The 51,611-nt window shown below is 62.5% G+C and carries 48 protein-coding genes and 1 pseudogene (1 of these 49 only partly in view); 30 read left to right on the top strand and 19 right to left on the bottom strand.

Annotation, left to right across the window (positions count from 1 at the left end):
* The 7 genes from prfB to EGJ09_RS17860 all read left to right on the top strand — a co-directional run.
* Positions 1–756 (top strand): peptide chain release factor 2 gene (gene prfB, locus EGJ09_RS17830; protein WP_115274014.1) (it extends 340 nt beyond the left edge of the window). Within the gene, positions 1–756 belong to an annotated coding region that runs on past the window's edge; the region does not span the whole gene.
* Positions 757–845: 89 nt separating this feature from the next.
* On the top strand, positions 846–2,348 hold the full coding sequence (gene lysS, locus EGJ09_RS17835) for a lysine--tRNA ligase (protein WP_012315937.1): 1,503 nt from the start codon (positions 846–848) through the stop codon (positions 2,346–2,348).
* Positions 2,349–2,491: 143 nt separating this feature from the next.
* Positions 2,492–3,196, top strand: coding sequence for a TetR/AcrR family transcriptional regulator (locus tag EGJ09_RS17840; protein ID WP_046784346.1), 705 nt, complete (start codon positions 2,492–2,494; stop codon positions 3,194–3,196).
* A gap of 29 nt (positions 3,197–3,225) precedes the next feature.
* Positions 3,226–3,774 carry a hypothetical protein gene (locus tag EGJ09_RS17845; RefSeq protein ID WP_115274015.1) on the top strand — a complete coding sequence of 183 codons (549 nt, stop codon included), beginning with the start codon at positions 3,226–3,228 and terminating at the stop codon, positions 3,772–3,774.
* 70 nt (positions 3,775–3,844) lie between these two features.
* Entirely contained in the window at positions 3,845–5,122 is a 1,278-nt protein-coding gene (locus EGJ09_RS17850; protein ID WP_039602209.1) for a flavohemoglobin expression-modulating QEGLA motif protein, read from the top strand.
* Positions 5,094–6,017, top strand: coding sequence for an alpha/beta hydrolase (locus EGJ09_RS17855; RefSeq protein ID WP_125924502.1), 924 nt, complete (start codon positions 5,094–5,096; stop codon positions 6,015–6,017). Before EGJ09_RS17850 ends, EGJ09_RS17855 begins: the two co-directional genes overlap by 29 nt.
* Positions 6,014–6,340: a hypothetical protein gene (locus EGJ09_RS17860; protein WP_012315932.1), complete on the top strand. Its 327-nt coding sequence runs from the start codon at positions 6,014–6,016 to the stop codon at positions 6,338–6,340. Before EGJ09_RS17855 ends, EGJ09_RS17860 begins: the two co-directional genes overlap by 4 nt.
* Before the next feature lie 71 nt (positions 6,341–6,411).
* Here EGJ09_RS17860 and EGJ09_RS17865 read toward each other — a convergent pair whose 3' ends face one another.
* The 3 genes from EGJ09_RS17865 to EGJ09_RS17875 all read right to left on the bottom strand — a co-directional run bounded on the left by EGJ09_RS17865 (position 6,412) and on the right by EGJ09_RS17875 (position 8,280).
* Complete coding sequence (locus EGJ09_RS17865) at positions 6,412–7,200, bottom strand: OmpA family protein (RefSeq protein WP_115274017.1); 789 nt, start codon at positions 7,198–7,200, stop codon at positions 6,412–6,414.
* A 50-nt stretch (positions 7,201–7,250) separates the two neighbouring features.
* Positions 7,251–7,664, bottom strand: a complete 414-nt coding sequence (locus tag EGJ09_RS17870; protein WP_012315930.1) for a DUF4398 domain-containing protein — start codon at positions 7,662–7,664, stop codon at positions 7,251–7,253.
* Positions 7,665–7,935: 271 nt separating this feature from the next.
* On the bottom strand, positions 7,936–8,280 hold the full coding sequence (locus tag EGJ09_RS17875; RefSeq protein WP_115274018.1) for a pilin assembly protein: 345 nt from the start codon (positions 8,278–8,280) through the stop codon (positions 7,936–7,938).
* Positions 8,281–8,450: 170 nt separating this feature from the next.
* Between EGJ09_RS17875 and ppc the strand changes: the two genes are divergently transcribed.
* From ppc to EGJ09_RS17910, 7 genes are all read left to right on the top strand, one after another.
* Complete coding sequence (gene ppc, locus EGJ09_RS17880; protein WP_119687682.1) at positions 8,451–11,078, top strand: phosphoenolpyruvate carboxylase; 2,628 nt, start codon at positions 8,451–8,453, stop codon at positions 11,076–11,078.
* 257 nt (positions 11,079–11,335) lie between these two features.
* Positions 11,336–11,986 carry an adenylate kinase gene (gene adk / locus EGJ09_RS17885; protein WP_125924489.1) on the top strand — a complete coding sequence of 217 codons (651 nt, stop codon included), beginning with the start codon at positions 11,336–11,338 and terminating at the stop codon, positions 11,984–11,986.
* A gap of 87 nt (positions 11,987–12,073) precedes the next feature.
* Positions 12,074–12,748: a tRNA (adenosine(37)-N6)-threonylcarbamoyltransferase complex dimerization subunit type 1 TsaB gene (tsaB, locus tag EGJ09_RS17890; protein WP_125924490.1), complete on the top strand. Its 675-nt coding sequence runs from the start codon at positions 12,074–12,076 to the stop codon at positions 12,746–12,748.
* Positions 12,749–12,877: 129 nt separating this feature from the next.
* Positions 12,878–13,165: a hypothetical protein gene (locus EGJ09_RS17895; protein WP_115274020.1), complete on the top strand. Its 288-nt coding sequence runs from the start codon at positions 12,878–12,880 to the stop codon at positions 13,163–13,165.
* 3 nt (positions 13,166–13,168) lie between these two features.
* On the top strand, positions 13,169–14,038 hold the full coding sequence (locus EGJ09_RS17900) for a DUF72 domain-containing protein (RefSeq protein ID WP_125924491.1): 870 nt from the start codon (positions 13,169–13,171) through the stop codon (positions 14,036–14,038).
* A gap of 29 nt (positions 14,039–14,067) precedes the next feature.
* Positions 14,068–14,898 carry an oxaloacetate decarboxylase gene (locus EGJ09_RS17905; RefSeq protein ID WP_125924492.1) on the top strand — a complete coding sequence of 277 codons (831 nt, stop codon included), beginning with the start codon at positions 14,068–14,070 and terminating at the stop codon, positions 14,896–14,898.
* Positions 14,899–14,904: 6 nt separating this feature from the next.
* Positions 14,905–15,591, top strand: coding sequence for an extensin family protein (locus tag EGJ09_RS17910; RefSeq protein WP_125924493.1), 687 nt, complete (start codon positions 14,905–14,907; stop codon positions 15,589–15,591).
* Positions 15,592–15,593: 2 nt separating this feature from the next.
* Here the strand turns inward: EGJ09_RS17910 and EGJ09_RS17915 are convergent, their stop codons facing one another.
* The gene (locus EGJ09_RS17915) at positions 15,594–16,214 is read right to left on the bottom strand and encodes an energy transducer TonB (RefSeq protein ID WP_125924494.1); all 621 of its coding nucleotides are present in this window, start codon (positions 16,212–16,214) and stop codon (positions 15,594–15,596) included.
* Between the two features lie 104 nt (positions 16,215–16,318).
* Here EGJ09_RS17915 and EGJ09_RS17920 point away from each other — a divergent pair, with 104 nt between their 5' ends.
* Entirely contained in the window at positions 16,319–17,095 is a 777-nt protein-coding gene (locus EGJ09_RS17920; protein WP_125924495.1) for a class I SAM-dependent methyltransferase, read from the top strand.
* A gap of 274 nt (positions 17,096–17,369) precedes the next feature.
* The gene (locus tag EGJ09_RS17925; RefSeq protein WP_158621140.1) at positions 17,370–18,332 is read left to right on the top strand and encodes an RHS repeat-associated core domain-containing protein; all 963 of its coding nucleotides are present in this window, start codon (positions 17,370–17,372) and stop codon (positions 18,330–18,332) included.
* Positions 18,333–18,410: 78 nt separating this feature from the next.
* Here the strand turns inward: EGJ09_RS17925 and EGJ09_RS17930 are convergent, their stop codons facing one another.
* Positions 18,411–19,040 (bottom strand): TetR/AcrR family transcriptional regulator, encoded by a 630-nt coding sequence (locus EGJ09_RS17930; RefSeq protein ID WP_119687677.1) that lies wholly within the window; start codon positions 19,038–19,040, stop codon positions 18,411–18,413.
* A 181-nt stretch (positions 19,041–19,221) separates the two neighbouring features.
* Between EGJ09_RS17930 and EGJ09_RS17935 the strand changes: the two genes are divergently transcribed.
* A complete protein-coding gene (locus tag EGJ09_RS17935) occupies positions 19,222–20,322 on the top strand; it encodes an efflux RND transporter periplasmic adaptor subunit (protein ID WP_012315919.1) in 1,101 nt (366 codons plus the stop codon).
* 6 nt (positions 20,323–20,328) lie between these two features.
* On the top strand, positions 20,329–23,394 hold the full coding sequence (locus EGJ09_RS17940; RefSeq protein ID WP_046784331.1) for an efflux RND transporter permease subunit: 3,066 nt from the start codon (positions 20,329–20,331) through the stop codon (positions 23,392–23,394).
* A 36-nt stretch (positions 23,395–23,430) separates the two neighbouring features.
* Here EGJ09_RS17940 and EGJ09_RS17945 read toward each other — a convergent pair whose 3' ends face one another.
* The 3 genes from EGJ09_RS17945 to plsB all read right to left on the bottom strand — a co-directional run bounded on the left by EGJ09_RS17945 (position 23,431) and on the right by plsB (position 27,114).
* On the bottom strand, positions 23,431–24,120 hold the full coding sequence (locus EGJ09_RS17945) for a DUF4197 domain-containing protein (RefSeq protein ID WP_046784330.1): 690 nt from the start codon (positions 24,118–24,120) through the stop codon (positions 23,431–23,433).
* A gap of 33 nt (positions 24,121–24,153) precedes the next feature.
* A complete protein-coding gene (locus tag EGJ09_RS17950; protein WP_046784329.1) occupies positions 24,154–24,552 on the bottom strand; it encodes a YbaY family lipoprotein in 399 nt (132 codons plus the stop codon).
* Between the two features lie 75 nt (positions 24,553–24,627).
* Complete coding sequence (plsB, locus tag EGJ09_RS17955; RefSeq protein WP_125924496.1) at positions 24,628–27,114, bottom strand: glycerol-3-phosphate 1-O-acyltransferase PlsB; 2,487 nt, start codon at positions 27,112–27,114, stop codon at positions 24,628–24,630.
* 231 nt (positions 27,115–27,345) lie between these two features.
* Between plsB and EGJ09_RS17960 the strand changes: the two genes are divergently transcribed.
* The gene (locus EGJ09_RS17960) at positions 27,346–27,555 is read left to right on the top strand and encodes a cold-shock protein (protein ID WP_012315914.1); all 210 of its coding nucleotides are present in this window, start codon (positions 27,346–27,348) and stop codon (positions 27,553–27,555) included.
* Between the two features lie 99 nt (positions 27,556–27,654).
* Here the strand turns inward: EGJ09_RS17960 and EGJ09_RS17965 are convergent, their stop codons facing one another.
* From EGJ09_RS17965 to EGJ09_RS17980, 4 genes are all read right to left on the bottom strand, one after another.
* Complete coding sequence (locus EGJ09_RS17965) at positions 27,655–28,032, bottom strand: hypothetical protein (protein WP_012315913.1); 378 nt, start codon at positions 28,030–28,032, stop codon at positions 27,655–27,657.
* A gap of 17 nt (positions 28,033–28,049) precedes the next feature.
* Positions 28,050–28,862, bottom strand: a complete 813-nt coding sequence (locus EGJ09_RS17970) for a putative RNA methyltransferase (protein ID WP_125924497.1) — start codon at positions 28,860–28,862, stop codon at positions 28,050–28,052.
* Entirely contained in the window at positions 28,862–30,013 is a 1,152-nt protein-coding gene (gene dapE / locus EGJ09_RS17975) for a succinyl-diaminopimelate desuccinylase (RefSeq protein ID WP_115274031.1), read from the bottom strand. Before dapE ends, EGJ09_RS17970 begins: the two co-directional genes overlap by 1 nt.
* A gap of 105 nt (positions 30,014–30,118) precedes the next feature.
* Positions 30,119–32,710 (bottom strand): glycosyltransferase, encoded by a 2,592-nt coding sequence (locus EGJ09_RS17980; RefSeq protein WP_125924498.1) that lies wholly within the window; start codon positions 32,708–32,710, stop codon positions 30,119–30,121.
* A gap of 132 nt (positions 32,711–32,842) precedes the next feature.
* Between EGJ09_RS17980 and tcdA the strand changes: the two genes are divergently transcribed.
* The gene (gene tcdA, locus EGJ09_RS17985; RefSeq protein WP_046784324.1) at positions 32,843–33,652 is read left to right on the top strand and encodes a tRNA cyclic N6-threonylcarbamoyladenosine(37) synthase TcdA; all 810 of its coding nucleotides are present in this window, start codon (positions 32,843–32,845) and stop codon (positions 33,650–33,652) included.
* A 21-nt stretch (positions 33,653–33,673) separates the two neighbouring features.
* Here tcdA and EGJ09_RS17990 read toward each other — a convergent pair whose 3' ends face one another.
* The 4 genes from EGJ09_RS17990 to EGJ09_RS18005 all read right to left on the bottom strand — a co-directional run bounded on the left by EGJ09_RS17990 (position 33,674) and on the right by EGJ09_RS18005 (position 36,793).
* The gene (locus tag EGJ09_RS17990) at positions 33,674–34,084 is read right to left on the bottom strand and encodes a SufE family protein (RefSeq protein WP_119687672.1); all 411 of its coding nucleotides are present in this window, start codon (positions 34,082–34,084) and stop codon (positions 33,674–33,676) included.
* Complete coding sequence (locus EGJ09_RS17995; RefSeq protein WP_125924499.1) at positions 34,081–35,286, bottom strand: cysteine desulfurase; 1,206 nt, start codon at positions 35,284–35,286, stop codon at positions 34,081–34,083. Before EGJ09_RS17995 ends, EGJ09_RS17990 begins: the two co-directional genes overlap by 4 nt.
* Positions 35,287–35,368: 82 nt before the next feature.
* Entirely contained in the window at positions 35,369–36,403 is a 1,035-nt protein-coding gene (gene dapD, locus EGJ09_RS18000) for a 2,3,4,5-tetrahydropyridine-2,6-dicarboxylate N-succinyltransferase (RefSeq protein WP_046784321.1), read from the bottom strand.
* A 42-nt stretch (positions 36,404–36,445) separates the two neighbouring features.
* On the bottom strand, positions 36,446–36,793 hold the full coding sequence (locus EGJ09_RS18005; RefSeq protein WP_075043977.1) for an ArsC family reductase: 348 nt from the start codon (positions 36,791–36,793) through the stop codon (positions 36,446–36,448).
* A 316-nt stretch (positions 36,794–37,109) separates the two neighbouring features.
* Between EGJ09_RS18005 and EGJ09_RS18010 the strand changes: the two genes are divergently transcribed.
* Positions 37,110–38,756: a Na+/H+ antiporter gene (locus EGJ09_RS18010; RefSeq protein ID WP_115274034.1), complete on the top strand. Its 1,647-nt coding sequence runs from the start codon at positions 37,110–37,112 to the stop codon at positions 38,754–38,756.
* Positions 38,757–38,816: 60 nt separating this feature from the next.
* Here EGJ09_RS18010 and dapC read toward each other — a convergent pair whose 3' ends face one another.
* Genes dapC through map form a run of 3 tightly spaced genes read right to left on the bottom strand, consistent with a single transcriptional unit; the run spans position 38,817 to position 43,565 of the window.
* Positions 38,817–40,013, bottom strand: coding sequence for a succinyldiaminopimelate transaminase (gene dapC, locus EGJ09_RS18015; protein ID WP_046784289.1), 1,197 nt, complete (start codon positions 40,011–40,013; stop codon positions 38,817–38,819).
* Positions 40,014–40,043: 30 nt separating this feature from the next.
* Positions 40,044–42,746 carry a [protein-PII] uridylyltransferase gene (locus EGJ09_RS18020; RefSeq protein ID WP_115274036.1) on the bottom strand — a complete coding sequence of 901 codons (2,703 nt, stop codon included), beginning with the start codon at positions 42,744–42,746 and terminating at the stop codon, positions 40,044–40,046.
* A 36-nt stretch (positions 42,747–42,782) separates the two neighbouring features.
* Positions 42,783–43,565 (bottom strand): type I methionyl aminopeptidase, encoded by a 783-nt coding sequence (gene map, locus EGJ09_RS18025; protein ID WP_004375406.1) that lies wholly within the window; start codon positions 43,563–43,565, stop codon positions 42,783–42,785.
* Between the two features lie 304 nt (positions 43,566–43,869).
* On the opposite strand from map, the gene rpsB reads away from it, so the two are divergent.
* The 9 genes and pseudogenes from rpsB to EGJ09_RS18070 all read left to right on the top strand — a co-directional run.
* Positions 43,870–44,607, top strand: a complete 738-nt coding sequence (gene rpsB, locus EGJ09_RS18030) for a 30S ribosomal protein S2 (RefSeq protein ID WP_012315900.1) — start codon at positions 43,870–43,872, stop codon at positions 44,605–44,607.
* Between the two features lie 185 nt (positions 44,608–44,792).
* On the top strand, positions 44,793–45,656 hold the full coding sequence (gene tsf / locus EGJ09_RS18035; RefSeq protein WP_008094914.1) for a translation elongation factor Ts: 864 nt from the start codon (positions 44,793–44,795) through the stop codon (positions 45,654–45,656).
* 176 nt (positions 45,657–45,832) lie between these two features.
* A complete protein-coding gene (gene pyrH, locus EGJ09_RS18040; RefSeq protein WP_008094912.1) occupies positions 45,833–46,576 on the top strand; it encodes a UMP kinase in 744 nt (247 codons plus the stop codon).
* Positions 46,573–47,130 carry a ribosome recycling factor gene (gene frr / locus EGJ09_RS18045; protein ID WP_008094910.1) on the top strand — a complete coding sequence of 186 codons (558 nt, stop codon included), beginning with the start codon at positions 46,573–46,575 and terminating at the stop codon, positions 47,128–47,130. Before pyrH ends, frr begins: the two co-directional genes overlap by 4 nt.
* Positions 47,131–47,145: 15 nt before the next feature.
* Positions 47,146–47,901, top strand: a complete 756-nt coding sequence (gene uppS / locus EGJ09_RS18050; RefSeq protein ID WP_046784287.1) for a polyprenyl diphosphate synthase — start codon at positions 47,146–47,148, stop codon at positions 47,899–47,901.
* Entirely contained in the window at positions 47,901–48,716 is an 816-nt protein-coding gene (locus tag EGJ09_RS18055; RefSeq protein ID WP_046784286.1) for a phosphatidate cytidylyltransferase, read from the top strand. Before uppS ends, EGJ09_RS18055 begins: the two co-directional genes overlap by 1 nt.
* Entirely contained in the window at positions 48,701–49,903 is a 1,203-nt protein-coding gene (gene ispC / locus EGJ09_RS18060; RefSeq protein WP_196996932.1) for a 1-deoxy-D-xylulose-5-phosphate reductoisomerase, read from the top strand. The genes EGJ09_RS18055 and ispC overlap by 16 nt, the downstream gene beginning before the upstream one ends.
* 61 nt (positions 49,904–49,964) lie before the next feature.
* Positions 49,965–51,317 carry an RIP metalloprotease RseP gene (gene rseP / locus EGJ09_RS18065; protein WP_125924501.1) on the top strand — a complete coding sequence of 451 codons (1,353 nt, stop codon included), beginning with the start codon at positions 49,965–49,967 and terminating at the stop codon, positions 51,315–51,317.
* A 70-nt stretch (positions 51,318–51,387) separates the two neighbouring features.
* Positions 51,388–51,611: pseudogene (locus EGJ09_RS18070) on the top strand (outer membrane assembly protein); the annotation flags it as partial.

Consider the following 51,611-nt stretch of genomic DNA (forward strand, 5'->3'; position numbering starts at 1 on the left):
TTCCGTCGCATGTTCAGCGGCGAGATGGACATGAACAACGCCTACCTGGACATCCAGGCCGGCTCCGGCGGTACCGAAGCGCAGGACTGGGCCAACATCCTGCTGCGCATGTACCTGCGCTGGGCTGACAAGCGCGGTTTCGACGCCACCATCATCGAGCTTTCCGAGGGCGAAGTCGCCGGCATCAAGGGCGCCACCGTGCACATCAAGGGCGAGTACGCCTTCGGCTGGCTGCGCACCGAAATCGGCGTGCACCGCCTGGTACGCAAGAGCCCGTTCGACTCCGGTGCCCGTCGCCACACCTCGTTCTCGGCGGTGTTCGTGTCGCCCGAGATCGACGACAAGGTCGAGATCGACATCAACCCGTCCGACCTGCGCATCGACACTTACCGTTCCTCCGGTGCCGGTGGTCAGCACGTGAACACCACCGACTCGGCGGTACGTATCACCCACGTGCCGACCAACACCGTGGTGGCGTGCCAGAACGAACGCTCCCAGCATGCCAACAAGGACACCGCCATGAAAATGCTGCGGGCCAAGTTGTACGAGCTGGAAATGCAAAAGCGCAACGCCGCCTCCCAGGCGCTGGAAGACAGCAAGTCGGACATCGGCTGGGGCCACCAGATCCGCTCCTACGTGCTGGATGACTCGCGTATCAAGGACCTGCGTACCGGCGTCGAGCGCAGCGACTGCAACAAGGTGCTGGATGGCGACATCGACCAGTATCTGGAAGCGAGCCTCAAGCAGGGGCTGTAAGCCGCACACCACCGCCGCGATGCCCGCACGCCGGCATCGCGTGCCCTGCCCGAAAAGGGCAACGAATACCTGATGGAAAGAATGACGACATGAGCGACCTCAAGACCGAATCGCAAGACCTGCAACAGGAAGAAAACACCCTGATCGCCCTGCGCAAGGAAAAGCTTGCCGCCGAGCGCGAGAAGGGTCAGGCCTTCCCCAACGACTTCCGCCGCGACAGCTACTGCAACGACCTGCAGAAGCAATACGTCGACAAGACCAAGGAAGAGCTGGAAGCTGCAGCGATCCCGGTCAAGGTAGCCGGTCGCATCATGCTCAACCGTGGCTCGTTCATGGTGATCCAGGACATGACCGGGCGCATCCAGGTCTACGTCAACCGCAAGACCCTGCCGGAAGAAACCCTGGCCGCGGTCAAGACCTGGGACCTGGGCGACATCATCGCCGCCGAAGGCACCCTGGCCCGTTCCGGCAAGGGCGACCTGTACGTTGAAATGACCAACGTACGCCTGCTGACCAAATCGCTGCGCCCGCTGCCGGACAAGCACCACGGCCTGACCGACACCGAGCAGCGCTACCGCCAGCGTTATGTCGACCTGATGGTCAACGAGGAAACCCGCCACACCTTCCGTGTGCGTTCGCAGGTGATCTCGCATATCCGCAAGTTCCTCATCGACCGCGACTTCCTGGAAGTCGAAACGCCGATGCTGCAGACCATTCCTGGCGGTGCCGCGGCCAAACCGTTCGAAACCCACCACAACGCCCTGGACATGGCCATGTTCCTGCGTATCGCGCCGGAGCTGTACCTCAAGCGCCTGGTGGTCGGTGGTTTCGAGAAAGTGTTCGAGATCAACCGCAACTTCCGTAACGAAGGCGTTTCGACCCGGCACAACCCCGAGTTCACCATGCTCGAGTTCTACCAGGCCTACGCTGACTACCGTGACAACATGGACCTCACCGAGGAACTGTTCCGCGAGCTTGCCCAGCTGGTCCTGGGTAGCACCGATGTACCGTATGGCGACAAGGTGTTCCACTTTGGTGAGCCGTTCGTGCGCTTGTCGGTGTTCGACTCGATCCTCAAGTACAACCCGGAGCTGACCGCAGCCGACCTGCAGGACGTTGACCGCGCCCGCGATATCGCCAAGAAAGCCGGTGCCAAGGTGCTGGGCCACGAGGGCCTGGGCAAGCTGCAGGTGATGATTTTCGAAGAACTGGTCGAGCACAAGCTGGAGCAGCCGCACTTCATTACCGAATACCCGTTCGAAGTTTCGCCGCTGGCCCGCCGCAACGACGACAACCCGGCCGTGACCGACCGCTTCGAGCTGTTCATCGGTGGCCGCGAGATCGCCAACGCCTACTCCGAGCTCAACGACGCCGAAGACCAGGCAGAGCGCTTCCTGGCCCAGGTGGCCGAGAAGGACGCCGGTGACGACGAAGCCATGCACTACGATGCCGACTTCGTTCGCGCCCTGGAGTACGGCATGCCACCGACTGCTGGTGAAGGCATCGGCATCGACCGCCTGGTGATGCTGCTGACCAACTCGCCGTCGATTCGCGACGTGATCCTGTTCCCGCACATGCGCCCACAGGCCTGAGTGAATTGAACAAGCCGCCTTTCGGGGCGGCTTTTTCTTGCCTGAAGCCTTATGTTGTTTGTCAGGGCCCTATCGCCGGCAAGCCGGCGATAGGGCCGGTGCAGTCACCCCAAGATCAATGAGGTACACCCGTGACACCCGCAATGGCCCAGCAAGGCGCCGCCGGCATTGCCACCGCCGTCGCCGAAAGCGTGCAATACCAGGGTCGCAAGACCGCCCGCCAAGGCAGCGAACAGCGCCGCCAGTTGATCCTCGACGCTGCCATGCGCATTGTCGTGCGTGATGGCGTGCGTGGCGTGCGCCACCGTGCGGTCGCCGCCGAGGCCGGTGTGCCGCTGTCGGCCACGACCTACTACTTCAAGGATATCGAGGACCTGCTCACCGATACCTTCGCCCAATACGTCGAACGCAGCGCCGCCTACATGGCCAAGCTGTGGGCCAATACCGAAGTGGTGCTGCGCCAGCTGCTTGCCCAGGGTGATGGCAGTGCGCAATCAAGGGCGCGTCTGGCTGACGAAGTGGCGCAGATGACTGCCGACTACGTTTCCCGGCAGTTGGTCAACCGCCGCGACTTCCTGATGGCCGAGCAAGCCTTCCGCCAGGAAGCGCTGCTGTGCCCGCGCCTGGCCGAACTGGTGTGCGCCCACGAGCAGATTCTGCTGCATGGCACGCGCCAGCTGTTGCAGGTGGTCGGCTCGCAGCAACCGGAACAGGACGCCCAGATGTTGACGGCGATTATCGAGCAGATGGAATATCAGGGCCTGCTCAAGGATGCCGATGCGCAAGCCGATGGGCAGATGCTCGCTATGCTTACCCGTTACCTGCACCTGGTGCTGGCATCGGCCTGAGCCGAGAACGAACTTTCAAGGAGAACCTGATGAAAGCCTGGCGTGTGGTGTTGTTGACGTTGTCATTCCTCCTGCTGGGCGGTTGTCTGGTGACCTTCCATGAGCCGTTGCCGAGCAATCAGGCGGCGCCCAAGGCCCTGCTGGGCAAGTGGAGCAGCAAGGACGCCTGGGGCGAGCCACTGAAGCTGGCCATCAGCCGCAGCGGCGCCGATGCCTACAAGGCCGTGGCCACGGCCAAGGGCAAGAAACCCGAAGAGTACGTCTTCACCGTGTCACGCCACGGCAACCGCTGGTACCTCTCTGCCGGTGTACCCAAGCGCCTGGGCGGCCATTTCCTGATTGGCGGTTTCGATATCGTCGATGGCAAGGAACTGGTGATCTACAACCTTGATGTGGAACAGGTGCAGCAGGCGGTCGAGAAAAAAGAGCTGACCGGGCGCAACACCGAGGTACCGGAGGACAACGGTGAGGGCGTGCTGATCGACAGCCCGTCGGAGCGGGTGCTGGCCTATCTGGATGACCCGGCCAACTCCGACCTGTTCGTCGAGGTGGCGCGCTTCCAGCGCAGCGGCAAATGACCGTACAGGCCCTCGCCGGCTTGCCGGCGAGGGGCCAGTACAGGTGCCTTGTTCTAGAAAGGAGTTCCCGGTGGACGAGTACCAGCAGACCATACGCGCACTGTCCGATCGCATCGTCACCGCGCAAACCCCTATACGTGTGCTCGATGCGGTCAAGTGGGATGACAACATCCGCCAGGGCTTTCTGAAGGCCAAGGGCAAAGAGCCGCCTGCAGTGGACCGCGCCTATTACCAGTCGCGGCCGCTGTCGTTCGACTCAAGTGCGGTCAAGGCCGAGTTCCAGAGCATCGAGCGCGACATCACCCGGCAATTGGGGCAGTTCAACCCGGTGGGGCAGATCATGCGGCGCATGTGCAAGGAGTACCGCATGGTGGTGCGCATGCTCGAAGCACGCGGCACCGAGGATTTCGGCCTGATCTCCCAGGAACTCTATGGCGCGGCGTCCGATGCCTTCCACGCTGGCGACCCGACGCTGGCCGACCTTGGCCTGATGCTTTCCGATTACCTGAACAACATCGACGGCCGTGGTGACCTCAAGGACGAGCCGAAAAACCTGACTGCCAAGGAGGCCGTGGACATCCTCCAGCGCCGCCTGAACAAGGTGTTCGGCGAGGCCGAGGAAACCATCCGGGTGTTCGAGTCCGACGGCATCGTCGCCGACGCGGCGGCAGGGGCCGACTACATCAAGGTGCGCGCTGACGCCATGTTCAACAGCCGTGATGTGCGCGCGCTGGAAGTGCACGAGGGGCTGGTGCATGTGGGCACCACGCTCAACGGCCTCAACCAGCCGATCTGCACCTTCCTGTCGAAGGGCCCGCCTTCGTCGACGGTGACTCAGGAGGGTTTGGCGATTCTCATGGAGGTGATCGCCTTTGCCTCTTACCCCAGCCGTCTGCGCAAGCTCACCAACCGCACGCGCGCCATCCATATGGTCGAGGAGGGCGCCGATTTCCTCCAGGTGTTCGAGTTTTTCCGCGCCCAGGGCTTTGAAATGGCGCAGAGCTACAGCAATGCAAGCCGGGTGTTCCGCGGCTCGGTGCCCAATGGTCTGCCATTTACCAAGGATTTGTCCTACCTCAAGGGTTTCATCATGGTTTACAACTACATTCAGTTGGCCGTGAGAAAGGGCAAACTCGAGCAGATTCCGCTGCTGTTCTGCGGCAAGACTACCCTCGAAGACATGCGTACCTTGCGTCAGCTGGTCGAAGAAGGCCTGGTGGAACCGCCCAAGTACCTGCCGGAGCAGTTTCGCGACCTCAATGCGCTGTCGGCCTGGATGTGCTTCTCCAACTTCCTCAACCACCTGAGCCTTGATCGCATTGAAGCCGACTACGCGAACATTCTTTGAGCGCTGCCGCTGCCTGGTCCTGGGTTTGGCGCTGTTGGGCCTGGGCGGGTGCAGCAGCCTGTTGTTCTACCCGGAACCGGGCCAGCCGTTCACGCCCGAGCGTGCCAAGCTGCAGTACCGCGATGTCACCCTGACCACCGCCGACGGCGTCCGCCTGCATGGCTGGTGGCTGCCGGCCAAGGCGGATGTCGAGGTCAAGGGCACGGTGCTGCACTTGCACGGCAATGGCGGCAATCTGGCTGGGCACCTGGGCGGTAGCTACTGGCTGCCGGAGCAGGGCTATCAGGTGCTGATGATCGATTACCGGGGCTATGGCCTGTCCCAGGGCAAGCCCGGCTTGCCACAGGTCTACAATGACATCGCAGCGGCCATGGCATGGCTCGACCAGGCCCCCGAGGTCAAGGGCAAACCCTTGGTATTGCTGGGGCAGAGCCTGGGCGGGGCAATGGCCATCCACTACCTGGCAGCCCACCCCGAGCAATGCCTGCGCTTCAGCGCACTGGTGTTCGATGGCGTGCCGGCCAGTTACCGCGATGTCGGGCGCTTTGCGCTGAGCACATCGTGGTTGACCTGGCCCTTGCAGGTGCCGTTGTCCTGGCTGGTACCCGATGGTGACAGCGCGATCCGTTCGGTGGAGCGCCTGAGCAGCCCACCCAAGCTGTTCTTCCATAGCATCGACGACAACCTGGTGCCGATGAACAACGGCATTCGCCTGTACCAGCACGCACCGCCACCACGGGTGCTGCAACTGACCCGCGGCGGCCATGTACAGACCTTTGCCGACCCGGTCTGGCGCCAGGTGATGCTGCGTTTCCTTGATGACCCCCGCCATTTCAACGGCCTGCGGCGGCTGGCCGAAGTGCCCAACTATCCTGACGAGAAGAACAAGCAATGAGTGAAGAACGCAACGCCATCCCGCTGATCCTGACCGGTGTCGGCAGCATCATCGTGACGGTGGGGGCTCTGTGGTATTACGGCTACCTGCATTTCGCCAAGCCGGAGGATGCGTTGTTGCTGCAGGATTTCACCATGCTCAAGACCGTGCCTGGTGAGGACTACAAGGTTTCCCTCGACCCAGCGCCGCAGGTGGCGCAGTGTGTGGACGGTGTGCTGGTGCTGTTCGACACAGCGCAAAAGGGCCTTACCGGGGTACTGGTCGACAACCGCAAGCGTGCGGTGCGTTGCATGGGTGAGCAGACCCCGCAACAAGTGCAATGACCCGCTCGAACCAACGATGAAAAAGAAGAACCCCGCCATGAAGGCGGGGTTCTTATATCGACTTGTGAGCCTTACTGCACCTGGCTCACCGAACGCGGCGCTACCGGCTGGTTGTCGTTGGAGATGGTCACCTCCACCCGGCGGTTTTGCGCACGGCCCGAGTTGCTGCTGTTGTCAGCAACCGGGTATTCCTTGCCGTAGCCTTGAGCGACGATGCGCGCAGGGTCTACGCCTGCACGTACCAGCGCCATGCGCACGGCACCGGCGCGACGCTCGGACAGGGTCTGGTTGTAGTTGGCCGAACCGACGCTGTCGGTGTAGCCCTCTACGATGACCTTGCGCTCAGGGTTTTCCTGGAGGAACTGGGCCAGCTTGGTCACGTTGGGCAAGGCGCTGCTTTTGAGTTCGGCCTTGTTGAAGTCGAACAGTACATCGCCGAAGGTCACCAGCGTACCGCGGTCGGTCTGCTTGGCGTTCAGGCTGTCCTGAAGCTTGGCGATCTGCGCGTCACGGGCATCGAGCTTGGCCTGGGCACGTTGCGCCGAGGCGTTTTTCAGCTCGTTTTCGGCCGAGCGCAGGGCAATGGTCTGCTTGGCCACTTCAACGCGCTGGTTGGTCAGGTAGGCCAACTGGTCGACTTTCTTGCTGTCCTCACGCTCCATGTAGGCCTTGTCGGCCTTGTTCAGCCAGTCTTGTGCGTCCTTGGTTTCAAGGGCTGCGATTTTGCTCGCTTGCGGGTCGCTCTGCAGCGACGAGAAGTTGGTGCGGGCCGACTCCAGGTTGGCGTTCGGGTCGTGCGAGCAGGCAGCGAGACCGACGCTCAGGGCCAGCAGGGCGGGAATCATGACGTGTTTGCGCATAGTGTTCATCCTTTGATCGAGTGCGAAGGCTAAGGCAGGCTGGGCGGCGCTCACTGAGCGCTACGCAGGCCTTCCTGACGTACGTCCTGAACGCCCTGGCGGGCGTCCTGCACGGCCTTCTGGGCCTTGGCCGCCTGGGCCTTGCGTTCGGCGAGGCGAGCGTCCCATTCGGCCTGCTCGGCCAGACGCTTGGCGTCCTCGTAGTTCTTGTCGTGCATGGCGATTTCGGCCTGCTTGAACTTGTCCTGCGCCGCTTTCATTTCAACGGCGGCGAACTCGGTACCGCCAGCGCTGACGGCGGAGTTCACGGCGGACTGGGTGACGGCATACTGCTCGGTGGGCGGGTTGCCCGCACAGCCGGCCAGGACCAGGCTACTGCCCAGGGCCAGCGCGGCCAGCTTGAACCCGCGCACATGAGTGGAGGAAAGTTTCGAAGTGCGGGTCTTCATGGTGGTCAGCTCCATTGGATCACTCCTGATAACGACGATGTCCGTAGCAGTCCATCCCATCGCTCAATCCCTGGCATCGCCGTGTGCTTCAGCTCAACGGTGCACGACGACAGTGTGCAGGGTTTTAGCGTGATGGCTATTGGCTGTGACTGGGTCGTTTTTTGAATAGTTCAGAAAAAAATGCCAACTATTTCTGACTGATCGGTCAGTGGTGTGTGAGCGGAACTTCCACTGTCAGAAGCGGTATTCCGGGCTGGAGGGCAGCCCGGAACGGGAGGCAGGCGCGTCAGTTTCCGCTGCCGTCGCCGGGGTTGCTGAGGGTGTGCAGATGGCGCCTTGAAAGCGCCAGAAAGCGCGGTGTAGAGCCTATGTCTTCGTACAGCGGATCGCCTTCTTCATCGGTGGAAATGACCTTGTTGCCCTGCACGTAGGGGAAGCTGGCTTCAAGCTCCTCGAGCGCGGCTGCGACCAGCTCACCGAGCAGTTCCTCGGCGGTGCGCTTGGGGTACATGTCGATGAGCGCCGCCAGGCGCGCCTCCGACTCCAGGTCCAGGTGCAAGGTATGGCCGGTCGGGCTCAGGGTGCCTGCGGCGTTCTGTTCCCAGTGCTGGGCGAGTTCGCGGATTTTCATGATGACCTCTGTAAACGCCTCGGAAGGGCTGCATTGCATCGGACTGCTGCACTTTTACTTTAGTTTGCTTTACCGGTCGTGGCTTGCCATGGCGGCCCCGCTGTGGGCACTCTTGGGCCAGTGCTGTTTCCTGAGCAGAGCGCGGGCGAGCCGCGCCGAAGAGAGGGCCAATGACTGATATCGATGTGCGCTTGCGTGAAGATGTCCATGTGTTGGGGGAGTTGCTTGGCGAAACCATTCGCCAGCAGCACGGTGACGCGTTCCTGCAGAAAATCGAGGACATTCGCCATAGCGCCAAGGCGGACCGGCGCAGCGCTGGCGAACAGCTGAGTTCTACCTTGGCGAACCTGGCTGAAGAAGACTTGTTGCCGGTGGCACGTGCCTTCAACCAGTTCCTCAACCTGGCCAACATGGCCGAGCAGTACCAGTTGATCCGGCGCCGTGATGCCGAGCAGCCTGAGCCTTTTGAGGCGCGGGTGCTGCCTGAGCTGCTGGCGCGTCTGAAGCAGGCCGGGCACAAGGACGATGCCTTGGCCAGGCAATTGGCCAAGCTCGATATCCAGCTGGTGCTCACCGCGCATCCCACCGAAGTGGCACGCCGCACATTGATCCAGAAGTACGATGCCATTGCCGGCCAGTTGGCCGTGCAAGACCATCGTGATTTGACCCCGGTCGAGCGCCAGCAAGTGCGCGAGCGCCTGCGCCGGTTGATCGCTGAGGCCTGGCACACAGAAGAAATCCGGCGCACCCGGCCAACGCCTGTAGACGAAGCCAAATGGGGCTTCGCGGTGATCGAGCATTCCCTGTGGCATGCCATCCCCAGCCACCTGCGCAAGGTGGACAAGGCGCTGTTCGACGCCACTGGCCTGCGCCTGCCGCTGGAAGCGGCGCCTGTGCGCTTTGCCTCGTGGATGGGCGGCGATCGTGATGGCAACCCCAACGTGACCGCCGCAGTGACCCGCGAAGTGTTGCTGCTGGCACGCTGGATGGCGGCCGACCTGTTTTTGCGCGATGTCGACGCGCTGGCGGCAGAGTTGTCCATGCAGCAGGCCAACAGCGCTGTGCGCGAGCGGGTGGGGGACACCCCCGAGCCCTACCGCGCCGTGCTCAAGCAATTGCGTGACCGCTTGCGGGCGACGCGCGCCTGGGCCCATGCGTCGCTCACCGCTACCCAGCCGGCCAGTGCCGATGTGCTGGTGGAAAACCGTGACCTGATCGCGCCGCTGGAGCTGTGCTACCAGTCCCTGCACGAATGTGGCATGGGCGTGATTGCCGATGGGCCATTGCTCGACAGTCTGCGCCGTGCGGTGACTTTTGGCCTGTTTCTGGGTCGCCTGGACGTGCGCCAGGATGCCGCCCGACACCGTGACGCGCTGTCGGAGATCACCGATTATCTGGGCATGGGCAGCTATGCGCACTGGGATGAAGACAAGCGTATCGCGTTCCTGCAGGCCGAATTGAAAAACCGCCGGCCATTGCTGCCGGCTCACTTCATGCCCCAGGCGGACACTGCCGAAGTGCTTGCCACCTGTCGCGAGATCGCTGCGGCGCCGGGCGCATCGCTCGGTTCGTATGTCATCTCCATGGCGGGCGCTGCATCGGACGTACTGGCTGTGCAGTTGCTGCTCAAGGAAGCCGGCCTGACCAGGCCGATGCGCGTGGTGCCGCTGTTCGAAACCCTGGCCGATCTGGACAACGCGGGCCCTGTGATGGAGCGGCTGCTCGGCCTGCCAGGTTATCGTGCGGGCTTGCGCGGGCCGCAGGAAGTGATGATCGGCTACTCCGATTCGGCCAAGGACGCCGGGACCACCGCCGCGGCCTGGGCCCAATATCGGGCGCAGGAAAATCTGGTACGCATCTGCCGTGAGCATCAGGTCGAACTGCTGCTGTTCCATGGCCGTGGCGGCACTGTCGGCCGCGGTGGTGGCCCGGCCCACGCGGCGATCCTCTCGCAACCACCGGGGTCAGTGGCAGGGCGGTTTCGCACCACCGAGCAAGGCGAGATGATCCGCTTCAAGTTTGGTTTGCCAGGTATCGCCGAGCAGAACCTCAACCTGTACCTGGCGGCGGTGCTGGAAGCGACCTTGCTGCCGCCGCCACCCCCTGAGCCGGCCTGGCGCGCCTTGATGGACCAACTGGCCGCCGATGGCGTCAAGGCTTACCGCCGCGTGGTGCGGGAGAACCCGGATTTCGTCGAGTATTTCCGCCAGTCCACACCCGAGCAGGAGCTGGGGCGCCTGCCGCTGGGCAGCCGCCCGGCCAAGCGTCGTGCCGGTGGCATCGAAAGCCTGCGTGCCATTCCATGGATCTTCGGCTGGACCCAGACGCGCCTGATGCTGCCGGCCTGGTTGGGGTGGGAGACCGCGCTGAGCAATGCACTGGCACGGGGGCAGGGTGAGTTGCTGGCGCAGATGCGTGAGCAGTGGCCGTTCTTCCGTACCCGCATCGACATGCTGGAGATGGTCCTGGCCAAAGCTGATGCGCAGATTGCCGAGGCCTACGACGAACGTCTGGTGCAACCGCAGTTGCTTCCTTTAGGTGCACATCTGCGCGACCTATTGTCGCAGTCCTGTCAGGTGGTATTGGGCCTGACCGGGCAGCAGGTGCTACTGGCGCACAGCCCGGAAACGCTGGAATTCATCAGCCTGCGCAACACCTACCTGGACCCGCTGCATCAGCTTCAGGCCGAGCTGCTGGCGCGCTCCCGCAGCCGTGAAGCCGCTCTGGACAGCCCGCTGGAGCAGGCCCTGCTGGTGACAGTGGCAGGGATTGCCGCAGGCCTGCGCAACACAGGCTGAGGCCACGGCTGGCTGCCCGCGCGCAAGGCCGCCCTGCGGGCCAAACCAGGGCAGGGAAGGTGGTTGCGCTGGGCGCAACCGCCTGCAGCCTTGGCTACAGATGGCCCATTCCTGCAACTTTGGGAAGCTTGTCTGGCTGACGGGCGCTGTGTATCTTGAGCAGCCTTCTGACCGATTTATGGTCATACCCGATTTTCCGGACTTGGCCCTGGTTGCCGAATCCATTGAATTTCATAAAAAAATTTGAGGAGCACGAGATGCGCGTAATTCTGCTGGGAGCTCCCGGGGCCGGTAAAGGTACTCAGGCAAAATTCATCACCGAGAAGTTCTGTATCCCACAGATCTCCACCGGTGACATGCTGCGTGCTGCCGTCAAGGCCGGTACCCCGCTGGGCCTGGAGCTCAAGAAAGTCATGGATGCCGGCCAGCTGGTCTCCGACGAGCTGATCATCAGCCTGGTCAAGGAGCGCATCGCCCAGCCAGACTGCGCCAACGGCTGCCTGTTCGACGGTTTCCCACGCACCATTCCGCAGGCTGAAGCCATGGTCGCTGCCGGTGTCGACATCGATGCAGTGGTCGAGATCGCCGTCGACGACGAAGAGATCGTCGGCCGCATGGCGGGCCGCCGCGTGCACCTGGCCTCGGGCCGTACCTACCACATTCAGTACAACCCGCCGAAAGTGGAAGGCAAGGACGACGTTACCGGCGAAGACCTGATTCAGCGCGACGACGACAAGGAAGAAACCGTGCGTCATCGCCTGTCGGTCTACCACACCCAGACCAAGCCGCTGGTGGACTTCTACCAGAAGCTGTCGGCCGCCAACGCTGGCAAGCCGAAGTACAGCCACATCGAAGGCGTGGGTTCGGTAGATGCAATCACCGCCAAAGTGCTGGCAGCCCTGAGCTGATCCATCACCGTGCGTCACGACGGCCCGCTTGCGGGCCGTTGTCGTTTATACTGCCGCTCTTTTCACTTGTTCCTGGATACCCGTTCGATGACCACCCTGCTGGCCCTGGATACCGCCACCGAAGCCTGTTCCGTCGCGCTGCTGCATGATGGCAAGGTAACCAGCCATTACGAGGTGATCCCGCGCATGCATGCGCAGAAGCTGCTGCCGATGATCAAGCAGCTGCTGGGCGACTCCGGCGTGGCGCTCAATGCCCTCGATGCCATCGCCTTCGGCCGTGGCCCCGGCGCCTTCACCGGCGTGCGCATCGCCATCGGCGTAGTGCAGGGCCTGGCTTTCGCCCTGGAACGCCCGGTACTGCCAGTGTCCAACCTGGCCGCGCTGGCCCAGGGTGCGTTGCGCGAGCATGGCGCGCAGCAGGTAGCGGCTGCCATCGATGCACGCATGGACGAGGTGTACTGGGGTTGCTACAAGGCGGTGGAGGGCGAAATGCGCCTGCAAGGCCTGGAAGCGGTGCTGCCACCGGAGCGCGTGGCGTTGCCTGATGGCAGCAGCGGCGATTGGTACGGGGCCGGTACCGGCTGGGGCTATGCCGAGCGTCTGGCCTTGCAGGCCAGTGCCAGCAACCCTGCGGCGCTGCCCAATGCGCTGGACATCCTCAGCCTGGCCAGCTTCGCCTGGGCACGCGGCGAGGCAATCGTTGCCGATCAGGCGCAACCGGTTTACCTGCGCGATAACGTAGCTACGCCCAAAGCCCGCTGACGGCTGTTCGTCGGTTATCGCGGCTGTCGATAAAACCTTTGTCGCAAACTGTGGTCCAGTTATCACTAGAGCATTAGCGATGGAACCCTGATGCTGCTAAATTGCCATCATTGGTCCTGAGTGCTCATCATGCGTATCGACGGTTTCTCACCGCAGTCCTATCCGGTAAAGCGCGCGCCGCGCAAAGCGGCGGTGCGCGATGAGAGCATCGACGATGCCGAGCTCGTCGAAGAGGGCGAGGCTGCTCCGGAAGCGGCGCCGCGCCGCCGTCCCGGTGGCTTGCCGGCCCGCCAGCAGGACATGGTTTTCCCACGTGCCCGTGACCGCCGCACGGCCACTGCGCTGGCCAGCTACCTCAGTACTGCCGGTTTTACCGATTGGGACATGGAAGTGCTGGGGCTGGACCTGTACATTTGAGGGATGAGTTTATCCCACCTGCCTTATTTCCTGGGTTGCCCGTCATGGAGCGAAAGCGCCTGGCGAGACTACCTGTATCCCGCTGACGCCCGCACCGGCGAATTTCTTGGCCTTTACAGCCAGGTGCTGAATGCAGTCGAGGGCAACACCACCTTCTATGCCCGCCCGGCGCCGAGCACTGTCGAGCGGTGGGCGCAGGTCATGCCTGCGCACTTTCGTTTTACTGCCAAGTTCCCCCGTGATGTCAGCCATGAAGGCGACCTGCGCGAGCGGCTGGAAGCCGCGCTGGACTTCACCCGGCTGATGGCGCCCCTTGGCCAGCGGGTATCACCGTACTGGTTGCAATTGCCGGCTCAGTTCGGCCCTGCTCGCCTGGCTGAGCTGGGGCATTTTCTCGATGAAATCGGTGTGCCTGTGGCGGTTGAAGTGCGTAACCAGGCTTTTTTCACCAAGAGTGAGGAGGAGCGCCTGCTCAACCGTTTGCTGCACGAGCGCGGTGTTGAACGTATCTGCCTGGACTCGCGTGCATTGTTCAGCTGTACCTCGCGTGAGGCCGCCGTGCTCGACGCGCAAGCCAAGAAGCCCAGGGTTGCGCCGCGCCCCGCAGCTTTCAGCCAGCACCCCCAGGTCCGTTTTATCGGCCATCCCGAGCTCGACGCCAACGAAGCGTTCCTTTCGCCGTGGGTTGAAAAGGTCGCCAGCTGGATCGAGGAAGGCCGTAGCCCGTACATCTTCCTGCACACCTCGGACAACCGCCTGGCCGCCGCGTTGGCTCAGCGTTTTCATCAGCGGCTGATGGCGCGCCTGCCGGGGTTGGCAGCTTTGCCGGAATTGCCACGCGCCCCTGAGGTCGAACAACTGGGGCTACTTTGACCCTTACCGACCAGCCGGAGGTTGTGATCATGGATGTACAAACCCTGCGTGCCGAAGCCTTCAAAGCCCTGCACGAGCGCGATGGCGCGTTCGTCATCCCCAACCCGTGGGATGCCGGCTCCGCCAAGCTCCTGGCAAGCCTCGGCTTCGAGGCGCTGGCTACCACCAGTGCAGGCCTTGCCTTCAGCCTTGGGCGAGCGGATGCCGAAGCGGCGCTGAGCCTGGACGAGACACTCGACAACGCCGGGATGATCGTCGATGCCACTGCCTTGCCCGTTGCCGCCGACCTGGAAAATGGTTTTGGTGACCTGCCGGAAGACTGTGCCCACGCCATCCTGCGTGCCGCTGAAGCAGGGTTGGTCGGCGGCTCGATCGAAGATGCCACTGGGCGCAGCGACGCGCCGATCTATGACCTGGGCTTGGCCGTAGAGCGGGTGAGGGCTGCAGTGCAGGCGGCGCGCAGCCTGCCATTTCCTTTCATGCTCTGCGCCCGCGCAGAAAACCTGCTGCACGGGCGAATGGACCTGGATGACACCATCCTGCGTCTGCAGGCTTATGCCGAAGCGGGCGCCGACGTGCTCTATGCGCCGGGTTTGCGCACTGTCGAAGAGATTCGCGCGGTGGTACAGGCGGTGGCGCCTAAACCTGTCAATGTGCTGATGGGGCTGGCGGGTGTGCCATTGAGCGTCAATCAGTTGCAGGACTTGGGCGTACGCCGCATCAGCGTGGGCTCTTCGCTGGCCCGTGCGGCGCTCGGTGCGTTTCAGCGCGCGGCATTGGAAGTTCGTGACCAGGGTACGTTCAGCTATGGTGAGCAGGCGTTGCCGTTCGCCCAGCTCAACGACCTGTTCCGGCGCTGAAGCGCGGTGCGCGCATTGGTGCTGCTGTGCGGGCTGCTGTTGGTAGCAGGCTTTTTGTGGCAGTCGGGTTGGCGCCTGCCGCAGGCCTGGGATCCTTGGGCAGCACTGGACGTTCGTCAGCCGCCGAACCTGCTGACGCCCTATAAGCTTTCGCGTCTGCGCGATGATCCGCAGTTGTGCCGCCAAGCGTTGGCGACTACCAGCCTGCGCTATCGGGCGCAGGCCGATAGCCCGGCATCGGCCAATTGCCCGTTGCAAAACGTCTGGCGTATAGAGCAAGGCCAGGCGCGGTTGAGTAGCAGCTTTCTGGCCAGTTGCCCGTTGGCGGTGGCCTATGCGCTGTTCGAAAAGCATGGCTTGCAACCTGCAGCGCAGCAGGTGTTTGGCCAGCCGGTGGCGCAGGTCGATCATCTGGGCAGCTTCGCCTGCCGCAACGTCTATAACCGCAAGCAGGGCCGGCTCAGTCAGCATGCCACGGCCAATGCGCTGGATATCAGCGGCTTTCGCCTGCAGGACGGGCAGCGGATCGTGCTGGCGCGGGACTGGCAGGCAGGCGGGCAAAAGGCGGCATTCCTACGGCAAGTGCAGCAAGCGGCCTGTAAGAGCTTCAGTACGGTGCTGGGGCCGGAATACAATGCCGCCCACCGCAATCACTTTCACCTGGACATGGGGCTGTGGCAGATCTGCCGTTAAGCTCAGGCGTGGATGCGAACGTTGTTCAGCACTACCGGGCGCGCCCAGTGGATGTCGAATTCCAGATCGTTCTGCTGCTTGGCCATGGTCGCTGCGTCGAATGGCTCCGGCGCGGGGTCGAGCAGGCCCGTCTCGAACTCGGCGATAGGAAGGTGCAGCGGGCGCGGGGAGGGTGCAGGGCCTGGCTCGGCAAGCGGCTGACCCTGGCTCATGACCACTGGGCGTAGCCAACTGTTGCTGATGTCCAGTTGGCGCTGCTGCTGAATCATCTCGGCGGTGCTGAATGGCTCCGGCGCTGGCTCCAGCAGGTTGGCTTCCAGTTCAGCCTTGGGCAGGAACAGAGGCTCGGGTGGTGCAACGATGGTGTCGTGCACGGGGCAGGCGCGTTGGGCATCGATCAGGGCCAGGGCCCTGGCCCCGCCAATCGGCTCGCCGCTGATTTTGTCGTACTGCGCCAGCGCCTGATGGGTGCTGTCTGCCTCATTCCCTTGCTGCTCGGCCATGGCGCGGGCAAAGAAATCCTGCCACAGGTGGCTGACGCCCCCCAGTGCCTGGGTATTCTGCCGACCGTAGTTGCCGACGGGCGACAGGTAGGTCAAGCCGATGGGAAGAGTATCTGTCATGGCAGTCGTGCGCGTTGTGCTCTGGCAGAATAGCGGGATATTGCCTGTATCGGCCGATGGTGCCGATTCATTAAGGGCTTGGTTCGAATTTTCAGGTGTGGATGATGGAAGAGCAAGGCACGGGTATCAGAGTCGAAGCGATGTCGGCTGAATATGCGCAACAGGCTACGGCATGGGCCGAGCGCCTGGGCCTGCCGCTGCAGGACGATGCCGCCGGTTTCGCTGTGCAGGTGGGCGCCGATGGCTTGCAGATCCAGCAGTTGGGCCCGCAGGCACCCGGGCCAGTGCGGGTGGACTTCGTCGAAGGCCAGGCAGCGCATCGGCGCCAGTTTGGCGGTGGCAACGGGCAGATGATCGCCAAGGCCGTGGGCATCGCCCAAGGCGTGCGGCCACAAGTGCTAGACGCCACGGCGGGTTTGGGCAAGGACGCGTTCGTGCTGGCCAGCCTGGGTTGCCAGATGACCCTGATCGAGCGCCAGCCGCTGATAGCCGCCTTGCTGGAAGACGGCCTGACGCGAGCCCGGTCGGATGACGAGGTAGGGCCTATCGTCGGCCGCATGTGGCTGCTGACAGGCAACGCCATCGAGCGTATGCGCAACTGGGAGGGGGAGGCACCGCAGGTGATCTACCTTGACCCCATGTTCCCGCACCGGGACAAGAGCGCCCTGGTGAAAAAGGAAATGCGCGTATTCCGGCCATTGGTCGGCGATGACGTGGATGCCCCGGCTTTGCTCGAAGCCGCGCTGGCGCTGGCCAGCCACCGGGTGGTGGTGAAGCGGCCGCGCAAGGCACCGATCATTGATGGACCAAAGCCGAGCCATAGCCTGGAGGGCAAGTCGAGCCGGTATGATATTTATCCAAAGAAAGCGTTGAAGGCCTGATCTTTCTCGTGCGGTTGTTCACAGACCTTTGGCCATGCGTGCGGGCGCATGCCTGGATTGCTGTGGCCTTTGAGATCATGCGCCGCCCTGATTTCAAGTGGGGGCTGAAAAAGCCCTCCGCATACACTTCCCACATACCCACCGTCCACAATGACTGTGTGTATGATCTGAAAAGATTGAGTGGGTCTGGATTGACCTGGCATTTCTGCTAGTGGTTTTTTCTTTGCTATGGCGCCAGTCTTTCGAACATCTGAAGCCACTGAGGTTAATGTTCATGCCGACCATTCCCAACGCCAAACAAAATACCCGGCAAGTTTTTTATTGCAAAGAGACGATCTCCATTGAGTTAAGTGGCAACGGACGCTGGCGTATCCTTCAGTCTGATGGACAAGTTCTGGCGCAGAAAAATCACAGTGCCGTGCACTTGCCCACCGCGTTAGCGGCCTGCGACCCGCAGCGCTCTGTGTTATCGATGCATAACGGGGAACGGCACGAGTCACAGATTTACTCTCCCTACGGTCATCACTCTCAGGGCAGCGGTTTGCTGTCGTTGCTTGCCTTCAATGGCGAGCGGCCAGACCCAGCCACGGGACATTATCATCTGGGGAGAGGCTATAGGCAGTTCAGCCCGGTCATGATGCGGTTCAGTAGCCCGGACAGTTGGAGCCCATTTGGGGCGGGCGGGTTCAATGCCTATGTATATTGCGCAGGAGATCCCACTAACCGTAGTGACCCGACTGGTCACTTCTGGGGTATCGGGACCTTTTTCAGAAGATTGTTTGGCATGAAACCCAAAGCGCAAAAAAAAAAGAGCACCAGCTTGCCGGTAACGAAAACAAACCCCACTCAAGGTAACAGGGCTGTTGGCGCCATGCCTAAAGCTGCACCCACCGGTGGCGATACTATTCCATTTGAGAAGTTATTTAATGATCGCGAAATTGCTGAGCAGTTTCAGTTATTTGAAAATTTAAATTTGCCAGAGCGCTCGGTTGTAAAAAAAGGTAACAGCCGTGTGCAGTCGCTTGGCTCTACTCCCGATAATGCCGCTGGAGAACGGTATGAAAGGTATATGGGCGTGCAGAGAGGTGAGGTGAATAACTATGCCAGAACTCTTGAACTAGACGCACTTGCCAATGAATTGGATCAGGTTAACAGTCGTATGGAGCGCGCGGGCCCATCACGAGACATCATGGTTCAGTCCGTTTTGCAGAAAGAAATCAGGAGGCGTGTTTCTTGATATGTAATTGAACCGAGTTCTGACTGCCTTTTGCGAGCCTCCGCAGAAGGCAGAAATCGGCCAGCTATCGACATTGGCTCAGCGCCGAAACGCCCGCAAGAACACCCCCACCACCTCGCGCACATGCGCCTCGGCCTCATCTCCCTCCAATGGCCCTGCACACCCCAGCAGCAACCGGTAATCGGGCGCTCCTTTGACCAGGCAGAAGAAGTGCTCGGCCGCGTGCAACGGGTTGTCGATGCGCAACAGGCCGCGCTCGGCGACTCCACGCAACAGCCCTTCCATGCCCGCCAGCACCCGTTTCGGCCCGGCTTCGTAAAAGAACTCGCCAAAGCTTGGGTCCTGACTGCCCTGGGCCATGATCAGGCGGCTCAACTTGACCGCCTCATCACTGCTGATCAACGCCTGGAAGCCCCGGGCAATGTTCAGCAACACCTGTTCGACGGCCGCGCCCTCGGGGTACTCGAACATCAGGTCGGGTAGCTGATTCTGGCAGGTAGCCATGACCGCAGAGCCAAACAGCGTCTGCTTGTCGTTGAAGTGGCTATAGACCGTCAGTTTTGAAACACCTGCCGCCGCAGCGACCGCATCCATGCTGGTGTTGGCATAGCCGAGGCTGAGGAACAGCGTCTTGGCCGCTTCGAGGATCGCCTCGCGCTTGGCCAGGTCCTTGGGGCGACCTGGGCCGATGGGTGCGTCGTTGGGCATTGGAATCCGTGTCTGGTTGAAGGGGCCCCCATCTTACCGGCTCGGTTGCCTTCCGGCTTCAGGGAATGGCCCATCGTTAACGTTGATTTTCTTTCCGACGCTGGCTTCCCGGCTTCGGTTCCCTGATTTAATATACTCGACAGTATAAATATTCGATGCGCTCGTCGCGAAAGGATTCATCATGTTGCGTCATGCCTTGTGCCTCGCTCTGCCTGCCGCTGCCGCCTTGTTGCTGGCGGCCTGCGGGCAGGAAGCCGCCCCGCCCACTGCTCCGCGCCCGGCGCTGGTGGTCCAGCCGCAACCGGCCCAAGCCTCAGCCGACAGCTACCCTGGCGAGGTGCGAGCGCGTTTCGAGCCGGAGCTGGCGTTCCGCATCGCTGGCAAGGTCAGCAAACGCCTGGTCGAGGAGGGGCAGCGGGTCCAGGCCGATCAGCCACTGGCAGAGCTCGACCCCCAGGACGTGCGCCTGCAACTCGAGGCCAACCGCGCCCAATTGGCGGCCGCCGAGGCCAACCTGGCGCTGGTGCGCGCCGAGCGTGACCGCTACCGCAAGCTGCTGGATCGGCAGATGGTCAGCCACTCTCTGTACGACAATGCCGAAAATCTCTACCGGGCCGGGCTCGCGCGCCTCAAGCAGGCCAAAGCCGAGTTCGACGTGGCTGGCAACCAGGCCGGATACGCGGTGTTGCGTGCGCCCCAGGCCGGCGTGATCGCCAAGCGTCAGGTCGAGGTCGGCCAGGTGGTGGCTGCCGGGCAGACGGTGTTCACGCTGGCGGCCGACGGTGAACGCGAAGTCGTCATCGGACTGCCGGAGCAGCAGTTCGCCCGCTTCGCCGTTGGCCAGCAGGTCAGTGTCGAGCTGTGGTCGCGGCGCAATGAGCGCTTCCAGGGCCGTATCCGTGAGTTGTCGCCCGCAGCCGACCCCCGTTCCCGTACCTTCGCCGCACGCATCGCGTTCAACTCGGCCAAGGTGCCCGCCGATCTTGGGCAGAGCGCACGGGTATTCATCGCCCATGACGGGCTGATCCCGCTGGCTGTACCTCTCTCGGCGATTACCGCTGAAAACGGCCAGGCGTACGTCTGGCGAGTCAACCAGGACCGTCGACTGGAGCGTGCCGCCGTGCGCCTGGGGCCTTATGGCAGTGACACTGTCCCCGTACTTGAAGGCCTGAACCCTGGCGACTGGGTGGTTGCCGCCGGCGGCCACGTGCTGCGCGAAGGGCAGGAGGTGCGGCCGGTGGATCGTACCAACCGTGTGGTGAACCTGACGGCCAAGGAGTAAGTCCCGATGGGTTTCAACCTTTCCGCCTGGGCGCTGCGCAATCGCCAGATCGTACTGTTCCTGATGATCCTGCTGGCTGCCATTGGCGCCATGTCCTACACCAAGCTGGGGCAGAGCGAGGATCCACCCTTTACCTTCAAGGCTATGGTCATCCGTACCCTGTGGCCGGGGGCCACAGCCGAGGAAGTGTCGCGCCAGGTCACCGAGCGCATCGAGAAGAAGCTGATGGAAACCGGCGAGTACGAAAAGATCGTCTCGTTCTCGCGCCCCGGCGAATCGCAGGTGACCTTCATGGCCCGGGACTCGCTGCATTCCAAGGACATCCCCGAGCTGTGGTACCAGATCCGCAAGAAGGTCGCGGATATCCGCCACACCCTGCCCCCGGAAATCCAGGGGCCGTTCTTCAATGATGAGTTCGGCACCACCTTCGGCAACATTTATGCGCTCACCGGCACCGGCTTCGACTATGCGGTACTGAAGGACTACGCCGACCGCATCCAGATCCAGCTGCAACGGGTCAAGGACGTGGGCAAGGTCGAACTGATCGGCCTGCAGGACGAAAAAATCTGGATCGAGCTGTCCAACCTCAAGCTGGCCACCCTGGGCGTGCCGCTGGAGGCCGTGCAGCAAGCGCTGCGGGAGCAGAACGCGGTGAGTACCGCCGGCTTTTTCGAAACCCCCAGCGAGCGCTTGCAACTGCGCGTCAGCGGGCAGTTCGACAGTGTCGAGCAGATTCGTCAGTTTCCCATTCGGGTAGGGGACCGTACCTTCCGTATCGGCGATGTCGCCGAGGTCTACCGTGGCTTCAATGACCCGCCTGCGCCGCGCATGCGCTTCATGGGCGAAGACGCGATCGGCCTGGCCGTGTCGATGAAAGATGGCGGCGACATCCTGGTGCTGGGCAAGGCACTGGAAGGTGAGTTCGAGCGCTTGGCGCGCAACCTGCCGGCCGGCATGCAGCTGCGCAAGGTCTCCGACCAGCCGGCGGCGGTCAAGGCGGGCGTGGGTGAGTTCGTCCAGGTGCTGGTCGAGGCGCTGGTCATCGTGCTGTTGGTGAGCTTCTTCTCACTTGGCCTGCGTACCGGTCTGGTGGTGGCCCTGGCGATACCCCTGGTACTGGCGATGACGTTTGCCGCCATGCACTATTTCGGCATCGGCCTGCACAAGATCTCGCTGGGCGCGCTGGTATTGGCCTTGGGCCTGCTGGTGGACGACGCGATCATTGCCGTGGAAATGATGGCGATCAAGATGGAGCAGGGCTTCGATCGGTTCAAGGCTGCCAGTTACGCCTGGACCAGTACGGCCTTCCCGATGCTGACCGGTACGCTGATTACCGCTGCCGGATTCCTGCCGATTGCCACGGCAGCGTCGAGTACGGGTGAGTACACCCGCTCGATCTTCCAGGTGGTGACCATCGCGCTGATCACCTCATGGGTGGTGGCCGTGGTGTTCGTACCTTACCTGGGTGAGCGGTTGCTGCCGGACCTGGCCAAGCTGCATGCCGCCCGCCATGACGGCAATGGGCATGCACCAGACCCCTATGCCACACCGTTCTACCAGCGTGTGCGACGTGTGGTGGAGTGGTGCGTGCGGAGGCGCAAGACGGTCATCCTGCTGACTATCGCAGCCTTTGTCGGCAGCATTGCGTTGTTCCGCTTCGTGCCGCAGCAGTTCTTCCCGGCGTCCGGCCGCCCAGAGCTGATGGTCGACCTGAAACTTGCCGAGGGTGCGTCGCTGGGCAATACCACCGAGCGGGTCAAGCAACTGGAGGCCCTGCTCAAGCAGCAGGATGGCATCGACAACTATGTGGCCTACGTGGGCACGGGGTCGCCGCGTTTCTATCTGCCATTGGACCAACAACTGCCCGCCGCCAGTTTTGCCCAGTTCGTCGTACTGGCCACGTCCATGGAGGAGCGCGAGCGCTTGCGCAGTTGGCTGATCAACACTGTGGACCAGCAATTCCCCGACCTGCGTGCCCGTGTCACCCGCCTGGAAAACGGCCCGCCCGTGGGCTACCCGGTGCAGTTCCGGGTCACGGGCGAGCATATCGAGAAGGTGCGCGCCCTGGCCCGCGAAGTCGCGGACAAGGTGCGCGAGAACCCGCATGTGGTGAACGTGCACCTTGACTGGGAAGAGCCGAGCAAGGCGGTGTTCCTGGCGATCGACCAGGACCGTGCGCGCGCACTTGGCGTAAGCACCGCGCACCTGTCGAGCTTCCTGCGAAGCTCGCTCACCGGCACCACGGTGAGCCAGTACCGGGAGGACAACGAGCTGATCGAGATTCTTTTGCGCGGCACGCAGAAAGAACGTGGCGAGCTGGGCAACCTTGGCAGCCTGGCGTTGCCCACCGACAACGGCCAGAGCGTTGCGCTATCGCAGGTAGCGACCCTGGACTATGGCTTCGAGGAAGGCATCATCTGGCACCGTAACCGCTTGCCGACGGTGACCGTACGCGCCGACATCTATGACAAGCAGCAGCCGGCGACCCTGGTCAGGCAGATTGCCCCGACCTTGCAGGAGGTCAAGGACAAGCTGCCTGATGGCTACCTGCTGGAAGTGGGCGGCACAGTCGAGGACTCCGAGCGTGGGCAGAAGTCGGTGAACGCCGGTATGCCGTTGTTCATCGTAGTGGTGCTCAGCTTGCTGATGATCCAGCTGCGCAGCTTCTCGCGCACGGTAATGGTGTTCCTCACGGCACCACTGGGGCTGATCGGCGTGACCTTGTTCCTGTTGGTGTTCCGCCAGCCGTTCGGCTTCGTCGCCATGCTTGGCACCATTGCCCTGGCGGGGATGATCATGCGCAACTCGGTGATCCTGGTGGACCAGATCGAGCAGGATATCGCCTCGGGGCTGGACCGTTGGCAGGCGATCATCGAGGCTACCGTGCGACGCTTCAGGCCGATCGTGCTGACCGCACTGGCGGCGGTGTTGGCGATGATTCCGTTGTCCAGAAGCGTGTTCTATGGGCCGATGGCGGTGGCGATCATGGGCGGGTTGATCGTTGCCACGGCGTTGACCCTGTTGTTCCTGCCGGCATTGTATGCGGCGTGGTTCAGGGTGAAGAAGGGCTGAAGGCTGCGGGGGAGGGCGTCGCCCTCCCTTCGCGGGTCACAGGGCGCCAAATACCTTCTTGGCCAGGCTGGTAGCCGCCTGTGCAGGGTTCTGACGAATGCTCTGTTCTTGTTTGGCGATCATTTCAAACAGGCCGTCGAGGGCTTTTTCGGTCACATAGCTCTCGACGTTGGCACTCTTGGCATCGCCCAGGCCCAGGGCTGACGCCTGGCCGGCAAAGCTGTTGTATTGTTGAACCACGCCAACCTTGTCGGTCGCCGCCTTGACGATGGGCAGGAACTTGGCGCGGATCTGCTCCCGGCTGCTCTTGTTCAGGTACTGGGTGGCCGAGTCGTCACCGCCGCTGAGAATGCCCTTGGCGTCGGTCACACTCATGTTCTTCACCGCGTCCACCAGGATCGCCTGGGCCTGCGGCACCGCCGCTTCAGCGGCCTTGTTCATGCTGTCTTCCAGGGCGGTAACCTCATCACCTTTGCCAAACATCTTCATGGCTTTGGCGGCTTTGCCGAGGTTGCCTGGCAACTCGATGCGTACGTCGGGGTTATTGCTGAACCCGCCTGGGGTGCTCAGTTGCTTGACGGCGAGCTGCGCCCCTTGGGTCAGGGCATCCTTCAGGCCGCCGGTGGCGTCTTTCTGGCTCAGGTCGCCAAGTGACAGGGCCAGCGCGCTGGCCGACAGCAGCAGGCCGGCGCACAGGGTGGTCAAGCGCAGGGAGGAGCGAATCATGAAGCTTTCCTTTTGAACAGAAGTAGGCGGGGATCAGCGCACCGGATCGACTTTGATCCGTACTGGCTGCTCATCGCTGCCGTCGAGTTTGACCCCATGATGCTCGGTGTTGATGAACAGCAGCTTGCCGTTCAGCTCGATGCGGGCGCTCACCGCGTAGCGGTGGCCAGGCTTGACCTGGGCTGGGTCATACGTGAGGTGGAACGGCAGTGGCACGTTGCCTTTGACCGGGCCAGCTTGGCGGGCCAGGGTCACCGCAGGGGCGTCCATCAGCGACACGTCTTGCAGTTCGACACTCAAGGTGGCGCTGGGCGGCAGGGCAATGCGCTGCAGGTAGAAGACTTCACCGTCCAGGCTGGCCTGTGGCGATGGGGTGTGGCTGGAACAGGCTGCGAGCAGGGATGCGCAACACAGCATAACGAGCTTTTTCATGGATTCTCCGTTGTCCTTGGGCTGGCTTGTGGCCAAGCCCAAGGACTTTAACGGATTTTTCCGGTTGATGATGCCTTAGAGGATCGATGCTTCCAGCGCATGTTCACGGTGCAGCGCCACCTGCCGGATCGAAAGGCGCAGCTCTGCCGACAACACACGCTTGGCCACCCCTTCGGCGAGTTCGCCAAGTTTGTCGTGGTAGCCCAGTTTGCCGTTGCCATCCGGGCGCAGCACACCTTGCTCGACCAAGGTCTGGATGAAGTGGCGGAACAGCGTCTTGTCAAAGAACTCGGGGGCGTTCAGGCCATGCAGTATCGACAGGCGCTGGGCCATCATCACGCAGAGGTCTTCCAGTGCTTCGGCGCTGAGGGTGTTCTGGCCGCTGTTGAGCAACAGCGAGGTGGCCATGTAGAAGCGCTGCAGGGTCTGGGTGATGGTGCGGGCCAGCAGCGTCAGCAAAACGAACTGGCGCGAACTGGGGGCCGGGCGCACGTACACATCGTTTTCGCGGCGCAGCAGGCCCTGTTCGACCAGTGCCGCCAGCCACTGATCGATCACCTCGTCCAGTTGCTCGGGTGCCCAGCGCAGGAACAGTTCGGCCTGCAGGTACGGGTACAACGCGTGTACATACTGCCCGAGCAGGTCACGGCTCATCCGTGAGCTGCTGTGGAAGAAGCTCGCCAGTAACGCCGGCAAGGCAAAGATGTGCAGGACGTTGTTGCGGTAATAGGTCATCAGCACTGCATTGGCTTCATCCAGGTAGAGGATGCGGCCAAGGGCGTCTTTCTGTTCCGCCAGCAGGTTCATGCCCCTGACATGTTCGATCAGCGCCTGGCCGTCACCTTCGGGCAGGGTGGTGTGCTGCGAATAGGGGACTTTGCGCAAAAGGGCCAGGTACAGGTCCAGTACCCGGGTCAGGGCACTTTCGTCCAGGGCCAGGCGGCTGGTGGAGAGCAGTGCCAGGGCTACCAGGTTGACCGGGTTGACCGCTGCGGCTTCGTTGAGGTGACGGGCTACGGTTTCACCCAGACGGGTGGTGGTCTCGTTCAGCCAGGCCGGACGGAACTGCGGGCCAAGTGCCTGTTCGCGCCAGCCGGGTTGCTGTTGGTCGAGAAAGCCTGCCAGGCGGATCGGTTCGCCGAAGTTGACGTAGACCTGGCCGAAGCGTTGCTTCAGCGCGCCGATGACCTTGAATATGTCGAAGATCGACTCTTTCTTCTTGCTGGCGCCACGCAGTTCACCCAGGTAGGTGCGGCCTTCCAGTACCCGTTCGTAGCCGATGTACACCGGCACGAAGACGATCGGTGTGCGCGATGAGCGCAGGAAGCTGCGCAGGGTGATCGCCAGCATCCCCGTGCGCGGTTGCAGCATGCGCCCGGTGCGCGAGCGCCCGCCCTCGACGAAGTACTCGACCGGGAACCCCTTGGTGAACAGGGTGTGCAGGTATTCGTTGAACACTGCGGTGTACAGCGGGTTGCCCTTGAACGTGCGGCGCATGAAGAAAGCGCCGCCGCGGCGCAGCAGGCCGCCGATCACTGGCATGTTGAGGTTGATGCCGGCGGCAATGTGCGGTGGCGTCAGGCCGTTGCGGAACAATAGGTACGACAGCAGCAGGTAGTCGATGTGGCTGCGATGGCACGGTACGTAGATAACTTCGTGGCCCGGCGCGATGCCTTGCACCTGCTCGATGTGGTTGACCTTGATACCGTCGTAGATCTTGTTCCAGAACCAGCTGAGTACCACTTCCAGGAAGCGGATCGCGGTGTAGGTGTAGTCCGAGGCGATCTCGTTGCCGTAGCGCAGGGCCTGTGCTTCAGCCTTGGCCACGGGAATGTTTTCCCGTTGGGCTTGTTCGCCGATGGCCTGGCGAACCAGTGGTGCGTGCACCAGGCCTTTCACCAGATTGCGCCGGTGCGAGATGTCCGGGCCGATCACTGCAGTCTTGAGGTTGCGAAAGTGTACGCGCATCAGGCGTTGGGCCATGCGCACGGTGCGCTCATGGCCTTTGTTGTGCTGCACCAGGTCACGCACCTGGATCGGCGCCGAGAACTGCACGCGGGTCTTGCGCCCCAGTATCAGGATGGTCAGTAGCCGGCGCAGGCGCCCGGTTACCGCCCAGCTGTCGGCGAACAGCAATTTCCACGGGCTCGATTCGCTTGCAGGCGTCTGGCCCCAGAACACACTGACCGGGATGATCTGTGCATCTTCCTCGGCATGCTTGCTGACTGCTGCAATCACACGCTCAAGGGCAGGAGGCGCGCCGCGCTTGTCTTGGCGGCCGAGCCAGTCCGGGTCGGGGGTGAGGTAGAAGAAGCCGGCCGGCTCGTGCAGTGTGCCCACAGCTACCGGCAGTACCGGGCGCGGCAGCCCCGCCTTGGTGCACTCGTGGTCGAGTACGGCCAGGTCGGTGAGCGATGGCGAGGGCAGGGCATAGAACACCGGGCGGCTGCGGTCGAGTTGCAGGCTCATGGCGGACTGATTGATGGTCTCGGAGCGCACCCACAGGTACAACAGGCGACGCAGAGCGCCGAAGATCAGGCGGCGCAGGGGAGAACGGGTCATGGGGTGTGTGCCCTGGGTGTGATTTTTAGTAAGTGTGCAATCAGTTAGTCTGCCGTATCGGCGTAAGTTCAGCAAAATCCTGCAAAGGGCGTGGCGGTCATGAAAATTATTTGTTCTGTGTCATATACTCGGCCTGCCACTTGCAGGATATTTCGGCAAGCGGCGTCGGCACGGGGAGGAAACCCTGTGTCTACAAGGCGATCTTCACAATAAAAATCCGGAGTAGTTCAGATGTCGTCTCGTGAGACTGGGAATGTAAAGTGGTTCAACGATGCCAAGGGCTTTGGCTTCATTCAGCGCGAAGGTGGTGCGGATGTGTTCGTCCATTATCGGGCGATCCGCGGTGAGGGGCATCGTACCCTGGTCGAAGGGCAGCGGGTCGAGTACTCCTGCGTGCAGGGCCAGAAAGGCCTGCAAGCCGAGGACGTGGTAGGGCTCTAAGTCCCAAACCTCAAGCCTCAAGCCTCAAGCTGCAAGTTGACCGTGTAACTTGCAGCCTGATGCGAACCCTCTTGCAGCTTGCCGCTTAAAGCTTGCAGCTCACGAGGTACGCCAGGTGATTTCCTCTTCACCGTCAGCGCTGATGCGGATCCAGCGATCGGCATCTTCCTCGCCATCTTCCTCGACCCAGCCACCCGGCGCGCAGCGCACTTCCACGCCCAGTGCGGTGAATGCGGCGCGGGCGCAGGCGACGTCATCGTCCCATGGGGTCTGGTCGCTTTCCAGGTAAAGGCTGTTCCATTTCCCTACAGCCTTGGGTAACCAGGTGACCGGAATGTTACCGGCCTTGCATTTGAAGGTCTGGCCTTTCTGCTGCCATTCGCTGCAGGGGCCGATCGCTTCGCCGAGCCATTGGGCAATCTGCTTGTGGTCGACGTCAGCGTCCTTCAGGTAGATCTCGATATCAGGTTGGCGCATAAGGGCTCCGGGTGTGCTCAGTCTTGGCGCACGAAATAGTCATAACGCATGGAAACCGTGACGTCGAAGGGCTCGGCCTGGTCGATCACCCGCGCGCGTTTCTCGGCACTGGCGCGCCAGCCGTGCGGGGTCATGGCCAGCAGGTCGGCGCGGGCTTTGGGTGCAGCCAGGCTCAGCCGGAACTCCAGGGTTTCGCTGTGGGCATGGGCCATGCCCTGCGGTACCAGGGCCAGGTGTTTGTTGTCGGCATAAGGGCGAACTTCATCGTAGAGCACTTCGCGCAACTCCATCAGGTGGCCGCTGGTCGGGCCCACCCGCATCAGGCCGCCACCCGGGCTCAGCAGGCGCTGGGCCTCGGCCCAGTCCAGCGGGCTGAAGACGCTGGCGATGAACTGGCAACTGGCATCGGCCAAGGGTACGCGGGCCATGCTGGCGACCATCCAGGTGACCGAAGGCTCGCGGCGGCAGGCGCGTTTGACGGCTTCGCGCGAGATGTCCAGGGCGTAGCCGTCAGCCTGTGGCAGGGCCTGGGCGAGCTGCGCGGTGTAGTAGCCTTCGCCGCAGCCGATGTCGAGCCAGGCGCCGGGCTGGCGCTCAGTGGCCAGCTCGGCCAGGCGGCGGGCCACGGGCGCGTAATGGCCGGCATCGAGGAAATCCCGGCGTGCTTCGACCATGGCCTGGTTGTCGCCAGGGTCACGGCTGTTCTTGTGCTGCACAGGCAGCAGGTTCAGGTAACCCTGGCGGGCACGGTCGAAGCGGTGGCCGGCCGGGCACACCACGCCGTTGTCGAGCCGCGTCAGGGCCGCATGGCAAATAGGGCAGGCGAGCATCAGGCGAGCAACCGCACCAGGGTCTGGTAGTAGATCTCGGTCAGCAGGTCGAGGTCGCTGGCCAGGATGCGCTCGTCGACCTGGTGGATCGTTGCATTGACCGGGCCCAGTTCAACGACCTGGGTGCCCATGGTGGCGATGAACCGGCCATCGGACGTACCACCGCTGGTGGACGGCTGGGTATCACGGCCGGTGACGCCCTTGATGCTGGCCGACACGGCATCGAGCAGTTCACCGGGTTCGGTCAGGAATGGCAGGCCCGAAAGCGCCCAGTCGATCGACCAGTCCAGTTCATGCTTGTCGAGGATTGCCGATACTCGCGCTTGCAGGCCTTCGACCGTCGACTCGGTGGAGAAGCGGAAATTGAACACTGCGGTCAGATCGCCAGGTACCACATTGGTGGCGCCGGTACCGGAGTTGAGGTTGGAAATCTGGAAGCTGGTCGGTGGGAAGAACGCGTTGCCTTCATCCCAGTGTTCGGCGGCCAGCTCTGCCAGCGCCGGCGCGGCCAGGTGGATCGGGTTGCGCGCCAGGTGCGGGTAGGCCACGTGGCCTTGTTTGCCGCGCACGGTCAGTTTGGCGCCGAGCGAGCCACGGCGGCCGTTCTTGACCACGTCACCGAGCAGGGTAGTGCTCGACGGCTCGCCGACGATGCACCAGTCCAGGCGCTCGTTGCGCGCGACCAGGCGCTCGACCACAGCCTTGGTGCCGTGATGGGCCGGGCCTTCTTCATCGCTGGTGATCAGGAAGGCGACCCTGCCGCGGTGGTTCGGGTAGTCCTGCACGAAACGCTCACTGGCGACCACCATGGAGGCCAGGCTGCCCTTCATGTCGGCGGCGCCGCGACCGCAGAGCATGCCGTCGGCATCGATCAGTGCCTCGAACGGCTCATGCTGCCACTGCTGCACCGGGCCGGTGGGGACCACATCGGTGTGGCCGGCGAAGCACAGCACCGGACCGTCCTGGTTACCATGGGTGGCCCAGAAGTTGTCGACGTCCTCGATGCGCATCGGTTCGAGCTGAAAGCCCACGGCGCCCAGGCGCTTCATCATCTGCGCCTGGCAGTCGGCGTCGACAGGGGTGACCGAGGGGCGACGGATCAGGTCGCAGGCCAGTTGAAGGGTAGGCGAGAGCTCGGCTGGGGCCGTCATGGGGAACTCCGGGGCAAGGCAAGGCGGAAAAACGAGGGGCGTTATCTTATATCAAACAAGGGTTGTCGGCACGGGGCATTGGGCCGCTGCGCGGCCCCGGCATCCTCAAGCCTCCTGAGGCTCGGCCATCTTGTGTTCGGGCTTGGGCAACGACGACAACAGTGCCATGACCAGCGCCGCCAGGTATGGCAGTGACTGCACCAGCAGCATCGCGACCCAGAACCGCATGTCCGAGCTCGGCAACCCTTGCACCAGGTAGATCCCGGCTGCCGCCCCCCACAGCAGCAACATGATGAACAGTTCTTCGCGCGCTTCGGCAATCGCTACCAGCAATCCATGGCTATCGGCATTTTTCGGCGTGCGGAAGAACGGCATGCTGCTGGTGAAGAACCCGTACAGCACCGCCTTGGCGATGGTGTGCGACAGCGCAAGCCCGGCCAGCGCCGCTGCGAATGCGTCCTTGAGGTTGACCCCGACCGCTCGGCGATAAAGGAAGATGATCTTGGCTACCTTGAAGAAGAACAGCGCCAGGGGCGGGATGGCGAAGATCATCAGGGGTGGATCGACCCGATGCGGCACGATGATCATCGCCGCCGACCAGAGCAGGGCGCCGACAGTGAAAAAGATGTTCATGCCATCGGCGACCCATGGCAGCCAGCCAGCCAGGAAATGATAGCGCTGGCCACGGGTCAGCTCGCTGCCCTTGCCGCGCAGCAGGGCGGCGGCGTGGTGCTTGATGATCTGGATGGCGCCATAGGCCCAGCGGAAACGCTGCTTCTTGAAGTCGATGAAGGTGTCGGGCATCAGGCCCTTGCCATAGCTGTTGTGGGCGTAGGCGGCCGACAGGCCTTTTTCGAACACCCGCAAGCCCAGTTCGGCGTCTTCGCAGATGCACCATTCGGCCCAGCCCAGTTCTACTAGCACGCTGCGCCGGGTCATGGTCATGGTGCCGTGCTGAATGATCGCGTCACGGTCGTTGCGGGTGACCATGCCGATGTGGAAGAAGCCTTTGTACTCGCTGTAGCAGAGCTTCTTGAAGGCGCTCTCGTGCTGGTCGCGGTAGTCCTGCGGCGATTGCACCACGGCGATCTTCGGGTCGGCGAAGTGCGGCACCATGTGCTTGAGCCAGTTGCGGTCCACGCAGTAGTCCGAGTCGATCACTGCGATCACTTCGGCATCCTTGGCGGTGTGCGGCAGCAGGTAGTTCAGCGCGCCGCCCTTGAACCCGGCCAATGGCGCGACGTGGAAGAACTTGAAGCGCTCGCCGAGCTTTTCGCAGTGGGCCTTGAGCGGCTCCCACACGGCTGGGTCCTTGGTGTTGTTATCGATCACCAGCACTTCGTAGTCCGGGTAGTCCAGCGCGGCCAGGGCGTCGAGGGTCTGTTTGACCATCTCTGGCGGTTCGTTGTAGCAGGGTACATGCACCGAGACCTTGGGCCGGTAGGCACTGTCGCCCTGCACCGGCAGAAACTCCCGGCGGCGTTTGTGAATCCACACCGCCTCGGCCAACTCGTGCGCTTCGGTCAATAGCACGATGAACACGCCGAGTGCGCCCAGTGCCAGCAGTACGCCGACAGTCAGGCTGAACCAGGTGCTGTACTGCTGGCTGTAGTCGTAACCGATCCACACCAGCACTGACCCACAGAGGAAGGTAATGAAGGTGAGGAACGTCCGGCCGCGTTGGCGCAAGGCTGAGCCGTCGATCAGCAGTACGGTGAGGGCGAGCATTGCCAATACCACCGAGGCGACCGCCAGCGCACGCCATTGCGGTATCGCCACCACCGGCCCTTCAAAATTGAATTTCTGCTGGCGTTCGGCATTGAATACGCCCCAGTAGGCGCCTACCGAGCCCTCGTCACTGGCTTTCCAGGGTTGGTCGTAGGCTTCGATGACGAAATAGTTGTAGCCACGGCGGTTGAGGGTGTTGACCAGCGTGCGCAGGTAGATGGCCTGGTCGGCCTGGGTGGCGTCGGCGCCGCCGCGCATGCGGCCGTTGCTCGGCCAGCCGACTTCCGAGAGCAGCAATGGCTTGCGCGGGAACTGCTGTTTCAGCTCACGGGCCCGATCGAGGACGAACTCCACGGAATCCTTCATGGGCACGAACTCCCAGTAGGGCAGGATGTGCGCGGCAATCAGGTCGACGTGCTTGGCCAGTTCCGGGTGTTCCTTCCAGATGTGCCACTGTTCACTGGTGGTTACCGGCACCTTGACTGCGGCTCGCACCCGGTCAAGGTACTGGATCAGTGCTTCGGGCGTGACCTCTTCGCGGAACAGCGCTTCGTTGCCGACCACCACGCGAACCACGCTGCGCGAGGTGTTGGCCAGTTCGATGGCCGTGGCGATCTCACGCTCGTTGCGCTCCAGGTCCGGGCTGATCCAGATGCCCAGGGTGACGCGAAGCCCAAGCTCCTCTGCCAGCCGCGGGATATCGGCCTGGGTGCCTTCGACGGTGTAGATACGGATGCTGTCGGTCAGCTTGTTCATCTGCTCCAGGTCTTGGCGCATCTCGGCGTCGCTTGGGTATTGGCCTTTTTGCGGGCTTTCCCCCAGACGGAATGGCGAGTACGAGAAACCTGATATCTGCTCAGGCCAGGCTGGCGCGGAAACCGGCCGATTGATCAGCGCCCAGAACCCGGTGAACAGTGCGGCGATGGCCAGGACAATCACCAGGTTCAAGCCGAATTTGCGAGATGACATTGTCGTCCATATCTGTCGAAGTAGTAGGACATTAAAGCAGGATCAGTAGGTGTTTTCCTAACGATGGAGGTCATCCGCGCTGCTGGCCTATAATGCGCGCCGTTTTAGCGGTATGAGCCTCGGGGTACGAACATGAGCACAGAAGATCCACGCTTTGCAGGCGTTGCCCGGCTGTACGGCGACGAAGGGCTGCAACGCCTTAACCAGGCCCATGTGGCGGTCGTCGGTATCGGCGGGGTGGGCTCCTGGGTGGCCGAGGCGCTGGCGCGCAGTGGCGTGGGTGAGATCACCTTGTTCGACCTGGATGATGTCTGTGTCAGCAACACCAACCGCCAGGCCCATGCCCTGGAAGGGCAGGTGGGGCGCCCCAAGGTCGAGGTGATGGGCGAGCGCCTGCGGGCGATCAACCCGGCCTGTACGGTGCATGCGGTGGCTGACTTCGTCACCCGCGACACCATGGCTGAGTACATCACCGAGCAACTCGATTGCGTTGTCGACTGCATTGACAGCGTGATGGCCAAGGCGGCGCTCATTGCCTGGTGCCGGCGGCGCAAGATCGCGATCGTTACCACCGGCGGAGCAGGTGGGCAGATCGACCCTACACAGATTCAGATCGGCGACCTCAACAAAACCTTCAATGACCCGTTGGCATCGCGGGTGCGTTCAACCCTGCGGCGCGACTACAACTTCTCGCGCAACGTCAGCCGCAATTATGGGGTGCCATGCGTGTTCTCCAGCGAACAACTGCGCTACCCCAAGGGCGATGGCAGTGTGTGCCTGCAGAAGAGCTTTGTCGGTGAGGGGGTGCGCCTGGACTGCGCCGGGGGCTTTGGCGCGGTGATGATGGTGACCGCGACCTTTGGCATGGTGGCGGCGAGCAAGGCGGTGGAAAAGCTGGTGGCTGGCGCCCGGCGGCCGTCGGAGCGGGTCAAGGCCGAGTAAGGCGCGCGGTCGGTGCTGGGTTCAGTTGGCTGAAACCAGCTCGGCCATCCGCAGTAGCACCGCATGCAAGCCATTGCTGCGCGATGGCGACAATTGCCGCTCCAACCCCAACCGGGTAAACCACTCGCGCAGGTCAAGCGCCGCCAGCTCGCGGCTGTCGAGCCCTTGTACCCGCACCAGCAGCAATGCCAGCAGGCCACGCAACAACCGCGCATCACTGCTTGCCTTGAACTGCCATTGGCCGTCGTGCTGTTCAGCTACCAGCCATACCAGGCTTTCACAGCCGTGAACGCGGTTGTGCTCGCACTTCTGCGTATCGCTCAGCGGTTCCAGTTGCTCACCCATCTGCATCAGAAGCCGTGCACGCTGCTCCCAGCCGCGGGCGTGCCCGAAGCGCTCCAATGCTTCCTGGGCGTGTACTGGCAGGTTCATCGCAGCAGCTCCAGGCCTTGATCGAGGGCATCGAAGAAGCGTTGCAGGTCATCGCTGTCGTTATACAGGCCCAGCGATACCCGAATAGCACCTTCGAGCCCCAGCCCTTTGAGCAGTGGCATGGCGCAGTGATGGCCGGCACGTACGGCAATGCCCTGCTCTGTCAGCAGGTGGGCGATGTCGGCATTGTGCACGCCTTCGATGACAAAGCTGGCCAAGGCAGCCTGTGGTGTGCCCAGTACCCGCACCCCCTCACGGTCGGCAAGCCCGCGCAGCAGGTGATGGTGAAGGTGGGTCTCGTGGTGCTCGACGGCCTGGCCATCGAGGCTGGCCAGGTAATCGAGCGTTGCCCCCAGGCCGATCACCCCGGCGATCGGTGGTGTGCCTGCCTCGAAGCCCAGCGGTGCCGGGCGGAAGCTGGCACTCTGGTAGTCAGCCAGTTGCACCATTTCACCGCCGAACTGCCAGTGGCGCAGCAGTTCCAGCGCCTGCGCACGGCCATACAGTACGCCGACGCCTTCCGGGCCATAGAGCTTATGGCTGGAGAATACATAAAAATCACAGCCCAGCTGCTGCACATCGTGGCGGCCATGCACCACGCCCTGAGCGCCATCGACCACAGTCAGCGCCCCTTGGGCGCGGGCATGGGCGAGTAACGCTGGCAGCGGCTGCCAGGTGCCGAGCACATTGGACAACTGGCTGACCGCAAGCACGCGAGTACGTGGGCCAACCAACTGCAGCGCCTGGTCAAGGTCGATGCGGCCATGCTCATCCAGTGGCAGTACCACCAGGCGCAGGTTGCGCCGCCGCGCCAGTTGTTGCCAGGGCAGCAGGTTGGCGTGGTGCTCCAGCGCGCTCACGGCGATTTCGTCGCCTGCCTCGAAGCGGTGTTCCAGGCCATAGGCCAACAGGTTCAGGGCCGAGGTGGCGCCGTGGGTAAAGATGACCTGCCGCGATTCGGCGGCGTTGAGCCAGGCGGCGACCTTGTCGCGGCTGGTTTCAAACGCTTGTGTCGCCAGCGCGCCGGGCAGGTGCTGGGCACGGTGCACGTTGGCTGCGCCGTGGCCGTAATAGTGGCTCAGGGCATCGAGCAGGGCCTGGGGCTTCTGGGTGGTGGCGGCGCTGTCCAGGTAGGTCTGGTGCTGCCGTTGCAGGGCGGCGATGGCGGGGAAATCGGCACGCCAGGGGGAGGGCTGGAACATGATCACGGGGCCTGGAATGAAAATCGGGTCTGGCGTGAGTGCGCCAGACCCGATCTTAACACTTCGAACCCTTCGGGAGTTCTCAGTTGTGGGCGTGCAGCGCCTCGTTCAGCTCGATCGCCGATTTGTGCGTCTTGCACTCTACGGCGCCGTTGAGCGAGTTGCGGCGGAACAGCAGGTCGGTCTGGCCAGCCAGGTCGCGCGCCTTGACCACTTTGACCAGCTCATTGTTCTCGTCGAGCAGGTTGACCTTGGTGCCGGCAGTGATGTACAGGCCGGCTTCGACGGTGTTGCGGTCGCCCAGCGGGATACCGATGCCGGCGTTGGCGCCGATCAGGCAGCCTTCACCGACCTTGATGACGATATTGCCGCCACCGGACAGGGTGCCCATGGTCGAGCAGCCGCCACCCAGGTCCGAGCCCTTGCCAACGAATACGCCGGCCGAGACACGGCCTTCGATCATGCCCGGGCCTTCGGTGCCGGCATTAAAGTTGACGAAGCCTTCGTGCATGATGGTGGTGCCTTCGCCGATGTAGGCGCCCAGGCGCACGCGGGCGGTGTCGGCGATACGCACGCCGGCCGGGACCACGTAGTCGGTCATCTTCGGGAACTTGTCCACCGAGAACACTTCCAGCAGCTCGCCTTTGAGGCGCGCTTCCAGTTGCAGCTCGGCCAGCTCGGCCAGGTCGACGGCGCCCCGGTTGGTCCAGGCGACGTTCGGCAGCAGCGGGAAGATGCCTGCCAGGCTCACGCCGTGCGGCTTGACCAGGCGGTGCGACAGCAGGTGCAGCTTGAGGTAGGCCTCTGGGGTCGAAGCCAGGGCAGCGTCTTCGGCCAGCAGGGTGGCGACCAGCGGCTTGTGGCTTTCGGCCAGGCGGGTCAGCAGGGCAGCCTGGGCGGCATCGATGCCTTTGACGGCTTCGGCCAGTTGCGCGGCCTGGGCATTGCTGAAGGTGATGGCCTGGTTGCCACCTTCATAACCGAGGATCGGCGCGACGGCGGCGACCAGCTCGGCGCTCGGCTTGAGCAGTGGCTGTGCGTAGAACACTTCCAGCCAGGTGCCCTGGCGGTTCTGGGAGCCGACACCAAAGGCCAGGCTGAACAGGGTATTGGACATGTGATTACCTCGTGCGAAATAGGGTGCGATGCGTAGATGGACTCAGGCCAGCGCAGCGGCGTACAGGTCAGGTTTGAAACCGACCAGGGTGCGTGCGCCAAGGTCGAGCACCGGGCGTTTGATCATCGACGGCTGAGCCAGCATCAGCTCGACGGCCTTGGCCTGGTCGAGGTCGGCCTTGCTGGCATCGTCGAGCTTGCGGAACGTGGTGCCGGCACGGTTGAGGATCACTTCCCAGCCGTGCTCGTCGCACCAGCGGTTCAGGCTGTCACGGTCGATGCCTTGAGTCTTGTAGTCGTGGAATTCGTAGGCGATGGCTTGATCTTCGAGCCAGGTGCGCGCTTTTTTCATGGTGTCGCAGGCTTTGATGCCGTAGAGCGTGTAGGTCATTGTGTGCATTGGGGCCACAGGCTGCCCCAATCTCTCCATTTCCGAATGTCAGTCGCGCGATTATGCGGGAACGACTCTTTGAGCGCCACGGGTGGGGCTAAATGGGCGCACTCGGGGGGAGGGGGCGTCCCAGTGGCCCTGTTAAGGCTCACGCCATGCCCTGCCAGCCCAACTCCAGTATCATCATGTTACATATTCATCCGCCTCCTGCGACTTTCGTGCAGCGGCCCATGATTACCCCACCCCGCTAACATAGTGCTTCTGTGGCGATTTTTCGCCCTGGATTGACTTCGGTTCACAAAGGAAGCTTTAACGGATGCAGTCAGCCTATACCGTCCTCATCCTGCTGACGCTGGTAAGCGTGTCGAAACTGGTCGGGCGGGTGATCCCCTTGCCGTTGCCGCTGGTGCAGATCGGTGCCGGTGCGCTGTTGGCCTGGCCGACCCTGGGGCTGCATGTGGCCCTGGATCCTGAGCTGTTCCTTTTCCTGTTCCTGCCGCCGTTGCTGTTTGCCGACGGCTGGCGCATCCCCAAACGCGAACTGTGGCGCATCCGCGGGCCGGTGGTGGCACTTGCCGTGGGGCTGGTGCTGTTCACGGTGGTCGGCGCCGGCTACTTCATCCATTGGCTGCTGCCTAGCATCCCACTGGCGGTGGCCTTTGCCCTGGCGGCCGTGTTGTCGCCTACCGACGCCGTGGCAGTGTCGGCCATCACCCAGGACCGCCTTCCCACTCCGCTGATGCGCATGCTTCAGGGGGAGGCGCTGATGAATGACGCCTCTGGCCTGGTGACCTTCAAGTTCGCGCTGGCAGCGGCAATCACCGGCGTATTTTCACTGGCCGATGCCAGCTTCAGCTTTGTTCTGGTTGCCATCGGCGGGCTGGCGGTTGGTGTTGCCCTGAGCTGGCTGATTGGCAGGCTGCGGGCCTGGATGATCGCTCGTGGCTGGGATGACCCGGCCACCCACGTGGTTTTCATGCTCTTGCTGCCGTTTGCCGCCTATGTGCTGGCCGAGCGCCTTGGGGTGTCGGGCATCCTCTCGGCGGTGGCCGCCGGCATGATGCAGAGCTGGCTCGACCTGCTGCCGCGCCAGACCAGCACCCGCCTGCTCAACCGTAGCGTCTGGTCGCTACTGGAATTCGCCTTCAATGGCCTGATCTTCCTGCTGTTGGGCCTGCAATTGCCGGACATCATCAAGGCGGTGGTCAGCCACGAACCTACCCTCTGGCCGACACTGGCATGGCGTTGCCTGGATGTGCTGGCGATCTTTGCGGCGCTGATCCTGCTGCGTTTCATCTGGGTACAAAGCATCTGGCGGGCGGTCGGGGTAGTGCGTCGCTGGCGCGGCAAGCCGGCACTGGTGCTGATGCCCACGGCGCGCTCATGCTGGTTGCTGACCCTTGGCGGGGTGCGGGGTGCGGTGACGCTGGCGGGTGTGATGTCGATACCGCTGCTGATCGGGGCAGGCCAGGCTTTCCCGGAGCGCGACCTGCTGATTTTCATCGCTGCCGGCGTCATCTTGCTGTCGCTGGTCAGCGCCTGCGTGGCGTTGCCCTTTCTCTTGAGAGGTGTCACCCGAAGCCCGGACGAGCGGCTGCATCAGGAGGTGCAGGAAGCCTGGCGGCGCACGGCCGAGGCTGCGATTCATGCCCTGGAGGCCGAGGACGTGGTTGATGCCAGCGCACCTCAGGATGCGGCGCAGGCGACCCTGGCCACCGAGCTCAAGGCGAGGTTGATGGCCGAATACCGCGATGAGCTGGACAGTTACAACGACACGGCCGAGGCGAGGGCCTTGGCGGAGCAGATGGACTTGCTGGAACGACGTCTGCGCCTGCGGGCGCTTCGGGCGCAGCGGTTGGAGTTATATAACCTGCATCGCCAGCATCTGGTTGGCGATGAAGTGGTGCGGCAAGTGTTGGGGGAGCTGGACTTGAGCGAGGCGAACCTGGGGGCAGTCAAATGAGCCGCTGTAGCTCAAGCGCCGGCGAGCCGGCGTTTGGGCTACAGTGCGGCACTCGGTCAATCAACGGGTTTGCACAAACGCACGAATCCGCTCAGCCGCCTCGATGCACTCGGCCAATGGTGCGACCAGTGCCATGCGTACCCGCCCGGCCCCCGGGTTCACGCCATCCACTTCGCGCGACAGGTACGAACCAGGTACCACCGTCACATGCTGGGCTTGGAACAGGTCACGCGTGAAGTCGGCATCGCACCCCGGTACCTTGGCCCACAGGTAGAAACTGCCATCGGGCCGCTGTACGTCCAGCACGGGCTGCAGGATATCCAGCACGGCATCGTATTTGGCGCGGTATAGGTCGCGGTTTTCGCGCACATGCGCTTCATCCTGCCAGGCGGCGATGCTGGCCAGCTGGGTCTGCACCGGCATGGCGCAGCCATGGTAGGTGCGGTACAGCAGGAACGGCTTGATGATGGCCGCGTCGCCGGCAACGAAGCCCGAACGCAGGCCCGGCAGGTTGGAGCGCTTGGACAGGCTGTGGAATACCACGCAACGCTTGAAATCACTGCGGCCCAGTTCGGCACAGGCACTGAGCAGGCCCGGTGGTGGCGCGTCTTCGTCGAAGTACAGCTCGCTGTAGCATTCATCGGCGGCGATCACGAAATCATGCTCGTCGGCCAGTGCGATCAGCTTCTTCAGGGTGTCCATCGGTACCAGTGCGCCGGTGGGGTTGCCCGGTGAGCACAGGAACAGGATCTGGCAGCGTTTCCATACCTCGGTGGGTACGGCATCGAAGTCCGGGTTGAAACCGTTGTTTTCCAGGCACGGCAGGTAATGCGGGGTGGCGCCGGCGAGCAGGGCCGCGCCTTCGTAGATCTGGTAGAACGGGTTGGGGCTGACCACCAGGCCATCATCGGCGCGGTTGACCACAGCCTGGGTGAAGGCAAACAGTGCTTCACGGGTGCCGTTGACCGGCAGCACATGGCGGTCCGCGTCCAGCCAGCCGCTCGGCACGCCGAACCGGCGTTCGCACCATTGGCCGATGGCCTGGCGCAGCTCTGGCAGGCCGATGGTGCTGGGGTAGACCGCCAGCTTGTCGAGGTTGTCGGCCATGGCCTGGGCGACGAACGCCGGGGATGCGTGCTTCGGCTCACCGATCGACAGGGCGATGGCGCGCTTGTCCGCCGCGGGCTTCACGCTGCCCAGCAGGGCGCGGAGTTTCTCGAACGGGTAGGGCTGAAGCTGGGTCAAGGCATGGTTCATCGGCGCAAGGTCTCGTCAATCGTCTAATCGTTAAAAGGTCACGCGAGTCGGGCTGGCATCGCTGGCCTGGCCGGCCTGCAGCTGCTGCACGATCGCTTCCTGCAGGCGGCTGCACAGCTGCGGGTCGGACAGCGGCTGGTTGTCGGCATCGGTAATGAAGAATACGTCTTCCACGCGTTCGCCGAGGGTGGCGATCTTGGCGTTCTGCAGTGACAGGTCGAACTCCAGGAAGATCCGCCCGATCCGCGCCAGCAGCCCCGGGCGGTCCGGCGCGGTGATCTCAAGGATGGTCACCGCCCGCTGTGCATCGTTGAGGATGGTCACCTGCGGCGGGAAGTTGAAATGCTTGAGCTGGCGGGGTACCCGTCGCTGGATGATGGTCGGGTAGTCCTCGGGGTTGCGCAGCGCCTCGGTCAGGCCGTCGCGGATCTGCTTGACCCGTTGCGGGTTATCGCCGATGGAGCCGCCGTCATTGTCGAGCACGATGTAGGTGTCGAGCGTGAACTGGCTGCTCGAGGTGATGATGCGCGCGTCATGGATGTTCAGGTTGAGCTGCGACATGGCCGCCACGGTCACGGCGAAGAAATCGTGCTGGTCGGGGGCGTAGATGAAGATCTGCGTGCCGCCCTCGAACTCCCGCTGTGTGGTTTCCTTGATCAGTACCAGCGGCCCGCCGTCGGCGGGCTGCTGCAGGATCGCATCACTGTGCCAGGCCACATCGGCGGCGTTGTGCTTGAGGAAGTAGTCGTCACCCAGTTGCGACCAGAGTTGCTCGACGTCGTCCGGGTCGGTGCCCTCGCGCACGAGGATATCCAGCGCAGCACTCTGTGTCTGGCGGATCTGCTCCTCGCGGTCCAGCGGGTTTTCCAGGCCGCGACGCAAGGCGCGTTTGGTCTCGCTGTACAGCTGGCGCAGCAGGCTGGCGCGCCAGGAGTTCCACAGGCTGGGATTGGTGGCGTTGATGTCGGCCACGGTCAGCACGTAGAGGTAGTCCAGGCGCGTCTCGTCGCCGACATGCAGGGCGAAGTCGTTGATCACCTGCGGGTCGGACAGGTCCTTGCGTTGGGCGGTGGTGGACATCACCAGGTGGTTTTGCACCAGCCAGACGATCAGGCGGCTATCCCAGGCGGGCAATTGATGGCGCTCGCAGAACTTCTTCGCGTCCACAGCGCCCAGTTCGGAGTGGTCGCCCTGACGGCCTTTACCGATGTCGTGGTACAGCCCGGCCAGGTAGATGAGCTCAGGCTTGGGCAGGCGGCCCATGAGCTTGCTGGCCAGCGGGAATTTTTCGGACACCGGCGTGTACTGCAGCTTGCGCAGGTGCTTGATGAGGTTGAGGGTGTGCGCATCGACCGTATAGATGTGGAACAGGTCGTGCTGCATCTGCCCGACGATCAGGCCGAACTCTGGCAGGTAGCGGCCGAGGATGCCGTAGCGGTTCATTCGCCGCAGGTTGCGATGGATGCCGATTTCGCACTTGAACAGCTCGATGAACAGGCTGGTGTTGCGGATATCGTTGCGGAAGGTGTCGTCGATCAGGTGCCGGTGCTCGCGCAGCAGGCGCACGGTGTCAGCGCGCACGCCCTTGATTTCCGGGTGCTGCGCCATCAGCACGAAGATCTCCAGCATGGCGAACGGCGTGCGCTTGAAAACGTTCGCGTTGACCGCTTCGATATAGCCGTCGTGCAGGCGGAAACGCGCATTCAGCGGCTGGGTGGTGCCACTGTCATCGTCGGCGAGGATGACTTCCTCGAAGTGCTGGATGATCAGGTCGCACAACTGGCTGATGCTCATCACCACCCGGTAGTACTGCTGCATGAACTGTTCGATGGCGCGTTTGGGGTTTTCGTCGCTGTAGCCCAGCAGTGCGGCGATGCTGCGCTGGTGGTCGAACAGCAGGCGATCTTCGGCGCGGCCGGCGAGCATGTGCAGGGCGTAGCGCACCTTCCACAAAAAGTCCTGGGAGGAGGCCAGCAGTTCGTTTTCGCTTTCCAGCAGGAAGCCTTCGCCAGCGAGGGCGTGCAGGTTCAGGGTGCCGTACTGGCGACGGGCTACCCAAAGGACTGTCTGGATGTCGCGAAGGCCGCCGGGCGAGCCTTTTACATTGGGCTCGAGGTTGTACTCGGTGTCGTTGTACTTGTGGTGGCGGGCCTTGAGCTCTGCGCGCTTGGCCAGGAAGAACTCCTTGCTCGGCCACATGTGCGCGGTGCTGGTGACCTCGAGCATGCGCTGGCGCAGGGCTTCGGGGCCGGCGATGGTGCGGCTTTCCATCATGTTGGTGATGACCGTCAGGTCGGCGCGGGCCTGTTCGGCACACTCGTCCACGGTACGCACGCTCTGGCCCACTTCAAGGCCCATGTCCCACAGCAGTGTCAGGAAGCGCTCGATGGCGTCGCGGTACTGCTCGTGTTCGGCGTCGCGCAGCAGGATCAGCAGGTCGATGTCCGAGTGCGGGTGCAGTTCACCGCGCCCATAGCCCCCGACCGCTACCAGGGCGATACCGTCAGCGTCGCCCCAGTCAAACTGCTTCCAGGCCTGTTGCAGGATGTTGTCGACGAGCCAGGCGCGGTCCTCGATCAGCCGGCGGATGTCGCGGCCGTCACGGAAACGCCTGTCGAGCACCTCGCCGGCCTGGCGGATGGCCTTCTTGAAAGCGGCGATGGGGCTCGCCTTGAGGGCCAGTTCCGCCTGGAACTGGCCGCGGTCGAACAGCTCGGGATCCACCTGGGGCATGCATCGCGTTCCTGTCGTAGAGGCTTTGGCGTGAACTCAGGCCGAAGTGCGCGGGATGGTGTCGTCCTTGCGCAGGGTGAAGATCTCGTAGCCGGTGGCGGTCACCACCAGGGTGTGCTCCCACTGCGCCGAGAGCTTGCGGTCCTTGGTGATGGCGGTCCAGCCGTCGCCCAGCACCTTGGTGTCGGCCTTGCCCTGGTTGATCATCGGTTCGATGGTGAAGGTCATGCCCTCTTTGAGCTCCATGCCGGTGCCGGCACGGCCGTAGTGGAGGATCTGTGGCTCTTCGTGGAACACCTTGCCGATGCCGTGGCCGCAGAACTCACGCACGACCGAAAAGCCGTTCTTCTCAGCGTGCTTCTGGATCACTTCACCGATATCGCCCAGGCGGCAGCCAGGCTTGACCAGCTCGATGGCCTTGTACATGCACTCCTGGGTGACTTTGGACAGGCGCTCGGCCCATACCGGCACGGTACCGACGTGGAACATGCGGCTGGTGTCGCCGTGGTAGCCGTCCTTGATCACGGTGACATCGATGTTCAGCGTGTCCCCGTCCTTGAGCGGCTTGTCGTTGGGGATGCCGTGGCACACCACGTGGTTGATCGAGGTGCAGATCGACTTGGGGTAGCCCTTGTAGTTGAGCGGTGCCGGAATGGCCTGCTGCACGTTGACGATGTAGTCGTGGCACAGGCGGTCGAGCTCTTCGGTGGTGACACCGGGCTTGACGTGTTCTTCGATCATTTCCAGCACTTCGGCGGCCAGGCGGCCGGCGATGCGCATCTTCTCGATGTCTTCTGCGGTCTTGATGGTAACGGTCATTACTGGCTCTCTACGGCGCCGCAGGCGGCGCGAACAAACGGAAAAGGCCCTTATTCTATCAGAGGGCGGCTGCGAACCCAGCATCAAGCTTGAGGCTGGATTCACAGTTCACTTCTGCGGGTTCCGTTCGTTGGCGGTCTGTGGTATAACATGCGCCGCTTTCGGGGACGACCCCGTCAGCTCAAACCCACACACGTGTCGACACGATGACCTGGGTGCCCCGCATTCTCGAAGTTCTTGTTCAGGTGCGTGGGTTGGTCATTGGGATACGTGGAGGCCCAACCCGACTTATCAAGGAACTATCATGTCCCAAGTCAACATGCGCGATATGCTGAAGGCCGGTGTGCACTTCGGCCACCAGACCCGTTACTGGAACCCGAAAATGGGCAAGTACATTTTCGGCGCGCGTAACAAGATCCACATCATCAACCTGGAAAAAACCCTGCCAATGTTCAACGACGCTCTGTCGTTCGTAGAACGCCTGGCCCAGGGCAAGAACAAGATCATGTTCGTCGGCACCAAGCGTTCCGCCGGCAAGATCGTCGCCGAGCAAGCTGCTCGTTGCGGTTCGCCATACGTTGACCACCGCTGGTTGGGCGGCATGCTGACCAACTACAAAACCATCCGCGCTTCGATCAAGCGTCTGCGCGACCTGGAAACCCAGGCCGAAGACGGCACTTTTGCCAAGCTGACCAAGAAAGAAGCCCTGATGCGTTCGCGCGATCTGGAAAAGCTGGACCGCAGCCTGGGTGGTATCAAGGACATGGGCGGCCTGCCTGATGCCCTGTTCGTGATCGATGTTGACCACGAGCGCATTGCCATCACCGAAGCCAACAAGCTGGGTATCCCGGTTATCGGCGTTGTCGATACCAACAGCAGCCCAGAAGGTGTTGACTACATCATCCCAGGTAACGATGACGCCATTCGCGCTATCGAGCTGTACATGACTTCGATGGCTGACGCCGTCATCCGCGGCCGCAACAACGTTGCTGGCGGCACCGAAGTCTACGCTGAAGAAGCGGCTGCACCTGCTGCCGAGTAATAGACGCTAGCGTCTGCTTGGCACGCAAAAAGGGGGCTTGGCCCCCTTTTTGCCACCTTGAAATCCTGCTGTCAGCAAGCGCCCCGCATTATGGGCCGGCTGAGGTTGAAACAGCGGATTTGCAGAATTGAACGCCCGTGATGAGCGGGTGGAATGGTTGAAAAACTTTCCAAGAGGATTTTGAAATGGCAGCAATTACTGCAGCGCTGGTCAAAGAACTGCGCGAGCGTACCGGCGAAGGCATGATGGATTGCAAAAAGGCCCTGGAAAAGGCCGGCGGCGACATCGAAAAAGCCATTGACGACATGCGTGCCTCGGGCGCCATCAAGGCCGCCAAAAAGGCTGGCAACGTCGCTGCCGAAGGCGCGATCGCCGTCAAGACCGACGGTAAATCCGCCGTCCTGCTGGAAGTCAACTCGCAGACCGACTTCCTGGCTCTGCAAGACGACTTCAAGAACTTCGTCGCTGAAAGCCTCGAAGAAGCTTTCGCCCAGAAGCTGACCGATGCCGCTCCGCTGATCGCCTCGCGCGAAGCTGCTCGTGAAGCCCTGGTCGCCAAGTGCGGCGAGAACGTCAACATCCGTCGCCTGGTGCGCGTTGAGGGTGACGTTGTCGGTGCTTACCTGCACGGTAACAAGATCGGTGCTGTTGTCGTCCTCAAGGGCGGCGACGTCGAGCTGGCCAAGAACATTGCCATGCACGTTGCAGCTTCGAACCCAGAGTTCCTGGACGCGTCGGAAATCTCCGCCGAGGCCATCGAGCGCGAGAAGAACGTCTTCCTGCAGCTGAACGCTGACAAGATCGCCGGCAAGCCGGAAAACATCGTTGAAAACATGATCAACGGCCGTATCACCAAGTTCAAGGCCGAAGCCTCGCTGAAAGAGCAAGCCTTCGTCATGAACCCGGAAGTCAAAGTCGGCGAGCTGGCCAAGAAGGCCGGTGCTGAAATCGTTTCCTTCACCTACTTCAAAGTAGGCGAAGGCATCGAGAAGCCGGTCGACGACTTCGCTGCTGAAGTTGCCGCTCAGGTAGCTGCCGCCAAGCAGTAAGACAGACTCGTCTGTCGCCCCAAAGAGGCTGCCCGCTCACGCGCGCAGCCTCTTTGTCAAAGCGGGAGCGGTTTTCAAGGCCGTGCTCGCTGACGCAGTCGCTGCGTCACGTTAGAGTTACACGCAGGCTCAAGCAGCCCGCCAGAATTTTACAAACGCCGCAGGAGAGATTCGCAATGGCTCAGCAGGGCAGTGGTTATCAGGCTCGCTATAAACGCATTCTACTCAAACTTAGCGGCGAGGCCCTGATGGGCTCGGAAGAGTTCGGGATCGACCCCAAGGTCCTGGATCGCATGGCCCTGGAAGTCGGCCAGTTGGTCGGCATCGGTGTCCAGGTCGGCCTGGTGATTGGCGGTGGCAACCTGTTCCGTGGCGCGGCGCTCAGTGCAGCCGGCATGGACCGTGTTACCGGCGACCACATGGGCATGCTGGCGACCGTAATGAATGGCCTGGCCATGCGCGATGCGCTGGAGCGGGCGAACATTACCGCCATCGTGATGTCGGCCATTTCCATGGTGGGCGTGACCGATCACTATGACCGCCGCAAAGCCATGCGTCACCTGAACGCCAAAGAAGTCGTAATCTTCGCTGCCGGTACTGGCAACCCGTTCTTCACCACCGACTCCGCCGCATGCCTGCGTGCCATCGAAATCGATGCCGACGTGGTATTGAAGGCAACCAAGGTCGATGGTGTATACACTGCAGATCCATTCAAGGACCCGCATGCCGAGAAGTTCGATCATCTGACCTACGATGAAGTGCTGGATCGCAAGCTGGGTGTAATGGATCTCACGGCAATCTGCCTTTGCCGCGACCACAAGATGCCGCTGCGCGTCTTCAACATGAACAAACCCGGCGCCTTGCTGAACATCGTGCATGGCGGCGCGGAAGGAACTCTGATCGAGGAAGTTCAAAAATGATCAACGACATCAAGAAAGACGCTCAGGATCGCATGGGCAAGTCCATCGAGGCTTTGGGCCGCAACCTGGCGTCAATCCGCACCGGTCGCGCCCACCCAAGCATCCTGGACAGCGTCAAGGTACCGGCGTGGGGCAGCGAAATGCCGCTGAACCAGGTCGCTGCAGTCTCTGTTGAAGATGCGCGCACCCTGAAGATCGTCGCCCACGACAAGAACCTCAGCGCTGCCATCGAGAAGGCCATCCTGACTTCCGATCTGGGCCTGAACCCGTCCAGCGCCGGCACCACCATCCGTGTACCGATGCCGGCCCTGACCGAGGAAACCCGCAAGGGTTACACCAAGCAGGCCAGCGCCGTTGCCGAAGACGCCAAGGTTGCCGTGCGCAACGTGCGTCGTGATGCCCTGGCTGACCTGAAGAAGCTGACCAAGGACAAGGAAATCAGCGAAGACGAAGAGCGTCGTGCTGCTGACGAGATCCAGAAGCTGACCGACAAGTTCGTCGCCGAAATCGACGCTGCGTTCAAAGCCAAGGAAAAGGACCTGTTGGCCGTCTAAGGCCGAGGTTTTTTAATGGAAAAGACCAAGCTGGCGGCACCGTCTTCGGTGCCGCGACACGTCGCGATCATCATGGATGGCAATAATCGCTGGGCGAAGAAGCGCCTGCTGCCCGGCGTAGCCGGGCACAAGGCCGGCGTCGATGCCGTACGTGCGGTTATCGAGGTATGCGCCAAGTCCGGGGTCGAGGTGCTGACCCTGTTCGCCTTCTCCAGTGAGAACTGGCAGCGCCCTGCCGAGGAAGTGGGGGCGTTGATGGAGCTGTTCTTCTCGGCGCTGCGCCGTGAGGCCAAACGCCTGAACGAGAACAATATCAGCCTGCGCATCATTGGCGACCGTTCGCGTTTCCATCCAGAGCTGCAGGCCGCCATGCGTGAGGCCGAGGCGCAGACCGCCGGCAATAATCGCTTCATCCTGCAGATCGCCGCCAACTACGGTGGCCAGTGGGATATTGCCCAGGCCGCCCAGCGCCTGGCGCGTGAGGTTCAGGCCGGCCATCTGCGTCCGGACGACATCACTCCAGGGCTTTTGCAAGCCTGCCTGGCGACGGGCGAATTGCCGTTGCCGGACCTGTGCATCCGCACCGGTGGTGAGCACCGCATCAGCAACTTCCTGCTGTGGCAGTTGGCCTATGCCGAACTGTATTTCTCCGACCTGTACTGGCCGGACTTCAAACACGAGGCCATGCGCAATGCTCTGGCCGATTTCGCTTCGCGCCAGCGCCGCTTCGGTAAGACCAGCGAGCAGGTCGAGGCTGGAGCTCGTGCTTAATGCTTAAACAACGCATCATTACCGCGCTGATCCTGCTGCCGGTCGCGCTGGGTGGTTTCTTCCTGCTCAACGGCGGGGATTTCGCTCTGTTCATCGGCTTGGTGGTGACCCTGGCGGCCTGGGAATGGGCGCGCCTGGCCGGGCTGATGGCCCAGCCGCTGCGCATTGCCTATGCCGCTGTCGTCGCCGGTGTGCTGATGCTGCTCTACCTGATGCCTGACCTGGCGCCCTGGGTGCTTGGTGCGTCGGTCATCTGGTGGGGTATGGCCACCTGGTTGGTGCTGACTTATCCGCGCAGCAGTGAGCTGTGGGCCAGTGCTGCCTGCCGTCTGCTGATCGGTCTGCTGATCCTGCTGCCTGCCTGGCAAGGGCTGGTGCTGCTCAAGCACTGGCCGCTGGGTAACTGGCTTATCCTGTCTGTCATGGTGCTGGTGTGGGCGGCCGATATCGGCGCGTACTTCTCGGGCCGTGCTTTCGGCAAGCGCAAGCTGGCTGCCCAAGTCAGCCCGGGTAAAAGCTGGGAAGGCGTCTATGGCGGCCTGGCGGTCAGCCTGGTGATTACGCTTGCGGTCGGCATCACTCGCGATTGGGGCGTCGGCCAGATTCTGCTGGGGCTCGTGGGGGCTGCGCTGGTGGTCATGTCATCGGTGATTGGTGACCTGACCGAGAGCATGTTCAAGCGCCGCTCCGGTATCAAGGACAGCAGCAACCTGCTGCCTGGCCATGGCGGGGTGCTTGACCGCATCGACAGCCTGACTGCGGCCATCCCGGTTTTCGCGGTATTGCTGTGGGCTGCTGAATGGGGTGTGATGTGACAGCGCTACAGCGCATTACGGTCCTGGGCGCCACCGGCTCCATCGGCCTCAGTACCCTGGATGTGATTGCCCGCCATCCCGAGCGCTACCAGGTATTTGCATTGAGCGGCTATTCGCGCATCGATCAACTGCTGGCGCTGTGCGTGCTGCATCGCCCGGCCTATGCCGTGGTGCCCAACGGCGAAGCAGCCGTGCGCTTGCGTGAAGGCCTGGCGGCTGCGGGCTGCGCCACCGAGGTGCTCGAAGGGGAGGCGGGCCTGTGTGAGGTTGCGGCCGCCCCTGAAGTGGATGCGGTGATGGCTGCCATCGTCGGCGCTGCTGGCTTGCGCCCGACACTGGCCGCCGTCGAGGCGGGCAAGAAGGTGCTGCTGGCCAACAAGGAGGCGCTGGTGATGTCCGGCGCGCTGTTCATGGAAGCTGTGCGCCGCAGTGGTGCGGTGCTGCTGCCGATCGACAGCGAGCACAATGCCATCTTCCAGTGCCTGCCGGGTGACTATGACCGTGGTCTGAGCCAGGTGGGTGTGCGTCGCATTCTGCTGACAGCCTCGGGCGGGCCGTTTCGCGAGACGCCTCAGGCAGACTTGGCCGACGTCACGCCTGAGCAGGCCTGTGCCCACCCGAACTGGTCCATGGGACGCAAGATTTCGGTGGACTCGGCGAGCATGATGAACAAGGGCCTGGAACTGATCGAGGCTTGCTGGTTGTTCGATGCGGCGCCGGACAAGGTCGAAGTGGTGGTGCACCCGCAGAGCGTTATCCATTCCCTGGTGGACTACGTTGACGGTTCGGTGCTGGCCCAGTTGGGTAACCCGGATATGCGCACGCCCATTGCCAACGCCCTTGCCTGGCCGGAGCGGATCGATTCTGGTGTGGCCCCGCTGGATCTGTTCGCCATTGCTCGCCTGGATTTCCAGGCCCCCGACGAACTGCGCTTTCCGTGCCTGCGCCTGGCACGGCAGGCTGCCGAGGCGGGCAACAGCGCGCCAGCGGTACTCAATGCGGCCAACGAAGTTGCGGTCGATGCATTTCTTGAGCGGCGTATCCGCTTCCCGGAGATCGCGGGTATGATCGAACAGGTACTGGCTCAGGAACCCGTGGTGCCTGTGCCTTCGCTGGATGCGGTATTTGCTGCCGATCAGCGCGCCCGAGAGTTGTCCCGCGAGTGGTTGAGGCGCCACGGCCGCTGATGCTGCCCGGCCCAGAGGATGTGCGAAAAGTCGTTCCGCTGAACGTCATTCGGAGAAAGACATGACTGCGCTGTACATGATTATCGGCACCCTGGTGGCCCTGGGTGTACTGGTCACTTTCCACGAATTCGGCCACTTCTGGGTGGCCCGGCGTTGCGGGGTCAAGGTGCTGCGCTTTTCCGTGGGCTTCGGCCCCGGGCTATTGCGCTGGCATGACCGCCACGGTACCGAGTTCGTGGTGGCGGCCATTCCTTTGGGTGGGTACGTCAAGATGCTCGACGAGCGTGAAGGCGAAGTGCCGCCAGCTCTGGCCGAGCAGTCATTCAATCGCAAATCGGTTCGCCAGCGCATCGCCATCGTCGCCGCCGGTCCGATTGCCAACTTCCTGCTGGCCATCGTTTTCTTCTGGTTGCTGGCGATGCTCGGTACCCAGCAGATCCGTCCGGTCATCGGTGCGGTAGAGCCAGGCAGCCTGGCAGCATCGGCGGGCCTGGTTGCCGGCCAGGAAATTGTGTCCATCGATGGCAAGGCGACCAGTGGCTGGTCGGCCGTCAACCTGCAGTTGGTGCGTCGCCTGGGCGAAAGCGGAACATTGCAGGTTGGCGTGCGCGATGAGGGCTCCAGTGCCGAGCGTCAGTTGCAGGTCAAGCTCGACAGCTGGCTCAAGGGTGCGGACGAGCCTGATCCGATTCAGTCGCTCGGGCTGCGGCCATGGCGCCCTGTGGTTGCGCCCGTGCTGGCCGAGATCGATCCAAAAGGGCCAGCGGCGGCTGCCGGTCTGAAAACCGGTGACCGGCTGCTGAGTCTCGATGGGGTGGCCTTGACTGACTGGCAGCAGGTTGTCGATAGCGTGCGCGCCCGCCCTGAAGCCAAGGTGGTGGTGCGTATCGAGCGCGACGGTGCAGCGCTGGATGTGCCGGTGACACTGGCACGAAAAGGTGAGGGCGAGGCTGCCGGTGGTTACCTGGGTGCCGGGGTGAAAAGTGGCGAATGGCCTGCCGACATGCTTCGTGAGGTCAGCTACGGTCCGCTGGATGCGGTAGGCGAGGGCCTTTCCCGGACGTGGAGCATGAGCGTCCTGACCCTCGAATCCCTGAAGAAAATGCTGTTCGGTGAGCTCTCGGTAAAAAACTTGAGCGGACCGATAACCATTGCTAAAGTGGCGGGCGCTTCAGCCCAGTCCGGCGTGGGGGATTTCCTGAATTTCCTCGCCTACCTGAGCATTAGCCTGGGGGTTCTTAACCTGCTGCCCATTCCAGTGCTGGATGGGGGGCATTTGCTGTTTTACCTGGTCGAGTGGGCGCGCGGTCGTCCATTGTCGGATCGGGTTCAAGGTTGGGGGGTCCAGATCGGTATCAGTTTGGTCATAGGGGTGATGTTGCTCGCCCTGATCAACGATCTGGGTCGACTATAAAAGCTTCGCATTGCAAACCTGCCGCCATTTGCGGCAGGTTGTTTATTGCCAGTTGGAATAAAAGGACTTCATGAAACGTCTGCTGCTAACTGCGGTCCTCTCCGCATTGATGATCGCTGAAGTTCACGCCGAGTCCTTCACCATCTCCGATATTCGTGTCAACGGCCTGCAGCGGGTATCCGCCGGCAGCGTTTTCGGTGCCTTGCCCCTGAACGTCGGCGATCAGGCCGATGACCGGCGCCTGGTGGAGTCGACCCGTTCGCTGTTCAAGACCGGCTTCTTCCAGGATATCCA

The organism is Pseudomonas sp. p106 (genome assembly GCF_003936645.1).
GTDB lineage: Bacteria > Pseudomonadota > Gammaproteobacteria > Pseudomonadales > Pseudomonadaceae > Aquipseudomonas > Aquipseudomonas putida_E.

Coding starts and splice junctions, on each gene's coding strand:
- EGJ09_RS17930 (WP_119687677.1), bottom strand. CDS start 19,040: ATGCCCAACGACGCACCCATCGGCCCAGGTCGCCCCAAGGACCTGGCC.
- dapC (WP_046784289.1), bottom strand. CDS start 40,013: ATGAACCATGCCTTGACCCAGCTTCAGCCCTACCCGTTCGAGAAACTC.
- EGJ09_RS17900 (WP_125924491.1), top strand. CDS start 13,169: ATGAGTTTATCCCACCTGCCTTATTTCCTGGGTTGCCCGTCATGGAGC.
- EGJ09_RS17895 (WP_115274020.1), top strand. CDS start 12,878: ATGCGTATCGACGGTTTCTCACCGCAGTCCTATCCGGTAAAGCGCGCG.
- EGJ09_RS17875 (WP_115274018.1), bottom strand. CDS start 8,280: ATGAAAATCCGCGAACTCGCCCAGCACTGGGAACAGAACGCCGCAGGC.
- tsf (WP_008094914.1), top strand. CDS start 44,793: ATGGCAGCAATTACTGCAGCGCTGGTCAAAGAACTGCGCGAGCGTACC.
- EGJ09_RS17960 (WP_012315914.1), top strand. CDS start 27,346: ATGTCGTCTCGTGAGACTGGGAATGTAAAGTGGTTCAACGATGCCAAG.
- tcdA (WP_046784324.1), top strand. CDS start 32,843: ATGAGCACAGAAGATCCACGCTTTGCAGGCGTTGCCCGGCTGTACGGC.
- EGJ09_RS17870 (WP_012315930.1), bottom strand. CDS start 7,664: ATGGAGCTGACCACCATGAAGACCCGCACTTCGAAACTTTCCTCCACT.
- plsB (WP_125924496.1), bottom strand. CDS start 27,114: ATGACCCGTTCTCCCCTGCGCCGCCTGATCTTCGGCGCTCTGCGTCGC.
- EGJ09_RS17865 (WP_115274017.1), bottom strand. CDS start 7,200: ATGCGCAAACACGTCATGATTCCCGCCCTGCTGGCCCTGAGCGTCGGT.
- ppc (WP_119687682.1), top strand. CDS start 8,451: ATGACTGATATCGATGTGCGCTTGCGTGAAGATGTCCATGTGTTGGGG.
- EGJ09_RS17920 (WP_125924495.1), top strand. CDS start 16,319: ATGGAAGAGCAAGGCACGGGTATCAGAGTCGAAGCGATGTCGGCTGAA.
- EGJ09_RS17860 (WP_012315932.1), top strand. CDS start 6,014: ATGAGTGAAGAACGCAACGCCATCCCGCTGATCCTGACCGGTGTCGGC.
- EGJ09_RS17925 (WP_158621140.1), top strand. CDS start 17,370: ATGCCGACCATTCCCAACGCCAAACAAAATACCCGGCAAGTTTTTTAT.
- pyrH (WP_008094912.1), top strand. CDS start 45,833: ATGGCTCAGCAGGGCAGTGGTTATCAGGCTCGCTATAAACGCATTCTA.
- EGJ09_RS17965 (WP_012315913.1), bottom strand. CDS start 28,032: ATGCGCCAACCTGATATCGAGATCTACCTGAAGGACGCTGACGTCGAC.
- EGJ09_RS17995 (WP_125924499.1), bottom strand. CDS start 35,286: ATGTTCCAGCCCTCCCCCTGGCGTGCCGATTTCCCCGCCATCGCCGCC.
- frr (WP_008094910.1), top strand. CDS start 46,573: ATGATCAACGACATCAAGAAAGACGCTCAGGATCGCATGGGCAAGTCC.
- rpsB (WP_012315900.1), top strand. CDS start 43,870: ATGTCCCAAGTCAACATGCGCGATATGCTGAAGGCCGGTGTGCACTTC.
- ispC (WP_196996932.1), top strand. CDS start 48,701: ATGGGGTGTGATGTGACAGCGCTACAGCGCATTACGGTCCTGGGCGCC.
- EGJ09_RS17840 (WP_046784346.1), top strand. CDS start 2,492: ATGGCCCAGCAAGGCGCCGCCGGCATTGCCACCGCCGTCGCCGAAAGC.
- rseP (WP_125924501.1), top strand. CDS start 49,965: ATGACTGCGCTGTACATGATTATCGGCACCCTGGTGGCCCTGGGTGTA.
- EGJ09_RS17970 (WP_125924497.1), bottom strand. CDS start 28,862: ATGCTCGCCTGCCCTATTTGCCATGCGGCCCTGACGCGGCTCGACAAC.
- EGJ09_RS17945 (WP_046784330.1), bottom strand. CDS start 24,120: ATGATTCGCTCCTCCCTGCGCTTGACCACCCTGTGCGCCGGCCTGCTG.
- EGJ09_RS18020 (WP_115274036.1), bottom strand. CDS start 42,746: ATGCCCCAGGTGGATCCCGAGCTGTTCGACCGCGGCCAGTTCCAGGCG.
- lysS (WP_012315937.1), top strand. CDS start 846: ATGAGCGACCTCAAGACCGAATCGCAAGACCTGCAACAGGAAGAAAAC.
- EGJ09_RS17845 (WP_115274015.1), top strand. CDS start 3,226: ATGAAAGCCTGGCGTGTGGTGTTGTTGACGTTGTCATTCCTCCTGCTG.
- EGJ09_RS17905 (WP_125924492.1), top strand. CDS start 14,068: ATGGATGTACAAACCCTGCGTGCCGAAGCCTTCAAAGCCCTGCACGAG.
- EGJ09_RS17940 (WP_046784331.1), top strand. CDS start 20,329: ATGGGTTTCAACCTTTCCGCCTGGGCGCTGCGCAATCGCCAGATCGTA.
- dapD (WP_046784321.1), bottom strand. CDS start 36,403: ATGTCCAATACCCTGTTCAGCCTGGCCTTTGGTGTCGGCTCCCAGAAC.
- EGJ09_RS17980 (WP_125924498.1), bottom strand. CDS start 32,710: ATGTCATCTCGCAAATTCGGCTTGAACCTGGTGATTGTCCTGGCCATC.
- EGJ09_RS17990 (WP_119687672.1), bottom strand. CDS start 34,084: ATGAACCTGCCAGTACACGCCCAGGAAGCATTGGAGCGCTTCGGGCAC.
- EGJ09_RS17935 (WP_012315919.1), top strand. CDS start 19,222: ATGTTGCGTCATGCCTTGTGCCTCGCTCTGCCTGCCGCTGCCGCCTTG.
- map (WP_004375406.1), bottom strand. CDS start 43,565: ATGACCGTTACCATCAAGACCGCAGAAGACATCGAGAAGATGCGCATC.
- tsaB (WP_125924490.1), top strand. CDS start 12,074: ATGACCACCCTGCTGGCCCTGGATACCGCCACCGAAGCCTGTTCCGTC.
- adk (WP_125924489.1), top strand. CDS start 11,336: ATGCGCGTAATTCTGCTGGGAGCTCCCGGGGCCGGTAAAGGTACTCAG.
- uppS (WP_046784287.1), top strand. CDS start 47,146: ATGGAAAAGACCAAGCTGGCGGCACCGTCTTCGGTGCCGCGACACGTC.
- EGJ09_RS17915 (WP_125924494.1), bottom strand. CDS start 16,214: ATGACAGATACTCTTCCCATCGGCTTGACCTACCTGTCGCCCGTCGGC.
- EGJ09_RS18010 (WP_115274034.1), top strand. CDS start 37,110: ATGCAGTCAGCCTATACCGTCCTCATCCTGCTGACGCTGGTAAGCGTG.
- EGJ09_RS18005 (WP_075043977.1), bottom strand. CDS start 36,793: ATGACCTACACGCTCTACGGCATCAAAGCCTGCGACACCATGAAAAAA.
- EGJ09_RS17950 (WP_046784329.1), bottom strand. CDS start 24,552: ATGAAAAAGCTCGTTATGCTGTGTTGCGCATCCCTGCTCGCAGCCTGT.
- EGJ09_RS18055 (WP_046784286.1), top strand. CDS start 47,901: ATGCTTAAACAACGCATCATTACCGCGCTGATCCTGCTGCCGGTCGCG.
- dapE (WP_115274031.1), bottom strand. CDS start 30,013: ATGACGGCCCCAGCCGAGCTCTCGCCTACCCTTCAACTGGCCTGCGAC.